Origin of the sequence: Kaistia algarum (genome assembly GCF_026343945.1) — a bacterium.
GTDB classification, from domain to species: Bacteria; Pseudomonadota; Alphaproteobacteria; order Rhizobiales; family Kaistiaceae; genus Kaistia; species Kaistia algarum.
Map to the genome: position 1 here is coordinate 680,473 of NZ_JAPKNJ010000003.1, position 53,555 is coordinate 734,027.

Consider the following 53,555-nt stretch of genomic DNA (forward strand, 5'->3'; position numbering starts at 1 on the left):
GGCCTGCATGTGCGGCGTCGTACTCGACGTAGATCGCATCGAGCGACAAGCTCAGGAAGTTGAGCGACAAGTCGGCCAGAGCCGTGATCACGACAACGACGAAGAGGGCGAGCATTGCTATCGTCGACCGCACGCCGGTCGGTCGGATCGGCGTCTCCGGCGCTTCCGCGCTCGTCCGGTGGTCTGCATGCTCCTCGATCATCGGTGGCTCCGGAACCACGCCAGAGCGGCGACGTAGATGGCAATTGCCAGACAGATCGCGCAGACAAACATCGCATCTTGCAGAGCCCCGCTCGGCCGGGCGAGGACGACGATGCCGTATTCGTCCCAGCGCATGGTGCCGCGCTTCTTCACTCGCCGGAGCGCCAGTACGCCGCAGATTATGAACAGCAGCGGGATCGCAAGGCAGAGGCCGCGGAGATAGACATCAAGTTCTCGTTCGAGGGCTCGGATCGGGCCAATCGGCCGCAGATCCTCATCGCAGATCCGGATGCCGCAGAGCCATTTGCCGAGCGAGAAACCGCTCCATCCGATGATCAAGGCGCCGATCGGCACCGCGATCAAGGCCTGGGCCATTGCACCAAGAATCCACCCGCCTCTGCTATTCAAAAGGCCGACCAGCCTTTCGGCGGTGACTGGCAGGAACGAAAAGAGACCGTAGGACAGAAGGAAGATGCCGATATAACCGTGGATCTGCAAATCGATGTATCGGGCCACGAACCTTCGGGACGCAGAGCGATTGCCGCTGGTCCAGCCGCGATGCACCCGAATATTTGCCGGCGGTGAGACCTCTAATGCGGCGGGGGGCGGATTGGAGGCCAGTTCCCCGATCACGTCACGAAGACGCCGACGTTCAGGCTCGCCGTCGCGCCAGACCATCGTATCGGCATCGATTGAAAAGGTGAGCGCCATACGGCGCAGTTGCGGAAAATTCATCGGTCCGGCGACCGAGCCGCGATTGTCGAAGTACCAGTCGCCGTCTGTCATGAATCATGCCCCCCGCCTGCAATCTTGGCGGGAATTCGCGCCTCGCGAAAGACCGAGCAGTGCTTTTCCGGCGGGCACGGCCGATTCTTCAGATCAGCTTCAATCCCTTGAAGCTGGCATGGCCGTTGCGGCCGACGATGATGTGGTCGTGGACGGCGATGCCGAGCGGGGTTGCGATGTCGACGATGGTCTTGGTCATCTGGATGTCGGCGCGCGAGGGGGTCGGGTCGCCTGAGGGATGGTTATGGACGAGTACGATGGCGGTCGAGGACAGTTCGAGCGCGCGCTTCACCACTTCGCGCGGATAGACGGGGGTGCGGCCGGCCTCGTCTCTTGCTGGCGGAACGAGAAGAACTTGTGACCCAGGAAGCTCGGCACCGTGCAGGCGCCGAGACCTGCAAGGTGGGCGATGACGCCCGAATAGGCCTGGATGTCCAGCGCCGGGAGGACGATGCGATAGAACCAGGAACTCATGCCCGTGGCGATCGCCAACGACATCAGATTTACCAGCGTGAACCGCGCCAGTTCGTCCCATACTGATCGTTGGGTTTCAGGGAAGATGAGCAGACGGTTGAGCGCGAAGGAAAATATCATTCCGACAATATGCGCGACCACCACCGAAGCCTCGAAGGGCAGGATTTGGTTCGCGGCGTAGCGCGCCAACAGCGACAGGCCAGCAGAGGCGATGCCTATGCTGACGAAACCTGCGAACTGACCGGTAGGCAAATTCGACGCCACGATTGTGCGCGACTCCTGAATAAAGAGCCGCGTACGGCTTTCGAACCATGACCAGTAGTCCGGGCGAGCCTTGACAGGCGTGCGTCGCCCTTTTGGGGCCATGAAACGGAGGCCCCTGCAGAGCAACGTTCACTCGAAATGAGTATCGATTTTCCTGCGTGCAATCAGATCGAACATCAGCTGGGAGTGGTCAAGTCCCTATTTTGGCGTGTGACTTGAATATATCGGTTGCAATCTCGTCGACGGTCGGCATAGGCAGGTCAATGCCAACATGACTAGGCTCGAATGCTCGGGTCGAAAGGGAGCCTGATTGTTTCAAGCACTGATGGAAGTGTCGCCCCTGCTCCTCGGCTATGCATATGCCGGGCTGGCGGTTGTCCTCATCGCCATCGCGTGCCTTGTCCAGCGCGATGAATGGCGCCGCCTGCTGCAGATCTGCTTCCTTTCGATCAGTTTCCTGGCGCTCTTCGTCAGTCGCCTGCCGATGCTGTTCTATGATCGTGCCATCAATCCCGATGAAGCGCTGATGGGCGCGAACGCGATGCGGGCTCGTTGGGGCTGGATCAGCTGGGACATCGTCGATCCACTGACGGCGGGTCCGATCGACTCGATGGTCCTCGTCTGGCCGAGGCTCTTCGGTCTCGACATCACCTTCTTCAACATTCGGCTGACGGCGATCGTCCTGCTGGCAATCTCCATGAGCCTTCTCGCAAGTGCCCTGAGGCGTCTCTTCGATGCCCGCGTGGCCATGGTAGCAACTCTTCCGGCCTATCTATTCCTGATCTTTACCAATTTCTTCGATTTCGTTCACTATTCGAGCGAGATCATGCCGATCTTCCTGATCTCGCTCGGCATATTCGGTTTGGCCATCTACGCGGAGACCCGGCGCACGTGGTTTCTGCTCTTGGCTGCCTTCGCGGCGGGATGCGTTCCCTTCGCGAAGCTGCAAGGAACTCCGATCGCCGCCCTCGTCGGCGCCCTCGCGCTGCTTTGCGCATGTCGGCCGGCTCACCCAGCCACATTGTCGCTTCGCTTGAAGCGTGCGGCGGCCGTCATCGCGGCCGCTTGCGTGCCAGCTGCGGCTTTCCTGCTGCCTCTCACCCTTTCCGGGGGAGGCGACGATTTTGTGAAGAGCTATTTCGTCCAGCAGAAGTTGCGAATTGTCGGGCAGCAATGGAGCGACAAGATCTGGCATCTGCTGTCCTGGACGAGCTTTGGGCAGCTCGCATTCACCTATCTGGCGATGCTGTGCATCGGCATGGTGGTGATGATCGCCCTGTTCGCCTGGCGCCGCTCGCGACCAGGTCGTCTGGCACTGCGCTTTGCATCCGTTGCCGTCGTCATGGCCGCGGTTTCCTATGCCGCTGCCGTCACCCCAGGCCGGGACTTCTCGCATTATCTGCTGTTCGGGTTGCCGGCACTGGTCATGATCGGCGCGGCTGCCTCGCTCCTGGCGACAAATGGGGGGACGACGGGGCGCTGGGGCACGGCCGCGGCATCGCTTTGTCTCGTCGGGGTTGCCCTCTACCTGTTGCTGCCAAGGCTGGCACAGGAACGCGCCTACGGTCAGCCATGGTCAACGGGTTGGAATGAAGGCATTTATCTGAAGGGTAAGCCGTTCAAGGCACTGCACACGCTGCAATGGCTGCGTCCCGAACCCGGAGACCGCATGGTCTGCTGGGGCTGGCAGGCGGAGTGCTACGTCGATGCCGCGATGGCGCCGGCGACGAGGGAAGCAACGAACGAGAATCAGCTGTACTGGACGGAGCTGCGTAGTTATTTCCGCTCCCGGTTCATCGGGGATCTGAAACGCGATCCGCCTGCTTACATCGTCGATGCCGTGGCGCCCGGCAGTTTCTTCTTCGAGGATCCAAGTCAGTATGGCATTCGGGCGTTCCCGGAATTCGCCGAGGTCGTCGACGGAGATTACGTCCCGGTTTCGAAGGTAGCCAATCCGGAATCCTGTCCGCGCGTCTATGCGTTGCGTGAGCGGGCCGAATCATTGGAGCGCTCGCGGATCGCGTTCGCCTCCATAGCCGCCAGTTCGGCTGAGCCCGGCTTTGATCCGACCTCCCTAGACGACGGCAGCATCTTCGAGAGCTGTGCCGACTATTGGCTCGCGCGGGAGGGTTCGCCCGCCTCGATTCGCATGACATTTGCCGCACCGAGTCCGGTCAAGCGCATCCTGCTCCTCAACACGCGGGATGGGGTTCGCAACACCCGCGCGGGTGGAATCGCCCGGCTTGTTCTGCTTTCGAAGGGCCGCGAAGTGTGGACGCATTTCCTGGAGCTCGAGCCATTTCCTCGCTGGACGGAGGTAAAGCTCCCGGCTCCGCTTCCGGAGGCCGACGCCTTCCAGCTCGATCTCCTCTCGTTCCGGGGCGCTGGCGGTGGGCTCAATGAAGTGAAGCTATATCGCGATTGATCCTCTCAGATCAGCTTCAATCCCTTGAAGCTGGCATGGCCGTTGCGGCCGACGATGATGTGGTCGTGGACGGCGATGCCGAGCGGGGTTGCGATGTCGACGATGGTCTTGGTCATCTGGATGTCGGCGCGCGAGGGGGTCGGGTCCCCGGAGGGATGGTTGTGCACGAGGACGATCGCGGTCGAGGATAGTTCGAGCGCGCGCTTCACCACTTCGCGCGGATAGACGGGGGTATGGTCGACCGTGCCGACCTGTTGGACCTCGTCGGCGATGAGCTGGTTGCGCTTGTCGAGAAAGAGGATGCGGAACTGCTCCTTTTCCTCATAGGCCATGGCGGCGCGGCAATAGTCGATGACGGCGCTCCAGGAGGAGAGCAGGGGCCGCTCGCGAACCGCTCCGCGTGCATAGCGCATCGATGCGGCATGCACGGCCTTCAGATGCGTCGCGACCGAAGCGCCGACGCCGGAAACTTCCATGAGCCTTGCCTCCGGCGCTGCGAGAACGTCGGAAAAGGTGCCAAAGCGGGCGAGGAGCGCCTTGGCGATCGGCTTGGTGTCGCGCCGCGGCACGGAATGGAAGAGCAGCAGTTCGAGCAGTTCATAATCAGCGAGCGCATCGGCGCCCTGCTCGCGAAAACGCGTCTTCAGCCGATCGCGGTGGCCGACGAAATGGGGGAGGTCCCCCGCATCGTCGTCGAAGCCCGTCATGCCGCGGCCGGGTAGGGTGGGCAGGCATAGCCGCGCGGCGAGAGGGTGAAGATCTCGCAGCCGGTCTCTGTGACGCCGACCGTGTGCTCGAACTGGGCGGAGAGCGAACGATCGCGCGTCACCGCTGTCCAGCCATCGGCGAGCACCTTCACGTGCGGCCGGCCAAGATTGATCATCGGCTCGATGGTGAAGATCATGCCGGGACGAAGCTCGACGCCCTCGCCGGGATTGCCATAGTGCAGGATATTGGGTGTGTCATGGAACAGCCGCCCGACGCCGTGGCCGCAGAAGTCGCGCACGACCGAGCAGCGCTCCGCTTCGGCGAAGGACTGGATCGCATGGCCGATATCGCCGGTCGTCTTGCCGGGCTTCACCGCGGCGATGCCGCGCATCAGCGATTCATAGGTAACTTCCACCAGCCGCGACGCCGCGCGCTTGACCTCGCCGACATAATACATGCGGCTTGAATCGCCATACCAGCCATCGAGCACGAAGGTAACGTCGACGTTCAATATGTCGCCGTCGCGCAGCGGCTTCTCGTTCGGAATGCCGTGGCAGACGACGTGGTTCAGCGACGTGCAGGTCGATTTCGTATAGCCGCGATAGCCGAGCGTCGCCGGCAGCGCGCCGTTCTTCTCGCCGAATTCGTAGACGAAGCGGTCAATCTCGTCGGTCGGGACGCCGGGGCGGATGATGTCGGCGATCGCGTCGAGGCATTCGGCCGCGAGGCGGCCAGCCCGATGCATGGCGTCGAAACCGGCGCGGTCGTAGAGGCGGATCTGTCCAGTGTTCTTCAGCGGCGCGGTCTCGGCGTCGACATAGGTGACCATCTAAGGCTCCTCAGTCCGGCAGGTCGGCGCGCCTGAAGCGACGGGAAGGGCCGGGTTCGATACGGGTTCCTCCGATCTGGCGCATCGCGCCGCCGGTTACAAGATGTTTCGCGCCATCAGGCTGCTTTATCGGGGAGCGGCGCGACGGCGAGACGCATGCCGAGCGCCGCCAGCACCTTCATGATCGTGTCTAGCCCGGGATTGCCATCGCCAGAAAGCGCCTTGTACAGCGCCGGCCGGCTCAGACCTGTCTGCGCGGCCAGCTGCGTCATGCCGCGGGCGCGGGCGACGACGCCGAGAGCCTCCGCAATTTCAGAAGGGGTCCCATCCTCGAAGATGGCTTCCAGGAACAGTGCTATCCGCTCATCGTTGTCGAGATGCTCGGCAACATCCCATTTCGTGATGCTCAACGCCATGACCTTGACCTCAAAGTTCGTGCAAGAGCGCCTTTGCAGCGCTTATGTCCTTGTCCTGCGTGCTCTTGTCCCCTCCGCATAAGAGGAGCAGCAGCCGCTTTCCTCGTCGTGTGAAGTACACGCGGTAGCCGGGTCCGTAGTCTATCCGAAGCTCGCTGACACCTTTGCCTACTGGTTTTACGTCGCCAGGGTTTCCGAGCGACAGGGGAAGATCCGCATGTCGATGCGCGCCCTGGCCCGCTCGTCGGCCAGTTCGGCAAACCAACGGCGATAGAGGTCTGTCTGGTCGATCTCATACACAGAGGCGATATCCCTCGGAGATATGAGATGTATCCCATAGGAGACAAATTCCGACAAGCGGATTTGAACGCTCGACCCCCGTTGAGCCGCGTGCATTTGAGCGCTACACCGCTCGCGGACCAGGAGATTGCCATGACCGACACCGCCCCCGCCATCGTCACCGCCGCCATCCTCGTCATCGGCGACGAGATCCTCTCGGGGCGGACCAAGGACAAGAACATCGGCTATATCGCCGAATATTGCACCGCGATCGGCATTGATGTGCGCGAGGTTCGCGTCGTTCCGGATATCGAGGACGAGATCGTCGCGGCGGTCCGCGCGCTGTCCGATCGCTACGACCATGTCTTCTCGACCGGCGGCATCGGCCCGACGCATGACGATATTACCGCCGACGCGATGGCCAAGGCGTTCGGCGTCAACATTGACCACGATCCTCGCGCCGTCGCGATCCTGACCGAGCATTATGGTGCCGCCAGCCTCAACGAGGCGCGCCTCAGGATGGCGCGCATCCCGTCCGGTGCCTCGCTGATCGACAATCCCGTCTCCAAGGCGCCGGGTTTCACGATCCGCAACGTTCATGTCATGGCGGGCGTGCCCACGATCATGCAGGCGATGCTGGATGCCGTGACGGCGACGATCCCGACCGGCACGAAGATGCTCTCCGCGACGGTGCCGGCCTCGATGGGCGAGGGGCGGATCGCCGCCGGGCTTGGCGCGATCCAGGGCGACTTCCCGGATGTTGCGATCGGCAGCTATCCGAAGATGCTGGATGGCGGCTTCGCTACCGATATCGTGCTGCGTTCGCGCGACGCGGGCCGCCTTGCCGAGGCCGTGCGCGCCGTCGAAGGGTTGATTGCCAGCCTGCTCGTCACGCCGCGCTAGCGTTTCAACTCGGCGAGCGTGTGCACGAAGGGGGCGGAAGAGGCCTGGATCGGGCCGTCGAATGGCCTGCCCATATCGAGGATCATGTAGATCGCGCCCGACAGCAATGCTGAGGAAACGACGAAGCCGATCACGACGATGGCGTTCTTCGGAGCCCGAAAGCCATAGCAAGCCATCGTCATCGCGAGCCAGATGACGAGCGCCACCATCAAGGGAGCCGGGACCGAGCCCTCGGTGCGGTCGATGATTCCCCAGCGGGCGCGCAGCAGCGTCGTGACCTCCGCCTTTGCCACGTCGCGCTGCGAGATCATCTGCGGATCGGTCAGCTTCAGCGCGGAAAGCCTGGCGCTGATGTCGTGGAGCGTTCCTTCGGCCGTCCGGTTTTCGGACGGCAAGGAGGGCCGCTCGACATCGCGCATGGCGACGACATTGGCAACATAGCCGGTGAGTTCGGCCCGGGCCGGCTCACCATCGGGGCCAAGGTCGCGCAGTGCGCGGTCCAGGAGGATCAGTTCGGTCGCATAGGCGTGGACGGCCTTGTCCACGTCGGAAAAATTGCTGCTGGCCGAACTCACTAGCAGGCCGAGGACCAGCGAGCTCAGCAAGCCGAAGATGTTGGCTACGATCCGCACGATGTCGAGCGTCTTGTCGTCGAGATGATGGTCGGGCAGGTGGTGATAGGTGAACAGCGTGCCGAGCGATGCGGTCGTGAGGCACAGGAAGGTGACCAGCGCTACCGACGCCTCGTAGGATAGCCCGAGCATGTCCTGCAAGTGTCTCTCCCGCCATTGGCTGTTCACGATCAGCCTAGACGCAACGCATGAAAGCGAATAGCTGCGCTCTTGGCACTTTTCTGTGGAGCGCGTCCTCTGGCAGATTGTGCGAGAGGGCGGGCCGCTCCATGGCTCGTGGGAATCGCGGCACTGGAGGCGGCATGACGAATACGCGAGCTGAAAAGGCGTTTCCCGTATCCTGGGATCAGTTTCACCGCGACGCGCGGGCGCTGACCTGGCGGCTCTCTGGCGACCAGAAATGGGAAGCCATCGTCTGCGTCACCCGCGGCGGGCTGGTGCCGGCGGCGATCGTCGCGCGTGAACTCGGTATCCGCGTGGTCGAGACGGTCTGCGTCGCCTCCTATCACGACTATCAGGAGCAGGGTTCCCTCAAAGTTCTAAAGGGCGTCAACCAGGCGGTGATCGACCTCGCCGGCGGTGAGGGCGCAGGCATATTGGTGATCGACGATCTCGTCGATACCGGCAAGACGGCGCGGCTCGTTCGCGACATGCTGCCCAAGGCCCATTATGCTACGCTTTACGCCAAGCCGCTGGGCCGGCCGCTGGTCGATACCTTCATCACGGAAGTGTCGCAGGATACGTGGATCTTCTTTCCCTGGGACATGGGCCTATCCTTCCAACCGCCGCTGGTCGGCTGAGGACATTAAAATGAACGAGAAGACGAACGATTTGATCGACGAGGATCTCGCCGCCTTCGAGGAAGAATATGATGAGCACCGCGAAGCGCTATTCGACCTGATCTCTGGCTATGCTGAGGAGAACGAACTCGACGACGCCATGCTGACCGGCCTTCTGCTCGACCTCGCAGTGTCGATGCGCATGGTCATCTATGCCCATGGCATCGAAAAGCCATCGGCTGGCGGGCTTAAGCTTGAACTCGACCGCTTCCTGAAGGAAGTCGGCGAGCATGTGCGCGAAGTGAAGAAGGGCGCCGAGGAGTTCATTGCCGAAGTGAAGGCGGACATCGAGGCGAACTAGTCGGAGGCGCGCCGTCACGCCAATCGGCGCTTGGTTTGCGCGATGGCCTGTCGGCGTTGATGAATACGAATGGCTCGTGACCGCCGCCCTCAGCCGCGTGTCACGAGCGCTATGCCGGCCGCGATGGGCACGATGCCGACAAGGTCGAACAGGCTCACCGGCTCGCCAAACACCATCCAGCCGAAAAGAAGGCCGAGCGGCGGCATGAGGAAATGCAGCGCGCTTGCCTCTGTCGCGGTGCGCGTCTGCAGCAGGCGGAACCACAGCCAGAAGGCCCCGATCGAAACGGCAACGACCAGATAGGCGAAGGCGCCGGCCAGTGCCGGGGTCAGATCGATATCGGCAAGGCTCTCGGTCGCCAGCGCGACCGGCAGCAGCGCGACGCCGCCGGCCAGGCACTGCACCGCCGTTCCGGTCCACAGGTCGCCGGCAGGCTTCCATTTCTTGAAGAGGACCGTGCCGGCGACGAGCGCCAGCAATCCGCCGATCACCAGTAGCGTTCCGTGAGGATCCTCGGCGCCGGAAAGGCGCGAGCGCAACACGATCGCGACGCCCGCAAGTCCGAGCAGCAGGCCCGCCAGCTTCGTCGTCGTCAGCCGCTCGCCGAGCACTGGGGCCGCCAGCAGCGCGACAAGTAGCGGGTTGGTGCTGATCAGCACGGCGCCGAAGGCCGAGGAGACGGTCTGCATGCCCGAGAACGAAAAGCCGAGATAGATCGCGTTGTTGAGAGGCCCCAGCAGCACCAGCTTGCCGAGGCTCGTGCGATCCGGCCAGCGCAACCGGCCGCTCCAGGCGGCGGCGCCGATCATCAGGCTGCCGGCCGCGAGGAAGCGAGCCGCAAGTAGCAGGAGCGGCGGGCAATGGGGCAGGGCGATCTTGGCTGCGGCGAAGGCCGAACTCCAGATCAGGCAGAAAAGCACGATCGGCAACAAACCGGCCGCATCCTTACCCCCATTCGGGACTGTCGCGCTGGATATTTCGGTCTGGCTCATGGCTCGTTCCAACCGGCCCGAAACGGGCGCAACGGGTCTATAGGCGATCTCGTTATTATTGGGAAATTCAATGATTTCATGCTATCCATTCGAAAAGTCGATGGTGCGCGCATGTATGATCTCGATCTGCTGAAGAGCTTCGTTTCCGTGGTCGATGCCGGCGGCTTCACGCGGGCGGGCGAGCGGGTCCATCGCACGCAATCGACCGTCAGCCAGCAGATCCGCAAGCTGGAGGACAAGGTCGGTGCACCGCTGATCCGCCGCGACGGGCGCGGTGTTTCGACGACGGAGGCCGGCGAGCGTTTGCTGCCCTATGCGCGCCGCATCCTCGCGCTGTCGCTGGAGGCGGCGAGCGCGGTGGGCAACGCGATGTCTGGCGAGCGCGTCGGGCTGGGCCTCACCGAAGATTTCGCCATTGCCGAATTGACGGGGCTGGTAGCGGCCTTTTCGTTCGAGCGGCCGGATTGCCGGCTCGACATACGCTGCGATCTTTCCGTGGCGCTGGAGGCGGCCCTTCTGGCGGGTGATCTCGACATCGCTCTGCTGAAGCGCGATGCCGGTGGCGGACCCGCCTATGGCAGTTGGCCGGAGCGGCTGGTCTGGGCGACGGCTGCAAGGTCGGGCGCCTTGCCCGATCCGTTGCCGCTGATCGCCTTTCCGCAGGGCTGCCGCTATCGCAATCGCGCCGTCCATGCGCTGGAGGCGGCCGGCCGGCGCTGGCGAATTGCCTATGAGAGCGCCAGCCTTGTTGGCATCGATGCGGCGATCGCCGGCGGGCTCGGTGTTGCCCTGATCGAGGCGCGGGCGCTCCGCCCGGCCTATCGTGTCCTCGGAAGGGCTGACGGGTTCCCCGACGTGCCGCCGACAGAGCTGGCTCTGCTTGTCTCGGCCGAAGCCGGCGGGGCGGCGCGCGAACTGGCTACGATGCTCGCCGGCTTCTGCAACCGCGAGCTTCAGGCGCGCGCCGCCTGATCCCTTAGGCCGCCTCGGCGATCGCCGCGAAGACGGCCGCGTCGCCCTCGACGCTGAGGCCGAAGGGTTCGCCCTCCGGGCCGATCGCGGCAAAGCTCGACCTTCCGTCCCTCGTCGTCACCTCCCAGCGCGAGACCTGCTGGCCGCGCAGATGCAGATGAACGTCTTCCTGCAGCACGTTGATATAGTTGTGACCGAAATGGATGCGAGCGATCTTCCCCGTCCAGGACTGGAACAGCCCTGGACGCGAGAGGCTCAGCGTCACAACCGCGCCGGCATCGACGGCCGCTGCGATGGGAACGGCGCCGATGTCGGATGGGTCGACCGCGACGGCGGAGCGTTCCAGCGGCGGCACATAGGCGAGGGGGGAGCGCGGCAGTCCTTCGAGCGCCGCATCGAAATGCTCGATCCCGTCCAGGGCCGTGACCTTCACGATCGAGCGGCCTTCCGAATCGAGGAAATCGACATAGGCGAGGATTGTGTCATGCGGCGTCTCGCTGCGATCGGCGACGATGGCGGCGATCGTCGACGGGTCGATGCGCGTCTCATGCGCGGCGCCATGGGCGACGATCCAGCCGCTTTCCTCGGTAATGCCATCGAAGACGCCGATGCGCTCCAGCAGCGCGCCGGCCGAGCGGACGCCGACGAGAGTCCGCCCCATGGCGGCGGCGCGGGAGAGGATCGCAAGCGGTTCGAGCGGCAGCGACTGGCGATAGGAGACAGGTTCCGACACGGCGGCATCCTCGTTTTGGGGCAACACAACATCAGAGCAAGCCGCCGTGGTGCCACGGATCGCCCGAGCCGGGTTTAGCAAAGCTGAAGTGGAGGATGAAGGGCATATTTTCGCTGGCGGCAGCCTCGCGGTGGACACGCGACCCGTTGCTCTATCGCGAGCGCCGACAAAATGGCAGAAAGCCGGCAAGCGGGCGTGGCGAAACTGGTAGACGCAAGGGACTTAAAATCCCTCGACCTCGGTCATGCGGGTTCGACCCCCGCCGCCCGCACCATCCGGACATCTCGTGACGTCTGCAAGGCCGGCGAGGAGGGGTTCCCAGCAGTGGCCTCGTAGGCGCATGATCGCTCGGATTGCCTATGCGGGCTCGCCATCGATGACGACGCTAGCGTTGGCGATCGGGTGGCCGTTGTAATGTGGAAAGGACGATCTGCTATAGGCGCGGAGATCCTGGATCGCCGCGATCACGCGGTCGCGGCTGTCGACAAAGGGAATATCGGATCTCCCGCTCGTCAGTTTGGCTGTCAGATTGATGCACCCGACGCTGGCCAGGAAACCGTGACCGGGATGGACAAGGATTTCCGTTCGGTTGCCGGTCGAGAGCAGCTCGAGGCCGGGCTTGGGTGTTTGGTCTGGATCGGTGCTGACGATATAGCCGATGGTCACATAGCGCGCGCCGTCCTGGGTCGCGAGCGGATAGGTCCCTGCTTCGATGCGTCGACCATTGCCGCGAACCTTGTTGTCGCCCGGTCCCTTGGTCTCGACGGCGGTGCCGGTCAGCGAGGCCTGGGCGACGCCTTCGTGGTAGACCTGATAGTCGCCGATCGTGCGGCGTCGGCCGGCGCGATCCTGTTCCAGCTTTCGCACGATGTGTAGCTCCCACCCTTTCCCTGAAATGGGCATCGCTCATTCCTCCTCGATCGAGGTCGCACGATGGCGACGGAAATGGGTTCAGACCTTGGTCAACAGCAACCCGTAGTACAGCCCCGTGCCGGTGACCGACGTGTCGGAGGTCTTGTCGACCGAGCCGCCGAAGGAGGCCTGGAGTGCCTGGATGACGAGGTTCTTCACTTCGGCGGAAACGCCGCGCTTCAGATGGGCTGTGTAGGTCACGTCGGCGCGCAGAGCCTGCTGCGTCTGGCGGGCCAGCCCCTTGGCCTTGAACTCCTTGAGCGTCTCGGCGCAGACGGGTCCAAGGCCGTTCTGGATGGTCTTCAGGTCCGCATAGGGCAGCTGCTCGACCTTCACGTCGGAGAATTTGAGCGTGATGGATTCGATATTGCTCGCCTGTGCACCGAGGCCCAGCGCCTTGATGGCCGCTACGCTGAGGTTGAACGAGCCATTGAACGACCGTGACGCCTCGCTGGTCGCGCCCGTGTCGATGATGGCCGGCGGGGCGTTGGCGTATTCGGGCCGGCAGAGATAGGCGAGGCGCAGTGGCTCGGTGAAGCCGTACCCCTTCACCGAGGTGACGAGCGAGCCGGGACCGTAGCCGGTCGAGGGGAGGGCGATTGTGTCGTAGCCGAGACTTTGGACGATCTGGTCCGTGCTGCGATAGCCGCCGCCGGCCAGCCCGGTGTCCGGCGTCGTGTGGCAGGAGGCCAATGCGGCCGTGGCGAGCAATAGTCCAAATCGCTTCAGCATAACCAATCCCCCGATTGCAACTAATGATAGTTCAATCACTAGTATGAAACTTTCGCAATAGGGCGCTTGATGGGACTACTTTTCGTTGATGATGTACGTCATATATAAATCGGGGCGACTGCTTTCCGCATCGCCGGGAGATCATCCTCATGGCGCGCGCATCCCGTAAGGAAGCCGAACAACATCGGAAGGACATCGTCGAGGCCGCCTCGCATCTGTTTCGCGAAAAGGGGGTTGGCCGGGTCAGCGTGCCGGAACTGATGGCGGCCGCGGGGATGACGCATGGCGGCTTCTATGGTCATTTCGCCTCGAAGGACGCGCTGGCGGCGGAAGCGTTCGAGGCGGCGTTCCGGCAGATGAATGAGCGCATCGCGAGGTCCGCCGAGGGCCGGTCCTGGGAGGCGGCCCGCGCCGGACTCATCGACAGCTATCTCTCCTGCGAGCACCGCGACCATCCCGAGAGTGGCTGCGCCGCGGCGGGGCTGCTCGACTTCCCCCGCGATACAGATAGCGAGGCGGTGCGCGCCGCCTATGCCAATGGCGTGGCGGCGATGCTGGACGCGATCGAGGCGGCGCAGGCAGAGGCAAGCCCCGAGGCACGGCCGGCGGCGATGGCAACCCTCGCCACGCTGGTCGGCAGCCTTCTACTCGCACGGGCAACGAAGGATACGCCTCTTTCCGAGGCTTTTCTGGAGGCCGGCCGGGCGCGATTGGCGGAAAAGAGCCTTGTCGCGAACCCGGAAGGCCCAGCCGAAAACTAAAATCGGCGGTCGCACTTGCCATTTAGATTATGACTATCATCTAAAGGCCGTTGCTGCATTGGCCGGCGGATCGCCGCGGCCTGCCTACGGAGATGAGACATGACTGAATCGGCTGAGAAGGGCGTCGCCCTCGTCACGGGCGCCTCAATGGGTATCGGCGCCGTCTACGCGGAAAAGCTGGCGGCGCGAGGATATGATTTGCTGCTGGTCGCCCGCGACGAGCCGAAGCTTGCGGCGCTCGCCAGCCGGATTGTCGCGGCGACGGGACGCAAGGTCGAGGTGCTGAAGGCGGACCTGACCGACCGTTCGGATCGTCTGGCGGTCGAGGCGCGGCTCCGGAGCGACACGTCGATCACGCTTCTCGTCAACAATGCCGGCCTTCTTGTCGCCAGCCCGATGGCGGATGCCGATCCTGACGCGATCGAGACGATGATCGATCTCAACGTCGTGGCGCTGACACGCCTGACGCTGGCCGCCTTGCCCGGCTTCGTCGCGCGGGGGGCAGGCGGGATCATTCAGATTGCCTCGGTCGTACCGCTTATCCCCGAGCGGTTCCCCAATCTCTACAGTTCAACCAAGGCCTTCGTGCTGCATTTCGGCGAGGCGCTGAATGTGCAACTGGCCGGGACGGGCGTTCGCGTCCAGACCCTGTTGCCGGGGGCAACCGCGACGGCAATCTGGGAAAAGGCGGGTGTGCCGGTCGAAAGCCTGCCGCCGGAGATGGTGATGCAGCCGGAGGCCATGGTCGACGCGGCGATTGCCGGCTTCGAGGCGGGCGAGACGGTGACGATACCCTCGTTGCCGGATATCGGCGACTGGGACGCCTATAACGCCGCCCGCCTGGCGCTCGCTCCGAACCTCTCGCGCAGCCAGCCCGCCGGCCGCTATCTGGGCGAAACCCAGCAGGCGGCTTGAAGCGTCCCGTCACGGCGGATCCGATCCCGCCCCGCCCAGGTTGGGAAAGGGCAGGTTAGGGCGGGATGGCCCGCCGTGACGGTTTCGCGGCCGATCAGAGATCGACGGCCGGATCGGGCTTCTTGCCGATGGCCTCGGCGGCCTTCAGCAGGATGGCGGCGACCCGGCGCTGCTCCTCCGGGCTTTCGCCGATGCGCGAAGCGATAGCGCTCTTCAGGGCCCGGCGTGCGTCGTTGAGTTCCGGTACGACGCCCGGAATGTCCCGGTCGGGCCGCTCCCCGCGCGGCTCGTCCTCGCCGCGGCCGAACCAGGCCTTCGCCTGCGCCATACGGCTACCGATACGGGCTAGATGATCGAGCACGGCGTCGACACCGGCGCGATTGGCGTCTAGATGCGCCTTGCCGGCCTCGGTGATCGAATAGACCTTCTTGTTGCCTTCGCTGGCCGCGGTGGCGTGGCCGGCCTCTTCGAGGAAGGTCAGCGTCGGATAAACGACGCCCGGGCTCGGGCTGTAGCTGCCGCTCGTCAGTTCCTCGATGGCCTTGATGATGTCGTAGCCATGACGCGGCTGCTTCTCGATCAGCGACAGCACGATAAGGCGCAGATCGCCATCGGCGACCATGCGGCCCATGCGGAAACCGTCGTCGCCGCCGCGTCCGCCCCGCGGGCCATGGCCGAACGGGCCGAAGCCGGGTCCGCCGCGGCGGCCCATTAGCTCGAAGAAGCGGGCGACGCCATGCGGCTGGCCATCATGGTCGCGGCCGCGATCCTCATGGCGGCGCTGCTCCCGGCAGCGATGTTCATGGCGATGATGTTCGTTGTGGTGATGACCCATTGTGGTCCCTTTCCTGACTTCAGATATATCGTAAGTAACTCTCGCTCGCTGGTTCGTCAAGATATATCTTACGCTATATCGAAAGAGACTGCATCGTCGCGCTCGCGCGTGTGACTGCCGTCATTGTAGGATCGTGCCCGCAGGGGAATATCCGCGCCGACGGATCAAGGGGCAGGGGAGCGAGCACCGATCATGGAGATGCAAAGGGCTATCGAAAGTCCCGCGACCGCGGCGATTCCCCTCGATGCGCGGCGCTGGCGCAAGACGCTGTTCGAGATGCTGCTCGATTCGCGCGATGCCTTCGGCGGCAAGCGAGACGTCATCGAAGATACCCAGAGGAAGCCGCTCACCTATGACCGCGTCGTGATCGGCGCCATGGTTCTCGGCCGCATCTGCGCGGCGAAGACGAAGCTGGGCGAGCGTGTCGGGCTGATGCTGCCCAATGTCGCGACCGTCGCGCCGGCCTTCTTCGGCCTCTCCGCTTTTGGCCGCGTGCCGGCCATACTCAATTTCACCGCCGGACCCAGGAATCTTCTCGTCGCCTGCAAAGCGGCTGGGATCCGCAAGGTGATTTCCTCGCGCCGCTTCATCGCCGAGGGCAAGCTCGACGAACTGGTCGCCGCGATCGGCGGCGAGGTCGAATTTATCTGGCTGGAGGATGTCGGCAAAAGCGTCGGCACGTTCGGCAAGCTCGCGGGCGTCGTCTCGTCCTGGTTCGCGCGGGCAATCCACAAGCGCGCCAAGGTCGGGCCCGACGATATCGGCGTCATGCTGTTCACGTCCGGATCGGAGGGATTGCCGAAGGGCGTCGCGCTGACGCATGCCAATGTGCTCGCCAATGTCGAGCAGTTCCTGAAGACGCTGGAACTCAATTCCGACGATTCGCTGTTCAACCCGCTGCCGGTGTTTCATTCCTTCGGCATGACGGTAGGACTCGTCGCACCATTCTCGATCGGCATGCGCGTCTTCTTCTATCCGACGCCGCTTCACTACAAGCAGATCCCGGCGATGATCGCCGACAGCGGCTCGACCATCCTGATCGGAACCGACACCTTCGCCGCCGGCTGGGGCCGGCAGGCGGAACCGGAGCATTTCCGGAAGCTCCGCGTCGTCGTGCTCGGGGCCGAGCGGATCAAGGACGCGACGCGAAAGATCTGGCGCGACCGCTTCGGCATCGAACTCTATGAAGGCTATGGCGCGACGGAGGCCGCACCGGCGATCGCCGCCAACACGCCGCTCTATCATCGCGACGGCACGGTCGGCCGCCTGTTGCCGACGATGTCCTATCGCATCGAGCCTGTGCCGGGTCTCGACGAGGGTGGCCGGCTCTGGATCGCCGGCCCCAACGTCATGCTCGGTTATATGCGTGAAAGCGCGCCGGGGACGCTGGAGCGGACCGAGGATGGCTGGCACGATACCGGCGACATCGTCTCGATCGACGCCGAGGGCTACATCACCATCCGCGGCCGCGCCAAGCGCTTCGCCAAGATCGGCGGCGAGATGATCTCGCTCGCCGCGGCCGAAGCCTATGTGGCGCAGGTCTGGCCCGACGATGCACACGCCGTCGTCGCGGTCCCCGACGAGCGCAAGGGCGAGCAACTCGTCCTCGTCACCGACAGGCAGGATCCCGACCGCGAAGAACTTATCGTCTCGGCCCGCGAGCACGGCCTCGCCGAGATCATGCTGCCGAAGCGGATCGTCAGCGTCGAGGCCCTGCCGATGCTCGGCACGGGCAAGACGGACTATGCGGCGATCGGGGAGTTGGCGCGGCGCTGAGGGTGGATCAGAGCAAGGCGAAGGCTATGGAGCTTCTTGTTCGAGCCATCGATTGGGATCCAAAAGAACTTTGGGACCAGATCCCCTTTCGGATCGAACTCTTACGGGAATTGCCCGGTTCGGATCGCACCGACTACTGGCTCGGCCGATTGCCCAAGTCGCTCTGTTGGCTCGATGGCGGCAGCAGTTTCGAGATTGGCTATGTCGTTGTCTCCGCGAGGCATTCGGGGGTGCAGATTTCCCCTCGGGCCAAGAACCTAGCTTTGGGCCTAGCCTATGTGATCGACCCTTCGCAGATTTCTGATCCTGAATTGCATTTTGAAAAAGTTCGCTACGTTGCAATCGCCACGGCGGATGAAATTGGGGACGCACCTTAGCGCAGCCGACGGTGCCTCAAGTGCTCAGCGCGCGGCATAAGGCCCGGCGCTTTCGTCGGAGGCCGCTGCACTTGCCGACGTTGAGTGGCGCGGAAGGGTCGCGTCATTCGTCACCCGTTCTGTTTCCAGCCATACAGCCAGTCATAGCGGGCGAGCAGCCTTTCGCCGCCGAGCGCCTTCATGGTCGCGTCGCGGAATGAGGCGGCCAGCGGGCTCATGTGATAGATCGTGCCGTTCTGCTGGGCCGCGCGCCAGACTCGGGCAACGCGGGGCTGGCGGAGCGCTTGATAGCGCTGGAGAGCCGCCTGCGTGTCGAAGCCCGGCTGCGCGAGGCAGCGTGTCAGGATTGCTGCGTCCTCGATTGCCATCGCCGCGCCCTGGGCCAGGAAGGGCAGCATGGCATGGGCTGAATCACCGACCAGCACGGCATGGCCTCGATGCCAGGGCCCCGAGGGCTCGACGGCCCGGAGACACCAGCGCGTCCAGGCTTTTCCGGCGTTGATCAGGGCAGTAAGGACGCTGGACGCGTTGCGGAAAAAGCGTGTGATCTCGTCCGGATCGCCGGGCTCGGCCCAGCCCTCGCCGGACCAATCCTCCTCGATGATCGCGACGACGTTGATCTCCTTGCCGGCGCGGATCGGATAGGCGACCACGTGGCTGCGCTCGTTCATGAAGACGCTGACATGGTCGCGCGGCAGTTCCTCCGGCGCCTCGACGGCCGGAATCGTCGTCCGCCACGCCGTTCGCTGCGCCGCGATCTCGGTTTGGCCGGGATCGACGAAGTGCCGCACGGCAGAGCGGATACCATCGGCGCCGACAAGGAGTTTCGCGGCGTGGCGGGTACCGCCGATCGAGAAGCTTATGGCACCGGACAGGGTTTCGACGTCGGTAATCGGGGCGGCGAGCGCCAAGCGGATCGATGGATCGGCTCGGGCGGCATCAAGCAGGAGCCGCTGCAGGTCGGCGCGATGCAGGACGCGATAGGGTGCGCCAAGGCGCAGCGCCGCGCTCGCCAGCGGCATCGAGACCAGCGGCTTGAGATGGCTGCCGGAATAGACGTCGATCGCCTGCGGCCGAACGGAGACGGCGTCAAGGGCCGGGCCGAGGCCGAGCTGTTCGAGGATGCGGCCGGCGTTCGGCGAGATCTGCAGGCCGGCACCGACCTCATAATGGACCGCGGTCCGCTCGAACACGGACACCTGCCGGCCGCTGCGCGAAAGCAGCAGCGCAGCCGTCAGACCTGCGATGCCGGCGCCGGCGATCGCAGTCTCGAACTCGGCCATAACAAACCTCGGCGCGGCTCAGGCCGCGATCGGATCGATGAAGAGATGGCCCGGCGGCAGCGTCTCGGTGCCGTGCAGCGCTGGATTGTAGCGATAGAGCGTCGAGCAATAGGGGCAGACGCGCTCGCCGTCTTCGCCGAGGTCGATGAAGATGTGCGGATGGTCGAAGGGTGGCTTGGCGCCCACGCACATGAACTCCTTCACGCCGATCTCGATCCGCGCCACGCCTGAATCATTGTGGAAATGCGGTATGACGTGCTCGGCCATGATCGTCTCGTCGTTCGAATTTGGAATGTGCCGGGACCATAGCGCTCACGGCGCGCGATGAACAGACCGTGATGGCGGCGGCGACACCTTGGCGCGGCGCCGCGCTTCAGCCATAAGAGCCTCCCGATCCGAGAGGCGTCGAAAATCCATGCCCAGCTTCAATTCCAACGGCTATGAGATCGCCTTTATGGATGAGGGCGAGGGGCCGCCGGTCCTGCTCATCCATGGCTTTGCCTCGCGTTATCGCGTCAACTGGATCAATCCGGGCTGGGTTGATGCGCTGGTGAAGGCGGGGCGCCGCGTCGTCGCGTTCGATAATCGCGGCCATGGCGACAGCGACAAGCCGCATGATGTCGGGGCCTATCGCCTCGGCGCCATGGCCGAGGACGCCCGCAACCTGCTCGACCATCTCGGAATCCTGAGGGCCGACGTCATGGGCTATTCCATGGGCGCGCGGATCGCCGCCTTCCTGGCGCTGGCGCATCCCGAGCGGATCAAGGCCCTGATCTTCGGCGGGCTCGGCTACGGTATCGTCACGGGCGTCGGCGACTGGGGGCCGGTGGTTGCAGCTCTGGAGGCCGAGGACGCGTCGACGGTCACCGATCCGATCGGCCTTATGTTCCGCAAATTCGCCGACCAGACCGGGAGCGACCGCGTGGCGCTCGCCGCCTGCATGAAGGCAACCCGCCAGCCCATCTCGGCCGATGATCTCTCGACGCTGAAAATGCCGGTCCTGGTGGCCGTGGGCGAGAAGGACGAGCTCGCCGGCTCGCCCCAGGCGCTGGCGGAGATCATCCCGGGCGCCGAGGTGCTGGAGATCCCCAAGCGCGACCACATGCTGGCCGTCGGCGACAAGGCCTACAAGGCCGGCGCGCTCGACTTTCTCAAGCGAAAGGGGCTCGGCTGAGGCCGAAAGCCGGAATCGTATCAACCCCTTGGCGGTGCTTGCTGGCAAAATGATTCCGCTGGGATCGCTATCCAGACGATGAGCATTATTTGCTAAGAGTGCCCAGGTTTCATGGTATGGCGCCAGCGTGCTAGGCTTGGCGCAAAGAATGGCGGACATGGTTCCGTCGACGAGGAGGCGTTCATGTCGGTCACGATTTCCCGTCAACATGGCGAAGCCGTCGCCAGTTTCGATCCCATCTGGTCGGCCATCCGGGCCGATGCCGAGGAGATCGTGCGTAGCGAGCCTGCCATGGCGAGCTTCGTTTACGGGACGATCCTGAACAGCGATCGGCTGGAGGAGGCCGTCGCCTGCCGCATTTCCGAACGGCTCCATCATCGCGATATGTCAGGCGAGATCATCCGCCAGGCTTTCCTCGAAGCCTATGCGGGTGATCCGGCGCTTGGAGAGGCGCTGCGCGTTGACATTGCCGCCGTGGTCGACCGCGATCCGGCATGCAACCGTGCGATCGAGCCGGTGCTTTATTTCAAGGGGTTCCACGCCATTCAGACGCATCGTCTCGCGCATTGGCTCTGGAGCCGAGGGCGGCGTGACTTCGCCTATTATCTGCAGAGCCGCGCGTCGACCGTCTATCAGGTCGACATCAACCCGGCTGTCCGGCTCGGCAAGGGCATTTTCTTTGACCATGCGACCGCGATCGTCGTCGGCGAGACGGCGGTGATCGAGGACAATGTGTCTATATTGCAGGGTGTTACGCTCGGCGGCACGGGCAAGGAAACCGGCGATCGGCATCCCAAGGTGCGCCATGGCGTGTTGATCGGGGCGGGGGCCAAGATCCTCGGCAATATCGAGATCGGCCATTGCTCGCGGGTTGCCGCCGGCTCGGTCGTCCTGCACGCCGTGCCGCCGAATACGACGGTCGCGGGTGTGCCGGCCAAGGTCGTCGGCAGCGCGCCCTGTGCCGAGCCGTCGCGTGCCATGGACCAGATGCTGGTGGGTACCGCCTGAACGGCGCTTCGCATCCCGCCCGGGATCGGCTAAAGCTGCCGCGCAGAGAGGGAGCCCATCCGGGCAATCCCTGAGAATCACCGCAGGAGAGAGAATTGGATCGCAAAGAGATCCAGAAGCTCGAGAGCTTCTTCCGCCGTCGCTTCGCCATGAAGGACATCAGCGTTCGCCAGCGTCCTCGCAAGGACGATTCGGCGGAGGTCTATTTCGGCGATGAGTTCGTCGGCGTCGTCTTCCGCGACGATGAGGAGGGTGACCTCTCCTACAACTTCACCATGGCAATCCTGGACATCGACCTCGAGGACGTTTGATCCTCTGGAGTTCCAAGGATCCCGAAACGGGACGTTTTGGGATCGGCTGTTCCTTCATGAAACAGTAACCATGATCTTCCGGCCGTGGCGCTGAACCAAGGGGCCGGAAGCTGCGGGCTGAATGGGATCCCGAAGCTGCGGCATGGGCTTTGCCATAGCCTCGGCGGACTGCGGCGGTAGTGCCGTGGCGGGTCAGTGGGGCCACCGTGGACCGCATCGGGCTGTATTTGGTGATTCTCGGCTATGCGATGGCGACGGGGGTCGTGGTCGCGGGCGTCATGGCGAGCTTCTACGAGCTCATTGCCGCCGAACCGCTCAGATTTCGCCCGTTCGGAAAGAGCTTCGCCGCGTGGCTCACAAGCTTTCTTCTCCTTGCGATGACCGGACCTTTCATTATCCTCCGCGGTGCCGTGCAGGCGTTTCGGGCGGAGCGAAGCGCCTTTGGCCCCGATGGCCCTCAGCCTGCTGATCGCGGGCGTGTGGAGCGGTTGTTCGGGGCTGATCTTGCTGAGCCTGACCCTCACGGCACAGGCGGGTTTCTATTAGGGGGGCTTCATGCCCATTCATGCGCTCGACGGCGTCATGCCGGAACTGCCCGGCGAGGGGCGCTACTGGGTAGCGCCGGATGCGCAGGTCATCGGCAAGGTGACGCTGGGCGATGAGGTTGGCATCTGGTTCGGCGCCGTGCTGCGCGGCGACAATGAGCGCATCACCATCGGCGCCCGCAGCAACATCCAGGAACACTCGGTCCTGCATACCGATATGGGCTATCCGCTCGCCATCGGGGAGGGCTGCACGATCGGCCACCGCGCGATCCTGCATGGCTGCACGGTCGGCGAGAACTCGTTGATCGGCATGGGCGCCATCGTCCTGAACGGTGCCCGTATCGGCGCCAATTGCCTCGTCGCCGCCGGCGCGCTTGTTCCGGAGGGAAGGGAGATCGCGGATGGCTCGCTGGTCGTCGGCGTGCCGGGCAGGGCGGTCCGCAGTCTCGACGCGGATGCGATCGAAAAGCTCAGGCGCGCCGCAACAGGTTATGTCGCCAATTGGCGCCGCTTCGCGGCAGGGCTCGGCCGCTGATGCATCGCATGTCGATCAGCGCTTGATGGAGCCGACCAGCATGGTGCGGTCGTCCTCGATCGAGACCCAGCGACCGCTGTTGCGATCGTCCTGGCGCTTGATGAACTGATAGTCCGTCTGGTTCCAGAGCTTGATCTTGCCTTCGAGATTGTCGAGCACCAGATCGCCGCGATCGGTCCGGACGGTCAGGATCGCGTGGCCGTCGCCATTGGTCTGCCGCACCACCGTGATCAGCAGCGAGCCGGCGGGCCAGCCGCGCTGCAGAAGCTCGCGCCGCTTCAGCAGCACATAGTCTTCGCAGTCGCCCTTGCTGTCCGGATAGGCCCAGTATTCTTCCTTGCCGTAGATGTCCTGGTCGGTATCGGGCTGGATCGCCGTATTGACGTTGTCATTGATGGCGATGAGCTCGTTCCAGCGGGCAGGCGTCAATTTCATCGCCGCTTCGGTCGCCGTGCGCTCGCGGCACTCGACCGGTATCCGGGCGCAGAGGTCATGATGGCCGATCGGCTGCGTCGTTGTGCCGATTACCTGCATGAAGGCCGACTGCGTTTGAGCATTCGCGGAGGGCATGACAAGACCCATCAACGCAACGACAATCCCGGCTAAACTAGAAACGCGTACGCAAAACATGATCGCTGTCCCGCTGTGCCGAAGGAACCGTGACACAAAGGCTTTTCTTCTAGTCTAATCTTCAAGATCAAATTCGATTTCAACTTAAGTCGAATTCGACGAGAATTTTATGCTTGTTGTTAACTTATTGTTAACACTATGGGATGAGGCGACTGGCTGCAAGCTTAAGCTCTTGTTAAGGTTAATGGCGGCCCTGGGGTGGTGCGGTCGTGGCGCCTACCGGCCGATTGCTGCGTTGATGGGCCCCGATCGGCGACGTGAACTGGCCGGCCAACTACCGGAAACAGGATCGAGGGGAGCAGGGCGACGCTGCTACGGCCAGACCCAGGGGCTTTGGCTTCTGACGGTCAGGGCAACGTCAATGCCGACGCGGCCGCCGACCGGGCGCATGGGCAGAATTCGAGATTTTGGGAGCGTTTGTCAGTCTTGGCAGGCTCTGGCGAGCCTGGAGCTAGAACAGCTCTTCCAGTCCGGCTTCGGTCTGGGGCCGTTCGAATTCGACGGCGAGGCCGCCGGCGAAATGTCGGCCGATACGGGCTGGCAGGGTGCCGAGGCGTACCGGCGCGCCAACCGGAGGCTCGGCGTCGACCGCGATGGCGGCGCCGGAGAGCGAGAGATCGAGGATGCGGCAGCGGAACGCGGTTCCGTCTGGCAGCGTCAGCTGGGAGAAGGGGTTGCGCGGCGCGATCCGGCCATGTTGCCGGGCGTCGTCCCGGCCGGAGCCGTCCCGGTCGGCGAGCCAGGCCAAGGACGCCGCGAGCTTGTCGCGCTTCCGAAGCGTCGCGGTGATCGTCATGGTGAAACCGATGTCCGTGGCGCGGACGATTGTGCCTTCGAGGCGGCCCAGATTGTCGATATAGGCGATGACCCGTTCCCCGACTTGCCCGCGGATCGGTGCGGCCAGCGCAGCGCCATCCGCCGACACATCGATCGTGCGGCAGGGATATTCTCGTCGATCCTCCAGCATGTATCGCCCGGCCATGGACAAAGCATAACGCCGGTAGCGCCGCCGGTCATAGTTCTCGAGCGGCGAGCGATGGGCGGTCTGGGGCGGCAGCGTCATGGAGCGTCCGGAATGGCCGTGGCCTCTCCGAAAGACCTAGCATTGCTGCAGTTAACAAGCGGTTCGGCGGCGGTGGCCCCCGCGCGGAGGCTCGTCGTCGGCGGCTATTGCCGGCCCCCGTCGAGGACGACGAGATGGCCGCGCCGCCGCCCCGAGCCGAGTGCTGCGGATGCGACCGATGCATGCACGGCCGGCGCAACGGCGCGGGCCAGCGCGGGGCGCTCGTCCGGCCAGATGAGGCGCAGGCTGGTTATGGTCTGGCGGATGATGGGGTGCAGTCCGAGCCAATAGGGCCGTTCGATCGGCACCATCAAGCCGAGCACGCGGTCATAGAGACGGCCGCCGCGCGACAGAGGCAGCAGGATCATCTCGGAAGGAACGGACTGCCCGCGTTCGTTGAAGGTCTCGACACCCAACACAGCCGCCGCCGCGTCGCCGGCAATCGCCTGCAGGAGGGTCGCCATCGCGTCGATGTCGGTATCGCCCCAGAGGCCGAGAAAGCTGCGGCTCTTGAGTTCCCGCCCGTAGAGCGCGCAGAGCCGTGTCCCGGCGAGCCGGAAGGGAATATGCGCGGCGGGCGGCGCATTCTCCAGAATGAAGGTGTCGCCCAATACCTCGCGGATGTCGCCAGGCTCGATCGCGCCGCGCAGCGGAGCCGCCGCCTCGCCGCGCAGGTCCGACCAGTAGGTGTGGAGATGCCGGGTATGCCGGTGCTTCATGCTGCGATTTGTCTTTTCGAATCAGTGGTCTTTGGCACGGACAGCCTCGGTCTTGCGCGGAGTGTGCGGCAACGGAACAGTTTCAGGCATCGCTATTATAGTGAACGCCGTGTAGCAGGGGTCGTGCCAATCTTAACGAAAGCTGAATAGAATCGCACGCACGTCGTTTTCAGATTGCCCGGGTTTTATCGGCGTGCCAGTTTTCCCGCCGGTTCGCAGCCGGGCTGTGCCGGGGGGAGCACCGGATGCGAAATGGCCGTCCGTGCGCGCCCGAACAGGGCAGCGCCGGACGGCTGTAACCGGTACGGATGGAGACCAACCGCGCCGAGGCTTGCAATACCGCCGAGCCATCCCTATTCGAGCAGCATGGATCACAGAAGCGACTTCACCGTGCGAGAGCCGGTCTTCAATCTGCCGCGCGTTGTCGTCGCCAGCCTCGCCGTCCTCGTGGTGATCCACGCGGTGCGTGTCCTGCTGCTGTCGGCCGATCAGGACGGCTATGTCCTCGCCGCCTTCGCCTTCGTGCCAGTCCGCCTCACGGCACCGGACACATTCGGCTTCGATTGGCCGGGCGGGGTCGCCGGCGATGTATGGACCTTCGCGACCTACGCGCTCCTGCATGCCAACTGGATGCACCTCGTCAACAACGCCTTCTGGATGGCGGCCTTTGGCTCGCCCCTGGCTTGGCGCTTCGGGCCGCTCCGCTTTCTCGGCCTCTCAGTTCTGGGCGCGGTTGCTGGCGCGGCGGCCCATCTGGCGCTCGCACCCTATGGCACGTCGCCGCTCATCGGCGCCTCTGCGGCGATCTCGGCTCAGATGGCTGCGGTCGCGCGTTTCGCCTTCGCGCCAGGCGGGCGTCTGGGAATGACGCGCCCGAGCGTCGATGCCGATTTCCGGCCGGCGCTGACAATTCCCGAAATGATCCGCAACGGGCGGGCGATGGGGTTCCTCGGCGTTTGGTTCGTGCTCAACCTCGTCTTCGGCTTGCTGTTCTCTCCGCCGGGGACCCAGTTGGGCCAGATTGCCTGGGAAGCGCATCTCGGCGGCTTCGTCGTCGGCCTGCTGTTCTTCCCGATCTTCGATCCGATCCGCCGCCGGCCCTGAGCGTCGTTCTTGCCAACCATCCGGCGAGGGACCATCATCCTTTTCTAGACGATGGCCCTCCGATGGGGAGGGTCGCTCGCCAAGAGGGCCCGGACTGGTCCGATCCAAGAGAACGGCCGGCCTCTCCAACAGGGAGACGACGCCATGACCGTTGCAGCCATTCTCTCGTCCAAGGGCCGGGACGTGATGACCGTCGAGGTCGATACGTCGATCCGCGAAGCTGTCCATATTCTCGCCGAACGCCGGATCGGAGCCATCGTGGTGGCGGACTCGTTCCGCCGCATTCTCGGCATCGTGTCGGAACGGGACATTGTGCGGGCGCTGTCGCGTTCTGGTGTCGAGGTGCTGGACGGCTCGGTCTCGTCGATCATGACGGTAAAGGTCGTAACCTGCTCGGAGATCGACACGATCAATCACGTCATGGAACGCATGACCGAGGGACGCTTCCGCCACCTGCCGGTCGTGGAGGAAGGGCGTCTTGCCGGCATCGTCTCGATCGGCGACGTGGTCAAGGCGCGCATCCAGCAGGTCGAGCAAGAGGCCGAGGAAATGCGCACCTACATCGCCATGGCTTAGGATCAGCTTGACGCGTCTCAGCCGCCATAGACCTTTTTCGGGTCGAAAAGCGGCTGGTCGCCGGTGAATTCCAAAGTCGCTTCCGCGCCTTCCGGAACCGTGCTGACACGGCGGTAGAAGCAGCCCTTGCGCCCGGTGTGGCAGTTGGCGCCGGTGCCGCCGGTGCGCACGCGCAGGAGGATCGCGTCCTGGTCGCAGTCGACCCGGATTTCCGTGACCGTCTGGACATGGCCGCTGGTGGCGCCCTTGTGCCAGAGTTCTTGGCGCGAGCGGCTCCAGTACCAGCCTTCGCGCGTCGCGATCGTGCGGGCCAGAGCCTCAGCGTTCATCCAGGCCAACATGACGACCTCGCCAGTCTCGTCATCGACGACGACCGCCGCGACCAGTCCGTCGCGGTCGAAGCGCGGTGTCAGCTGAAGCCCTTCCTCCACGGATTCGTGACTGCCTGGCGATGCGAAATGCGTGAGCGTCGTCATGAACGATCTTCCAGTTCGACGCCCAGCGAGCGCAGCATCTGCCAATAGGCGGGATAGGTCTTGCCGACGCAATCCGGGTCGAGGATCGTAATGCCGTGGATCTTGAGCCCGGCCAGCGCGAAGCTCATGGCGATACGGTGGTCGGAATAGGTCTCGATTTCGGTCGGCAACATCTGTCCCGGCAGAGTGGGATCGGACGAGACGATGAGATCGTCGCCTTCCTCATGCGCGAGTCCCGGCCGGATTCGTGTGAGCTCGGTCGAGAGCGCGCGCACCCGGTCGCATTCCTTGACGCGCAGATTGGCGATGCCGACGAAGCGGACCGGTGTCTCGTTGAACGCTGCAAGCACGGCGATGGTCGGGATGGCGTCCTGCATCTGCGAGCCGTCGATCACGGCGGGAAGGTGTGGGAACTGCGCGATGACGGCCTGCGCCTTCGCGTCGGGCTGTGTGAAATCCTCCGCCGCGACGCCGAGGTCGATGCGCCCGCCCGTCAGCACCTCCGCCGCCCAGAGATAGGTCGCGGCCGATGCGTCGGGCTCGACGTAAAAATCAGTAGCGACATAGCCGGTCGGCTCGATCCGCCATGTCGCTTCATCGAGCTTTTCGACGCTGGCGCCGAAGGCCTTCATCGCGGCGACGGTCAGGTCGACATAGCCGCGCGCTCCGATCTCGGTGCCGGTCAGAGCAACCTCGACCGGGCCGTTGCCGCACGCCGCCGCCATGAGGAGCGCCGAGACATATTGGCTGGAAAGCCCAGCATCGATCTCGATCCGGCCAGTGCCGAAGCGGCCAGTGCCATGGATCGTAATCGGAGGGCAGCCATTCGTATCGGCGATGTCGACGCCAACCGAGCGTAGCGCCGTGACGAGCGGCCCTATGGGACGCTTGCGCATATGTTCATCGCCATCGGCGACTACCTCGCCCTCGACCAGCGCGAGCGCAGCTGTCAGGAAGCGCATCGCCGTCCCGGCATTGCCGAGATAGAGCGGCTTGCCGGGAGCCGCCAGGCGGCCAGTGCCGGTAACGGTGAAGCTGGTTTCGTCGGGCTCGTCGATGGCCACTCCCATGTCGCGGAGCGCCGCCGCCATGAGCTTGGTGTCGAGGCTCTTCAGCGCGCCGGTGATATGGCTCGTACCTTTCGCCAGCGCCGCCAGCAGCAGCACGCGGTTGGTGATCGACTTCGAGCCCGGCGGCGTCACGCGGCCGACGAGCGGCGCATCGGGCGGCGTGATCGTGATGGCCGTCACGCGGTTCAGGACCGTCGTCATGCTGGCTCCATGGGTAGTCATCTGGCAGGAGCGGACTAGACCGATCCGCGTCCCGAGACAAGCGTTGGCGCGATCAACGTCTGTTCGCCAGCGCCAGGAAGCGCACCCTCTCGGCAGCGTCGGTCTTGAACACCCCGGTGAAGCGCGTCGTAACCGTCGAGACCCCGGATTTCTCGGCGCCGCGCATGGAGACGCAGTGATGTTCTGCCTCCAGCAGGACCGCGACGCCGCGCGGCCTGAGGCCATCATCAACGGCGGCCGCGATCTCGGCCGTCAGTCGCTCCTGCATCTGCAGGCGTCGTGCAAAGATGTCGACGACGCGCGCGAGCTTGGAGAGGCCCACCACGCCGCCATCGGGGAAATAGGCGATATGGGCCTTGCCAATGAACGGCACCATGTGGTGCTCGCAATGCGAATAAAAGGGAATGTCGCGAACGAGGACCATGTCGTCATAGCCGCCGGCCTCGTCAAAGACACGGTCGAGTGTGTCCGTCGGGTTCTGTTCATAGCCGCAATAGAATTCGCGAAAGGCTTTGGCGACGCGCGCGGGCGTCTCGATCAAACCCTCGCGGGACGGATCGTCGCCGGCAAAGGCGATCAGCGTGCGCACTGCAGCCTCCGCCTCCGCCTGGCTCGGCCGCACAGGCGCCGCGCGCGGTTCCGGCTCCCGAGGCTTACTGGTCTCGATCTTCGCGTCCATGCTCAAACTCTCCATCATGGGGTGGGCACGCGTGAGCGGCACTCATGCTCCCATCTGGTTCAGGGGAAGCGGAATTTCTATATAGGCGTCCAGACAGGCGCCTGGGAGCCTTGCATGATCGACGACATCTATAGCAGCCGGATCTTGGAATTTGCCGGCAACATTCCCCGCATCGGCCGTCTCGCCGAGCCGGACGCCACGGCCAAGGCGCATTCGCGGCTCTGCGGTTCGACCGTCATCGTGGATCTCAAGGTGGCTGACGGCAGGGTCGTCGATTTCGCCCATGACGTGCGCGCCTGCGCGCTTGGGCAGGCTTCGTCGTCGATCATGGCGAAGAACATCGTCGGCGCCAGCGCGCAGGAATTGCGCGAGGTCCGTCAAACCATGATCCGCATGCTGAAGGAGAACGGCCCGCCGCCGGAAGGTCGCTTCACCGATCTGCGCTATCTGGAGCCCGTGCGGGACTACAAGGCCCGCCACGCCTCGACGCTGCTGACGTTCGACGCGGTCGTCGACGCGCTCACCCAGATCGAGGCAAAAAGCGAACCTGCCGTTCAGGACTGAGCCATGCTCTTGACGGTCTCGGGCCAGTGCTGGCGTATTATCAGCGATCCGGAGGCAGATTTTGTCGCAAACTCAACAAATATGCATGCGAATGTCGTCTTTCGGGGGTGAATGTCCTTCACAGTCAAATCGAGGTTTTTCATCATGAAGCTCTCTCATATTCGCCGTAGCGCCTGTTTTTCCGTGGTTGTCGTCGTCGGCGTTCTGGCCGGCACGAGCGCATCCTTCGCGATTTCGCAAGACGCCCAGCTGATCGTCGACGGGGTCACGGCTGCCGGGGGGGCCAGCAAGCCTGCCTGTTCCGACGTCTCAGCGCTCACCAAGTCGGTAACGGACGTGACCACCGAGCTCGCCGTCGCCGGCAAGCTGAAGGGCGACCCGAAAGCCGCCGGTAAGGAAGCCGGCGAGTTCATCTACGCCAGCTGCAAGTGACAATGGGTCGAGCGGCCGGAACCTGTTGCGGCCGCTCGACCGACCGGCTGGGCTCCTGTCGCGGCGGGTTAGATCATGGGTCTCGACCACATCGGCTTCAACGTCGCGAACTTCCTAAAGAGCCGCGATTTCTACATTAGCGCGCTGGCGCCGCTCGATATTGTCGTCCTCGGTGAGGGCAAGGACTGGGCGGCGTTCGGCGAGAATGGCCGGACGCTGCTTTGGATCGACTCAACGGGCCCGGCGCCGGAGCCGATCCATATTGCGTTTCGAGCGCGTGACCGGGCAGCAATTGCCGCCTTTCATGCCGCGGCGACCGCAGCGGGTGGCACGGACAATGGAGCGCCGGGGCTGCGTCCCCGCTATCATGCGGGATATTATGCGGCGTTCGTGCTCGATCCCGACGGCCACAATGTCGAAGCCGTCGTCCATGAGCGTGCCTGACGTCGCCACGCCGGAGGGCTGCCGCCATCTGCTTCGCCTGTTCTACTCTTCCGCCAGATCCTGACACGGGCAGCGACCGCGATGCCGTGCGGCCGGCGAGCGAACCTGGCAGCGTATCAAGACTGCCGCGCGCCGTCGGGATCGGTCTGATCCGCCTCTACAGGCTGACGCTTTCGCCCTTTCTGGGCCAGTCCTGCCGCTATCTGCCGACCTGCTCCAGCTATGGCGAGGAGGCGATCTCGCGCCACGGCCTCTGGGCCGGTGGCTGGATGACGCTAGCGCGGCTCCAGCGTTGCGGCCCCTTCGGGGCATCGGGCTATGATCCGGTGCCCGAGGCGATACCTGAGAGCGCGCATTGGTACGTTCCCTGGCGCTACGGCTATTGGACCGGGCGGCACATCGACCCGGCGACCAGGCTGGATTGAGCGTCGGTCAGATCGAGACAGCGCCGGCATGTTTTCCGCAGCATTCATCTGCGCTGTTTCCCACCGCGCCGGAACCATTGGCAGCCGTCTGGCGGCTCCCCCGCCCCGACCCGGCTCGTCCGTGGGAGCGAGCAGGTGGGAGACGCCGCTAGCCATTCCCTTTTGAATAGGGCAGCGAGGCGGCGAGGATCCAGGCTTGGAACGAACGCATGGCAGGCGTGAGAGTGGAGGATTTCAGCCATGTGAGCCAATAGCAGCCATGTGTGACGAAGATCTCGAACGGCTGCTGGATGAGGCCTCCGGCCAATTGGCGCTGGAACATCAGCGGTGGCGCCAGCGCCACGCCGGCGCCAAGGATGGCGGCCTCCACCATCGTGCGGGACGAGTCGAAGATCGGACCCTTCACCGCCGGCGCTGCGATACCGGCGGTGGCGAACCAAGTCGGCCACTCGTCCGCCCGATAGGAGCGGAGCAGCGTCTCGCCATACAGATCGGGCGGCTGCGACAATCGTTCCGCGATCTCAGGGAGGCAGAGGACCGAGAGAGGGGCGGCGAACAGCCGATCGGCCTCCGTGCTGTGCCACGCGCCGTCGCCAAAGCGGATGGCGAAATCGAGCCCCTCGGCGGCGATGTCGACGCGGTTGTTGTTGGTGGAGAGCCGCAGGTCGATGAACGGGTGAGCCAGCTTGAATGCGGGCAGCCGCTCGATCAGCCAGCCAATTGCAAAGGTACCGACGACGCCGACATTCAGCACCTCGCGGACATGACCGTCCTCGAACTGCTCGAGTACGGCCGCGATGCGGTCGAAGGAATCCCGCAGCGCTGGCAGCAGCGCCTGGCCCTCATCGGTCAGCGCCAGTCCCCGCGGCAGGCGCCGAAACAGCGTCGAGCCCAATCGTTCTTCCAGCGATTTGACCTGGTGGCTGACGGCGGCCTGGGTCACCGCCAGTTCGATCGCGGCGCGGGTGAAGCTCAGGTGGCGCGCCGAGGCTTCGAAGGCCTTGAGCGCGTTCAGCGGCAGATGCGGGCGGACCATTCGATCACCTAGATTTTCTTATGGCTTTCCAGAGTTATCATCGTTTGCCCTGGCTTGGCGAGTGACCTAGCAAAGGTCGTCCAAAAAAACGGAGATGGCGCGAATGATCGACAGGCGGCAGTTTTCCAAGAGCGTCCTGCTGGCGATGGCGTCGGCAGTAGTCGGCGGGCCCGGCTTCGCTCGTGAGCTGGTGGCATCAGAGAATTTCGTATCGACGGTGCTGGTCGATGTAGAGAGCGGCGCGACGATCCACCGCGAGGGTCCGGCCGAACGTCGTTTTACACCCTGTTCGACCTTCAAGCTGCCGCTCGCGGTGATGGGGTTCGATTCCGGCATTCTGATGGATCCGCACCATCCGCGCTGGGACTATCGACCGGAGTTCCAGACAACCATGGAGTTGCAGAAGAAGCCGACCGATCCAACGATTTGGCTTGCCGAGTCGATTGTCTGGTATTCCCAGGAACTGACCCGCAAGCTCGGCGAGGCGCGTTTTCGCGACTACGTCACCGCTTTCGGCTATGGCAACGAGGACATCTCGGGCAATCCCGGCAAGAATGACGGGCTGACCCAGTCCTGGCTGATGTCGTCGCTTGCGATCTCGCCGGACGAGCAGGTCGCCTTCGTGCGTCGCTTCCTTGGTCGGAAGCTCGGCGTTTCCGATCATGCCTATGACGCAACGCTGGCGAGTCTGGCGCACTATCCGGCCGAAGGCCGCTGGACGCTGCATGGCAAGACGGGCAGCGGTTTCATCCGCGATGCCAACGGGGCCATCGATCGCAGCAAGCCGCTCGGTTGGTTTGTAGGCTGGGGCGAGAAGGGTGGCCGCAGGATCGCGTTTGCGCGCTTCAATCAAGCCAATGTGCGCTCCGAGACCTATGGCGGCCTGATCGCCCGCGAGGCGATGGTGAAGGATTTCACGAAACTCGCCGAAGGCTGAACGAGAACCGCATTCAGGACTGGCGGTAATGGGCCAGGCGCCCATTTCTGCTAGTCCTACGCCTCCGTCGCTGTCCGGCTTGAATGGCGGGCTGCCATCGTATAGCCGTCTCGCACCGGCACTTTCGGCCGGCGGAGCGGGGCTGGTTCCCGCTTCTCTTTCAGCCCAACCGCTTACCCGCGCTCGTCTGCGGGAGTGAGCAGGAGAGAAATATGATCCATCTGACTTTCCCTGACGGCTCCGTTCGCGATTTTCACGAGGGCATCACCGGCCGCGAGATCGCCGAGGGCATCTCGAAGTCGCTCGCCAAGAAATCCGTGGCGATGGCGATCGACGGCACCGTCACCGACCTTTCCGACCCGATTACGCGCGACGCGGCGATTGAGATCGTCGTGCGCGAGGATCCGCGCGCGCTCGAACTCATCCGCCATGACGCGGCCCATGTGATGGCCGAGGCCGTGCAGGAACTGTTTCCGGGCACGCAGGTCACCATCGGGCCGGTGATCGAGAACGGCTTCTATTACGATTTCTTCCGCAATGAACCCTTCACCACCGACGATCTGCCGAAGATCGAGGCGAAGATGCGCGAGATCATCACGCGCAACGCCCATTTCACCAAGCAGATCTGGACGCGCGACAAGGCGAAAGAAGTCTTTGCCGCCAAGGGCGAGATGTTCAAGGTCGAGCTGGTCGATGCGATTCCGGCCGGGCAGGACCTGAAGATTTATAATCAGGGCGAATGGTTCGACCTCTGCCGCGGGCCGCATCTGGCCTCGACCGGGCAGATCGGCTCGGCCTTCAAGCTGATGAAGGTGGCGGGCGCCTATTGGCGCGGCGACAGCAACAACCCGATGCTGACCCGCATCTATGGCACCGCCTGGCACGACCAGGTCCAGCTCGACGCCTATCTCCATATGCTGGAGGAGGCGGAGAAGCGCGACCACCGCAAGCTCGGCCGGGAGATGGATCTCTTCCATTTCCAGGAGGAGGGGCCCGGCGTCGTGTTCTGGCACGCCAAGGGATGGTCGATGTTCCAGGAACTGATCGCCTATATGCGGCGGCGCCTGCGTCCGCTCGGCTATCAGGAGGTCAACGCGCCGCAGCTGCTCGACAAGTCGCTGTGGGAGACCTCCGGCCATTGGGGCTGGTACAAGGAGAACATGTTCGGGGCGACCTCGGCCGGCGACGATACCGAGGACGAGCGCGTCTTCGCGCTGAAGCCTATGAACTGTCCCGGCCATGTGCAGATCTTCAAGCACGGGCTCAAGTCCTATCGCGACCTGCCGCTGCGCCTCGCCGAGTTCGGCGCGGTGCACCGCTATGAGCCATCCGGGGCGCTGCACGGGCTGATGCGTGTGCGTGGCTTCACGCAGGACGACGCGCATATCTTCTGCACCGAAGAGCAGATGGCGGCCGAATGCCTGAAGATCAACGATCTGATCCTCTCGACCTATGCCGATTTCGGCTTCGACGAGGTGGTCGTGAAGCTCTCGACCCGGCCCGAAAAGCGCGTCGGCTCGGATGCGAACTGGGATCACGCCGAAGAAATCATGATGCGCGTGCTCGAGACGATCGAGGCGCAGTCGGGCGGCAAGATCAAGACCGGCATCCTCCCGGGCGAAGGCGCGTTCTACGGGCCGAAGTTCGAATATACGCTGCGTGACGCGATTGGCCGTGAATGGCAGTGCGGCACCACGCAGGTCGACTTCAATCTGCCGGAGCGGTTCGGCGCGTTTTATGTCGATTCCGACGGCGAGAAGAAGACGCCGGTGATGATCCATCGGGCCATCTGCGGTTCGATGGAGCGCTTCCTCGGCATCCTGATCGAGAACTTCGCCGGGCATTTCCCGCTGTGGTTCGCGCCGCTGCAGGTCGTGGTCGCCACCATCACTTCCGAGGCGGACGAATATGCCGAGGAAGTCGTCGCCAAGCTGCGCAAGGCCGGGCTGCGGGCCGAAATCGATCTTCGCAACGAGAAGATCAATTATAAGGTCCGCGAGCACTCGGTCGCGAAGGTGCCGGTCATGCTTGTCTGCGGCAAGCGCGAGGCGGAAGAGGGGACGGTCAATATTCGCCGCCTCGGATCGCGCGACCAGCTCTCGGGCGGACTCGCTGAGACGATCGCGGCGCTTGTCGACGAGGCGACCCCGCCGGACCTGAAGCGCGCGGCGGCCTGATACGGCGCGTTACTTCGCCATGACCTCGACTTCACGGTCGGAACCCGATTCGACCGTGAAGTTCTTTTCGTGGATCTGGTTGTCGTGCTTGGCGACGGCGGTGTAGTCGCCGATCTGCAGGACGACCGCCGGGAAGGCGCCGACGCTGTCGAATACGCTGTCGCCGCCGGGGGTAATTACCGACCAGGACGTGTTGGCGAGTGCCTCGCCGCCCGATTCCGACACCAGCTTCAGCGTGATCCGCGCCGCCTTCTGGAACAGCCGCGCCTCGGTCAGCTTGCCGGCCTCGACGCGGATATCGGCGCGGACGGAGGCATTGGCGTCGCCATAGCGGCTGACGACGTGATAGGTGCCGGCCACCAGCCGTACAGCCTGCTCCGGCGCGATGTCGGAGGCGATCGCATTGGTCTCCTGGTCCGTTGCTTCGGAGCCGGGATAGATGTCGAACTTCACCTGGGCTGCCGTGAGCTCTCGATCCTTGCCGACCAGCGCGGTCAGCTTCAGCGCTCCGGCGTTGAGCACGATCGTCTCTTCGCCGCCTGTTCCGCCGACCTTGACCTCCTTGGAGAGGCCAGCCCGTCCGTAGGAGACGTGCACGATGTAGGAGCCCGGCTTCAGCGGCACCTGCACGACCCCTCCCTTGGCCTGGCGGATGAGCGGCAGCTTGCCATCCTTGCCCGGTTTGTCTGCGAAGACGCGCCACACCACGCCTGCCTTCAGCGGGTCACCCTTGTCGGTCAGCTTCGCCTGCAGGGTAAACGCCGGAGCGGCCGCTTCCTTTGGGGCTGCTTTCGGCGCGGCGGCGCCGGCACCCGGAGGTTTCAAAAGGGTCGCCGGATCGACCGAATCGGGGAGCAGCGGAGCGAGCGACATTGGCTCGTCGGGCGCCGCCCCGTCCGGAATATCGGCCGGTGGCGAGGGCGGCTGCTGTGCAAAGGCCGGCATGGCCAGGAACGCCGCCAGAAGAGCAGCCATCGGCAGGAGGGCACGGCGGAGCGGCACCGGTCTCATTGTCGGCAGGAATCCCCGGTGGACGGACTTTGAACCTCCTTTAGAGACCGAGGAGGGTGGCGATTTCAAGACCGCTCTGCTGTCCGGCGCCTTGAACTCCATCGCGATTCATCCGATTTCTGGCGCAGCCAACCGGCCTTCCCGGCCGAACGCCAGCCTCCTCCTCTCCCAAACCGAGATCGACATGACTGATATGCTGACGCTTCTGAAGACGCGCCGCTCGATTCCTGCCGTGAACATCGTCGAGCCGGGGCCGAGCGCAACGCAGATCGAGGAACTCCTGACGATCGCGGCCCGCGTGCCCGATCATGGCAAGCTGACGCCCTGGCGCTTCATCCTGTTTCGCGGCGCGGCGCGCACCGAGGCGGGGGAGGCGACGGCGGCTCTGCTTGCCCGCCGCCGTCCGGACGCCGATCCGAAGCTGATCGAGATCGAGCGCGCGCGCTTCACCCGCTCGCCGCTCGTGGTCGCCGTCGTCAGCCGCGCCGCCCCACATGTGAAGATCGCCGAATGGGAGCAATTGATGTCGGCCGGCGCGGCGGCGATGAACCTCGTCGTCGCGGCCAACGCGATGGGCTTCGCCGCGCAATGGCTGACCGAATGGGTCACCTATGACGAGGAAGCCCGCGCCATCCTTGGTCTTGTTCCGGAAGAGCGGCTGGTCGGCCTTGTCCATATCGGCACGCCGAACATCCCTCCCTTCGAGCGGCCACGCCCGGCGCTGGCGGAAATCGTCACGGATTGGCAGCCGGTGTCCGCGTGAGGCGCCCCGCCGATTATGGTTAGCCGAACATTAACGGGTTGAGAGTCAGAGTTCCACCGGGTCGTCGCTTCATGCGGCAGCGTCGGGGGTTCCATGATCGTTCGGCAGTTTCTGGAATGGATGGAGACCGCGTCGGTCGAGCGGCGCGCCGAGGCGGCGCATGCCATGGCCCGCGCCTTTCTGCATTCCGAAGTCGAGGCTACGGTTCGCGACGGAATGGAGGCGGCGCTTACGGTGCTGCTCGATGATCCGGCCATCGAGGTTCGCTATGCCCTGGCCGATGTCTTTGCTGCCGATCCCCGTGCGCCTCGCCACATCATCCTGACATTGGCCGGTGACCAGTTCGATATCGCCGGACTGATCCTCTCCTGCTCGCCGGTCCTCATCGATGGGGAACTGGTCGATATCGTCGCCGCGGCGGATGGCGCCAGGCAGGCCGCGGTCGCCTCGCGTCTGCCGCTGTCGGCTTCCGTGGCCGCCGCGGTGGCCGAAGTCGGCGAGGTGGAGGCTTGCCGTGCCCTGCTCGACAATCCCGATGCCGCGATCGCATCGATCAGCCTTGTGCGTCTGGCGGACCGCTTCGGCGAGGATGCCGCCATTCGTGATCGGTTGCTGGCGCGGCGCGACCTGCCGGCCGATAGCCGACAGCGACTGATCCGCGACGTCAGCGACAGGCTTGGCGCGCTGGTGTCGGGCCGCGACTGGATCGCGCCGGAGCGCGCCCGCCGGGTGACGCGGGAGGCCTGCGAGCGGGCGACGATCTCGATCGCTGCCGAGACTGCCGAGGCTGAACTCGCGCCGCTTGCCGAGCATCTGCGCGTGACCGGCCAACTCACGACCGCCCTGCTGCTCCGCGCCATCTGCGCCGGCAATGCAGCCTTCCTCGGCGCGGCGCTCGCCATTCTGGCGCGCATGCCCGAGCGTCGGGTCATGGCCATCCTCGCGGGTGGCCGCAATCCGGCGCTCCGGGCGATATTCGGCCGAGCCGGCCTCCCAAGCTCCGCCCATGGCGCCTTCATCGCGGCGATCGACGTCGTGCGGGATTCCGAGGCATCTGGATCTACTAACTCGCGCCTCAGCCTCGCTCGGCGAACCGTCGAGGCCGTGCTGGCGCGCTATGACGAGATGACCGCCGGGGAGAGCGGCGAACTCGCCGCGATGCTGCGCCGGTTCGCGGCGGAAGAGGCGCGAGCGGGCGCCCGTGCTATCGCGCAGTCCTATAGTTCGGCGGCTTAATACCGGAACTGCTCGGCCAGGATCCGGTCGTCCCAGCTATGGCCTGGGTCGAACAGGATCGTGCTATGGGCGCGCCGGTCCTGCTTCACGGAGATCGAGAGCACCGATTTCACTTCGGTATGGTCGGCAACGGCGTTGACCGGACGCTTCTCCGGCTCGACCACCTCGAAGCGCACGGTGACGCGGTCTGGTATCAGCGCGCCGCGCCAAAGCCGGGGCCGGAAGGCGCTTATCGGCGTCAGAGCGAGCAGAGGGGCGTGGATCGGCAGGATCGGGCCATGGGCCGAGAGATTATAGGCCGTGGAGCCCGCCGGCGTCGCGACCAGCACGCCATCGCCGGATAGCTCCTCGAGCTGCAGCTGCCCGTCGATGAAGATGCGCAGCTTCGCTGTCTGGTAGGATTGGCGGAAGAGCGACACCTCGTTGATCGCAAAGGCCTGATGTTCGTTGCCGCTGGCGTCAAGCGCGTCCATGCGCAGCGGATGCAGCGTCGAAGCGATTGCCGCGGCGACGCGTTCGCGCAAATTCTCCTCGCGGAACTCGTTCATCAGGAAGCCGACCGAACCGCGATTCATGCCATAGATCGGCTTGCCCGAATTCATGAAGCGGTGCAGCGTTTGAAGCATGAGGCCGTCGCCGCCGAGCGCGACGATGATGTCGGCGTTTTCAGGGTCGACCGATTCATAGAGGTGTCTCAGCCGCTCTTCCGCCTGAACGGCTTCCGGGGCGCTGCTGGCGATGAAGGCAATCGCCGCCCTCGCTCGCGAATCGGACGCCATCTGGTACTCCCGGCTTGATCGGCAGGGCGCGACAACAGCCCCGGCCGCAGCGGCGTATCACGCCGCCGCCGCCAATCCAAATGCATGTCTAGACGATCGCAGTTCTGAGCGTGCCGATGCCCTCGATCGACGCCTCGACCACATCGCCGCGCTGGAGACCGCCGACGCCGGCCGGCGTGCCGGTAAAGATCAGGTCGCCTGGCGCCAGCACGAACCAGCGCGACAGATAGGCGATGATGTCGGGCACCGGCCAGATCATGTCGGCGAGGTCGCCATCCTGGCGCAGTTCGCCGCCAACCGAGGCGGTGATGCGCCCGGATGCCGGGTGGCCGATACGCGCGGCCGGCTGGATCGGACCCGTTGGCGCCGAAGCCGCGAAAGCCTTGGCCGTCGCCCAGGGCCTCGCCGCCTTCTTGGCTTCGGCCTGAACGTCACGGCGCGTCAGATCCAGTCCGACGGCGTAGCCATAGACATGGCTGAGCGCTTCATCCGGGTCGATATCGCTGCCGCCCTTCGAAAGCGCGACGACCAACTCGACCTCGTGATGCAAATCCTGCGTCAGCGGCGGATAGGGCACGGGGGAGCCGGGCGGCACGATGTCGTCGGGGTTCTTCTGGAAGAAGAAGGGCGGTTCGCGGTTGGGGTCGCCGCCCATTTCGCGCGCATGCGCCGCGTAGTTTCGCCCGACGCAATAGATACGGTGGATCGGAAAACGTGCGGAGACGCCTTCGATCGGCAGCGAGGGGGTCGGCGGGAGGGAGAGGACGAAGTCGGGATTGGACATCCTTGCGCAGATCTCTTCGAGGTTGGTTAGCAATTCAACGAGGTGCAGTTTGCTCCTACCAACAAGGTGCGTCCTCTCCGACTACCGATTTTTTGCCAACGAATCTCGACTTTTTTACCACCAGCCGCGACGATTCGCGATGTAAGTGAAGACAATCATCAGGCCGATAGCGATCAGAAACGTCCACGCCGGAATGGCATCACTGTGATGATTCCAAGCTGAAACAAAGAGTCCAACCGTCGCAATTGTAACAATATTAATTGGCCACTTGACGCTCTCTCGTGCGAATGGCCAACGTCGGCGTTCTTTTTGTAGGCCGATCAAGAACATTATACAAATACCTATGTACGAAACGACATACATATAAAGCGAGTCACCTCCGGCGGCGACCAATATAACGACGTACATCGCGAGTAGTGCGATTGTGATCATCGTCTCAGCCCGACCGAGGTATTCTTGACATTGCCATTCGTCGCAGGGTCGTCATTCTTAGTTCCCGAATTTCCAGCGCGGACCGTTTGCCGATCAGCAGACACCGGAGTGTCTACGATGATCCCCGGCGCAAAGCGTCTTTCCCCTGATCCGTTCCCCTTCTGGTCCCCCGAGAACTTTCGCTTTAGTCGATCTTATGCTCTCTGGGCGGCCACGACTGCCTGGCTTGCTGAAACTCCCGCGAGAGGCTCGGCGCCAAACTAAACACCGGCCCGTGGCGCCCAACTCCACTGGCCTTTGCAAGCGCGAGCTGCGCTGACCATTGAATGGGTGTCTATGCCATTCTCAAGCGTCCCGAAGTAATTGAGAGGCTGAGATTGAGGCGGGCACGGATATAGAGAAGCATCCACTGTCTCTGGGCAGGAGAGGGCGCTACCATTCCGTATGCGCCCCGCGCTGGCAAGGGCGGGCAGAGCGGCTCCGGCGCGTCATCGCGGGCGGTTGACGGCGCGCGCGCCTCGGCCTAGGGAACGGCCGCCCGGGCGCCGTGCGCGTCCTTTCCAGCCACTTCGTGAATCGACAGATGCCGGCAGAACCAGTCCGTTTCGTCCTGACCCTTTCCTGCGAGGATCGGCGCGGCATCGTCGCGGCTGTGGCCAATTCGATCGCCTCGCAGGACTGCAACATCGTCGAGAGCGCCCAATATGGCGACCCGGATAGCGGCCGCTTCTTCATGCGCGTCTCCTTCTCCGCGCCGACGAGCGTCACGCGCGCCAGCTTCGAGCGCGGCTTCCTGCCGGTCGCCACCGGCTATAATTTCGACTGGCAACTCCACGACCTCACCGTGAAGCCGCGGGTCATGATCCTCGTCTCCAAGATGGGGCACTGTCTCAACGATCTGCTCTACCGCAACTCGATTGGCCAGCTGCCGATGGAACTGGTGTCGGTCGTCTCCAACCATGAGCAGATGCGGCGGCGCGTCGAGGGTGAGGGGCTGCCCTATCATTTTCTTCCTGTCGAAGATGCCGGCAAGGAGGCGCAGGAGGCGGCGCTTCTGGCGCTAGTCGACAAGGAGCGGATCGATCTCGTCGTGCTCGCGCGCTACATGCAGGTGCTGTCGAACGAGCTTTCGCAGCGGCTGAGCGGGCGCGTCATCAACATTCACCACTCGTTCCTGCCGAGCTTCAAGGGTGCGCGTCCCTATCAGCGCGCCCATGAGCGCGGCGTGAAGCTGATCGGCGCGACGGCGCATTATGTGACGGCCGAACTCGACGAGGGCCCGATCATCGAGCAGGACGTGGCGCGCGTCGATCATTCGATGTCGGCCGAGGAGATGATCGCCATTGGTCGCGATATCGAGAACGCCGTGCTGGCGCGGGCGATCAAGTTCCACCTCGAACACCGGGTGCTGATCAATGGATCGAGAACCGTCGTCTTCCGCTGAGATCCTGGACGGCAAGGCAGTTGCCGCCGAGATCACCGCGAAGATCGCCGTCGGCGTGGAACAACTCGCCGCTCGCGGCCATCGTGCACCCGGTCTCGCCGTGGTGCTGGTCGGCGAGGATGCGGCGAGCCAAGTCTATGTCGGCGCGAAGGGGCGGAAGGCGAAGGAACTCGGCTTCCATTCGGTCCAATACACCCTGCCGGCCGATACCGCGCAGGACGAGGTTCTGGCCCTGGTCGCCGCGTTGAACAGCGACGCCGCGATCGACGGCATCCTGGTCCAACTGCCACTGCCGGCCCATATCGATTCCTCGGCCGTGCTCGAATCGATCGATCCCGCCAAGGATGTCGATGGGTTTCACCCAATCAATGTCGGCCGCCTCGCCGTCGGGGAACGCGACCGCGCGCTCGTCTCCTGCACGCCGGCCGGATGCCTCATCCTTATCAAGAGAGCGCTACCGCTTGGACTCGCTGGCCTCGATGCGGTGGTGATCGGACGTTCCAACATCGTCGGAAAGCCGATGGCGCAATTGCTGCTTCAGGAAAGCTGCACCGTGACGATCGCCCATTCGCGCAGCCGCGACCTGCCGGCGATTGTGCGGCGCGCCGATATCGTCGTCGCAGCGGTGGGACGCGCCGAAATGGTCCGCGGCGATTGGGTCAAGCCGGGCGCCGTCGTTGTTGATGTCGGTATGAACCGGATTGCGGCCCCCGAGCGCGGCGAAGGCAAGACGCGTCTTGTCGGCGACATCGCTTTTGCCGAGGCCGTCCCGCATGCCAGGGCGATTACCCCGGTGCCTGGTGGGGTCGGGCCGATGACGATCGCCATGCTCATGGCGAATACGCTGATCGCTGCCTGCCGGGCCGCCGGTCAGGAGCCGCCGCAGTTCTGATGGCGGCTCCCGTCCTTCCGGCAGATCAGATGCGGCGCAGCATCTTGCAGAGGGCCACCAATCCGTCGTCATAGACGGCCGGCTGGCCTAGGATGCTGCCGCATTTCTTCTTCATGACGGCCTGCTGGCCGGAATCGAGGCCGGTGTAGTAGCGCAGGACCTGCTGCGGAACGGCGTCGTTCCCGCCATTCATGCCTCCGAACAGACGGGGGCTGCGGATGCCGCCGCCATTGCCGCCGCCGCCATTGCCGGAGCCGATCTGGCCGCCACTTCCGCCGCCCGAGCCGCCGCCTGAGCCGCCGGACCCGCCCCCCGAGCCACCGCCGCCGATGCCGAGCGAGGCATTGACGTTGGTGTTGCCGCCCAGGGCGCCGGTATTGACGTTGGCATTGGCGTTGGCGAGGTTGTTGGCGCCTCCGATCGTCGCGTTCACGTTGGCGTTGGTATTGCCGCCGAGCGCGCCGGTGGCGGCGTTGACATTGGCGTTGGCAAGGTTGCTTGAGCCGCCGACCGTGGCATTCACATTGGCGTTGGTGTTGGCGATCGTGTTGACGCTCACATTCGCGTTCAGACCGCCATTCGATCCCTGGCCGACATTGGCATTGACGCCCGCGACACTGACGTCGAGGGCAAGGCACGATACGGTGGAGAGGCACAGGGCAGCCGCGGTGGCTGTAACGATTCTCAGCATGATCGTCTCCCTTCGGGAAGGACTCCCCCCTATGAGCCCGATGAGGTCGCCGGAGCGACCGACATAAAAGCAACCTGTGGACGCGCCAAAAGGTTTCGCGACTTCGCAAATAAATCGCGCGCTTTGCAGTTAAGACTTAGGATTGGCTAACAAACTAGATAAAATCGTCTAGTTCTTCCGCCCGGACAGGCCGTCAGCGCTTTGTCTTCAGCCGGCGCGCCTGCGCTCACGCTGCATGATATAGGCGCCGCTGCCGATGACGATCGTGGCGCCGAGGATAACCATCGGGTCGACGGTTGTTCCGAACAGCACGAAGCCATAGAGGATCGCCCACAGCATCTGCGAATACTGCATCGGTGCGATCGCCGAGGCGGGCGCGAAGGAGAGCGCACGCACGACGAAGAACTGGGCGCTGCCCATCAGCAGGCCGGCGCCGGCGAACAGCGTCATGTCATGCAGCGAAGGCATGTGAAAGGTCAGGATCATGCCCGGCAGGCTGACGACGATGAGCCCAAGCACGACCGCGATCACCATGACGGCATGTTGCTCCTCGCGGGCGATGCGCCGCATCACCAGCACCGTGAACGAGCCTATGACGGCCGCCATCAAGGCGGCAGCATGGCCGACATGGAGGCTCTCGAAACCCGGGCGAACCATCACCAGCACGCCGATGAGCCCGACGATAACGGCCGACCAGCGATGCAGCCCGACCCGTTCGCCCAGAAGCGGGATCGACAGCAGCGTGACCATGATCGGGGTCGAGAAAAAGATCGAGTAGGTCTCGGCAAGCGGCAGCTGCGAGAAGCTGAAGAAGCCGAATACCGTGCCGGTTCCCGCCAGCAGACCGCGAAGAAGGACGAGCTTCGGATGCCGGACCCGCAGGACATGCAGTCCGCCGGTGCGATGCAGCATCACGGCGATCGGAATCAGGGCGAAGAGAGCCTGGGTCACCACAATCTGGAAGACCGAATAGTGAACCGTCAGGACTTTGACGATCGCATCGCTGGTCGAGAACATGAGGTTGGCGAACAGCGAGATCGAGAGGCCCGCCAGGATCCGCTCGCTGGCGTCGCGATGAGACTGGGCGACGACGCTCATGACATGGCCCCCCCGCATGGGACGGAACGAGCCAAGACGTCCACCCGCCGGATGGCGGACGACGCGCGAAGGGGAGGGGACGAAGGCAAGACGACCTCGGGAAGGGGGTGGCCCGCTGGCACCAATACTTATCCAGCAAGCAACGATACCGTTGAAGTCCCGCACTGTGGCAAGGTCAAGGCAGTTCTGCCGACTTATTTGCTTCGCGCTGGCGCTGTGGCGAGAATGACGCTAATCGCTGGACCCGGCGCGGTTTGCGGCGCAATCAGGAGAGCGACATGGCCGACGATTTCATCCTTGCCGAGCGTATCGCGGCGGACAGCGTCGCTGTGGCCGATCTTGTGCTCTGCCATGTCCGCCTAATGGACGACAGTCGCTATCCGTGGCTGCTGCTCCTGCCGCGGCGTGCGGGCCTGGAGGAATGGACGGCGCTAAATGCCGCCGACCTCGCCCAGCTATCGCTTGAGATCGCGCAGACCGGCGCTGCGCTGCAAACAATTGCCGTCTTCGACAAGCTGAACGTCGCCTCGCTCGGCAATATCGTCCGGCAGATGCATGTCCACGTCGTGGGCCGGACCATCGGGGACGAGAGCTGGCCGGATCCGATCTGGGGACGGGGCGCGCGCATACCCTATGCGCCAGCCGAGCGCGATCGGCTCGTAGGATTGCTGGGTGCTTCGCTGGCGTAAATTCTGTCCGAAGCGACGCCACGAGCCTCTGTTACAGCCTATGCCAGCAAGGGCCGTGCGGATGCAACTTAGTTAGCGTTTCGTGAACCTCCGTTCGTGCCGGTAACCCCGGATTAACCATGCCTGCCTCATTCTGACGATGAGCGGGCAGCCGGGATTTTTGTGTTCGTTCAAGTGCTTTGCAGCGATTCCGTGGACTGGCCCGTGTGGCCGATCCGTCCCGGCATCCGATTTGAATGAATCATTTATCGAGCGGGCCGGACAGAAATGGTTTCGTCGGCGGAAGAATCGGCAGGCACGGCGGAGCGGGCGGTGCTCCGTGCGAGCCAAGGCCATCGGGTGCTGGCTGTCTGCGCCATCGCGGTCGGGCTTTCTGCCTGCGCGCCACGGCCCCAGGATATCGAGACGGGCGCCATCGCCTCGCGGCAGCCGCTCGAGAAGGCGATGGTCGATATGCCGGCAGGCGGCCCCGCTATCGTCGGGGTCGTGGAGCGGCGATACGCCAATTCGACCCTGCAGGAGATCATTCTCGCCAACCGGGCGCGCAATCCGAACCAGAACTTCATCAAGGTGACGATGTTCGGGCCCGTGAAGGTGACGACCGGTCCGGAGAATCAGTTCCCGAACGATCCGCTGGCGCTGATGAATGCCGGCCAGGAAATGCGCTGGTTCATGCCAGGCGTAAAGATGAGTGTTTCCCAGCTCTACGCGCAGAACCGTTATGGCTCCTTTGGCTATGCGACGGGACGGGCCTCGACGGGCGACAGCTGCCTCTATGCCTGGCAGCGCATCCGCGCCCCGGATCACGACTCGACGATGATCAGCAACCAGGGAACGATCGCCATCCGTCTTCGCTATTGCGAACCCGGCGCCAGCGACCTCGATCTCCTGAACGTCATGACCGGCTTCACCATCAACGCCTATTTCCTGTCGCCGGGCTGGAATCCCTATGGTTCGCCGCCGCCCCCGCCCGACGAGCTCGGCAAGCCAGGCGCGACGGTGCTGCCGGACGCCACGGCGTTCACAGGCTCGGTTCCGTCTGTGACGCGGACGGTCAAGCCGAAGGTCGAGGTCGCTCCGGTCGTTAGCGACAGCGAAGTCTACGTTCCGGCGATTTCGGTCGTGCCGACCACGCCTGTCGATGGCTACGCGACTGTGCCGCCACCATGAGTGGTGCCAAAAAGATGAAGTATTTCATGTTGGTTGAGAGAACTTGTTCATTCCGCACTGCGATAATTGCTGACAGGGAATTCGGGTTTCGCGCGCAGCGGTAGGGGGGGCCGATTGCGCGAGGCGCGTCCATCCGAATGCCGCCGGCGCGGATCAGCTGAAAGAGGCGTTTCATGACGAAGCTGATCATTGGTCTGATCTGGGGATTGGTGACGCTCGCCGTGGTCGTCCTGATCACGTTGCCGATCAATCTGCAGGCGCATCTCGTTGCTGGCGCCGCCGTCGTCGGATTGATGATCTTGATGAAGCTGTTCACGCGCCAGGGCGTCTGGCGGCAGATCGCGCTCGCGCTCGGGACCTCGATGGTGCTGCGCTATGCCTATTGGCGCACCACGAACACGCTCCCGCCCATCAACCAGCCGGAAGACTTCATTCCAGGTTTCCTGGTCTATCTTGCCGAAATGTACAGCATCTTCATGCTGTTCCTGAGCCTCTTCGTCGTGATGCGGCCGATGGCGCCGCGCACCTTGAAGGTCTCGTCCGCGGAAGCCGATCTCCCGACGGTCGACGTCTTTGTGCCGAGCTATAACGAGGACGCGTCGCTCCTTGCCACCACGCTCGCCTCCGCCAAGGCGATGGACTATCCGCCGGAGAAACTGACAGTCTGGTTGCTGGACGATGGTGGCACCCTGCAGAAGCGGAACTCCGACAATCTCGAAGCTGCGCACGAGGCCGAGGCTCGCTATGTCGAGTTGCAGCAACTCGCGGCCGATCTTGGGTGCCGTTATCTGACGCGCGAGCGCAACGAGCACGCCAAGGCCGGCAACATGAACAACGGCCTGAAGCACTGCACGGGCGATCTCGTCGCAGTGTTCGACGCCGACCACGCGCCGGCGCGCGACTTTCTCACCTACACGGTCGGCTATTTCAAGCAGGATCCGAAGCTCTTCCTCGTCCAGACACCGCACTTTTTCCTCAACCCCGATCCGGTCGAGCGCAACCTCCGCACTTTCGAGACGATGCCGTCTGAGAACGAGATGTTCTACGGCATCATCCAGCGCGGCCTCGACAAATGGGATGCTTCGTTCTTTTGCGGTTCTGCGGCTGTGCTGCGCCGGGAGGCGCTGGAGACGACCGGCGGCTTCTCGGGCGTCAGCATCACCGAGGATGCCGAGACGGCCTTGGAACTCCATGCTACCGGCTGGAGCAGCGTTTATGTCGATCGGCCGCTGATCGCCGGCCTGCAGCCTGCGACCTTCACCTCCTTCATCGGTCAGCGCAGCCGCTGGGCGCAGGGCATGTACCAGATCCTGCGCTTCCGCTTTCCGCCCGGAAAGCGCGGCCTCTCGATCCCGCAGCGGCTCTGCTACATGTCGAGCACGCTGTTCTGGTTCTTCCCGCTAACGCGCTGGATCTTCCTGCTGGCGCCGCTTTGCTATCTCTTCTTCAATCTCGAGATCTTCACGGCATCTGGCGCGGAATTCCTCGCCTATACATCGTCCTACATGCTCGTGAACCTGATGATGCAGAACTATCTCTACGGCCGCTTCCGCTGGCCGTGGATATCGGAGCTCTATGAATTCGTGCAGGCGGTCTATCTGCTGCCGGCGCTGATCTCGGTGATCCTCAATCCGAGCAAGCCGACCTTCAAGGTGACGGCGAAGAACGAGTCGCTCGACGAGGCACGCATTTCCGAACTCGCGCGGCCGTTCTACATCATCTTCTTCGTGCTGCTCGCCGGCGTCTTCATGACGGTCTGGCGCATTTATTCCGAGCCGTACAAGGCGGACGTCGCCCTCGTCGTGGGAGGCTGGAACCTCCTGAACATCCTGATCGCAGGCTGCGCGCTCGGTGTGGTGTCGGAGCGTCAGGAAAGTCGCCAGAGTCGCCGCATCGACGTCAAGCGCCGCTGCGAGTTGATTTTTGGCGATCGGTCGGTGACGGCGACGATCGAGGACGCCTCCGTCGGGGGCGCGCGTATCAATGTCGTCGGGTTCAAAAGCCAGGACATTGCGCGGGACACGCAATGTGCCATCAGCTTCAAGACGAGCATCGAAGTCGGCGACCCGGTCCTGCCCATCACCGTCCGGACGGTGTCCGCGAGCGCGAAGGGCTTGTCGCTGGGTTGCCGCTATCATCCCGTCAAGGCTGACCACTACCGGATGATCTCCGATCTCGTCTTCGTCAGCTCGGACCAATGGGCCAAGTTCCAGTGGTCGCGCCGCGTCAATATCGGCATCCTGCGCGGCACGATCTGGTTCGTTGGCCTGTCCGTCTACCAGACCGGCCGAGGCCTCGGCTATCTGGCGCAGTCCTTCCGTCGCTCGGGCAGCAAGCCCGGTGCCGCTCCCGAGAAGGGCGCCGCATGATGCTTCGCCCGATCGCGCTGACACTCGCCCTGCTGCTCGGTTCCGCGGCTGGCCCGGTCTGGGGTCAGTCGGCGGCGCCGTTCGACATGTCGGGAGAGGATGCGGGCCGACAGGGCACGATGCCGGCAATCCCGGCTGCGCCCTCGCCCTATCCGGCGCCGCTGCAAATGCAGCCTCCGGCTTCGGCTGCGCCGCTGGACCGCGACACGGTGCCCGGCATTCCGATGACCGTGCCGTTGATCCGGCAGGGCGGCGATGCGGCGCCGATGGGTGCGGCGCCAACGGCTGGCGACAGCACTCTGCCGCCGGCCGTGTCGGCCGTGCCCGCTGCTCCGGCGCGGGCGGAACCAGCAGCACCGCCGGTGGCTCCCTCCAACTCCGCCGCCACCGAAGCCAGCAAACCCAGCGCATCCGAATCGAGCCGCTATATCATTCCAGCGCCCAGCCTGCGGCTGGAGGGAGAGAACGACCAGAAAGCCTGGACGATCTTTCTCACCGAGAAGCAGGCGGAAAAGGCGGTGAGGCTCACTGTCAGCTACAAGAACGCCATCGTGGTCATGCCCGAGGTGTCGCGGCTGCGTGTTTCCTTCAATGGGCAGGTGATCCTCGAGGCGCCTCTCGCTTCTTCGGACAATTTCAGGTCCCTAAGCGCCGAGGTCCCGGCCAGTGCGCTGCAGGCTGGCACCAATCTGCTGCGCTTCCAGGCCCTGCAGCGCCACCGGACGGACTGCTCGGTCCAGTCGACCTACGAACTCTGGACGGACATCGACCCGGCAGGCACGACGCTCGCTTTCAGTGGCGCCGACACGGCGGGGACTATCGAGGCGCTGGAGGATCTGCCGGCCGTTGGCTATGACGCAACGGGTCGCACCATCCTTCACTTCATCGCCCCGCGCGCGGGCGATTCGGCGGTCGCTGCGTCGATCATCGGCCTCTCGCAGTCGCTAGGGCTCTACGGCCAGTTCCCCAATCCGTCGGTGACGGTCAGCGAATCCAATAGCCAATCCGACGGAGCCGGAACGCTGACGGTGGTCGTGGGGCCCGCAGCCGATCTCGAAGGAACGCTCGGCGAGACCCCGGTCGCGGCCGCGACGAGCCCCGTCGTCAGCTTCGTGACGAAGCCGGATATTGGCGCGACCGTTCTCGCCATCACCGGGTCGGGCTGGTCACAGGTCCAAGCCGCCGTCGATGCGATTGCCGGCAAGATCGACCGGCCGCTCGATGTCACGCGCAGCGTGCTTGGCACGTCGGCCTGGTTCGCTCCCGATGTGCACTACTTCAGGGGGCAGGAAGCGGTCAGCTTCGACAAGCTGGGTGTTGCGTCGCAGCAGTTCTCCGGAAGGCGCTTCCGCGTCGAATTCGGGGTCGGCATTCCCTCTGATTTTTACGCCGAAGCCTATGGCGAGGCGGTGATCCTCCTTGACGCCGCCTATACGCCCGACGTGCTTCCGGCGAGTCATATCGACGTCTATGTCAACGGGCAGATCGCCGCCACGACCCGCATCGTCAACAAGACTGGTGGCATCTTCCGGCATTTCCCGATCCAGGTTCCCTTCCGCGCGTTTCGGCCAGGCGTGAACCGGATCGCCATCGAAGCGGTCCTCGATACGGACGCCGATCGCGCCTGCGGGCCCGGAGGCTCCGCCGCCGGCTCCGATCGGTTCGCGCTGTTCGACAGCAGCGAGTTCTCGATGCCGCAATTCGCCCGCATCGCCCAGCGCCCGAACCTCGCCGCCTTTGCCGGAACCGGATTCCCCTACAACCGCCAGCAAGCGCCGTCAGCGCTCGTCCTGGGCCGGTCGAGCGCTCAGACGGTCTCCGCAGCGTCGACCCTCATGGCGAGGCTCGCCATGCAGGCCGGGCGTATCGTGCCGCTGGCGCTGAGTTCGATGGCCAATGTCGGAGACCGCCCAGCGATCTTCATCGGGTCGACATCGCAGATCTCGGTCGATGTTCTGGCTCGTCTCGGCATTGCCTCGGATGCCCGGACGGCCTGGAAGCCGGATACAATCCGTTCGAACCTGCCAGCCGGCACGGCGGCGGCTACGTCCGCGCCCTCGGATACCGAGGATACGGACGCGCTGTTCAGTCGCTGGCGCAACCAGCTTTCCGATGGTGGCGGCTGGCGCGGACAGGTCAGTGGCTTCGAAGACTGGATGAAGCGCACTTTCGACATATCCTTCTCGGCCTTCCGGTTCGGGCCAGCCACGGCGGTGGCGTTCCGTCCACCGGCGAAGGCCAGCCTATTGCTCGCGCAGGGGGCCAGCCCTACCGGTTCATCCGCCTGGACGCTTATGACGGCGCCGGATGACGAGCAACTGGCTTCCGTCACGCGTTCGGTGGTCGGGATCGAGAACTGGTCTCAGGTCGGCGGCCAGTTCAGCACCTACAACGCATCGACCGGGAAGGTGACGAATGTCGCCCCGCTGGACGTCACCTTCGTCGAAACGCAGCCCTTCTCGCTGCAAAATGCCCGCCTGATCGCCGCCAACTGGCTGTCGAGCAACATCATGTTCTATGCGATTGGGTTGATCACGGTCTGCATCCTGCTTGGCGTTGCGACATCCGGCCTTCTGCATCGTCTGGGAAGGCCGTCATGAACCGCTATCTGCTTGCCGCTCTGTTAGCCTCGACGCTGCTCGGACCGGCCGCGGGGACCGTCCAGGCGCAGGAACTCCGCATCCGCGGCACTATCGCGCCGGCGGCCTGGAAGGCCTTTGAGGATCGTTTCGTCGATGCGAGCGGGCGGGTCGTCGACAATGCGAATGGCGGAATTAGCCACAGCGAAGGGCAGGGCTACGGCCTGATCCTGTCTCTGGCGGCCGATGATCGCGCTGCCTTCGAGCGCATCTGGTCGTTCACGCAGACGGAATTGATGCTTCGTGACGACGGGCTCGCCGCCTGGAGCTGGCGGGTCAAGGAGCCGCATGTTCCCGATGTCAACAATGCGACGGACGGCGATCTGCTGATTGCCTATGGCCTTGCCAAGGCCGGCGAGGCCTGGAACGACGACGGCTACATCCTCGCCGCGACGCGGATTGCGAAAGCGATCGGCAAGGAGGGGCTGACAGAGAAGGGGGGGCTCACCCTGCTCCTTCCCGGCACCGAGGGGTTCACTGCCGAAGCTCGAGCCGACGGTCCTGTGGTCAATCCTTCCTATTGGGTGTTCGAAGCCCTTCCCGTCATGGCGCGGCTCGTTCCCGATGTCGACTGGACCGCTATCTGGAAATCCGGCCTCTGGCTGGCCGGGGCGGCGCGCTTCGGCCGCACGGAACTACCGACCGACTGGGTCTCGCTGCACGGCGACAGCCCGGCTCCGGCTGCTGGTTTCGATCCCGACTTTGGGTACAACTCGATCCGCATACCGCTCTATCTCATACGGGGCGGGATCAGCGATCCGCAATGGCTCGGACCATATGCGAGAAATTGGGCCAATTCGGCTTCGACGGGAATACCGCTCGTCAACGTCAAGACCAATCAGGTGGTCGCCAATCTCACCGACCCCGGATACCGGATTCTGGCGGCGCTCGTCGCCTGCGTCGACGCGAAGACGCGGATCCCCGACGAGCTGAAGCTCTTCCGGCCGACGCAGTATTACCCCGCGGCACTCTACTTGCTTTCGTTCTCGTACCTGGCGGAAAGGCATCCGGAATGCCTGTGAGACGGATCTTTCTCGTCATCGGTTCAGTTGCCATGGTCAGCGTCGTCGGCGCGATAGTGCTCCGGCAGACCCATGGTTCCAGCGATGCTGCGTCCGCCTTCGCCGCCCATGCAAATGAGGCGTTTCCCGCGACGATTCCGGTGGCCTTCGATGCGCCTGCCGGCCCGCAGGTCGCGGATGCATCGAGCTTTCCGTCGGTCGGCGGGCCGCCGGCTCCTGCAGCATCGTCGGTCGTGCCTGTCGCGCCTCGGGTCGTGTTGCCGGGCGGGCCTGTGCCGCTGGCCGCGCCGGCCGCCGCACAATCACCGCCTGCCGCGGTTGAGCCAGCCGCCTCGGCGCCTCCCCAACAGAACGCGACGCCAGCCGATCCGGCTGTCGACGAGACGGCGCTGCGCTATTTCGCTCGTCGTGGCGACACGAAGCGCCTCAACGCCGAGATCGCGCGGCTGAAGGCGCTCTATCCGGATTGGTACCCGCCCGCGGACATGACCGCGCCCATCGCCATTCCCGACGCGCTGCTCGACCGGATGTGGAAATATTACAGCGACGGCAAATATGCGGAGGCTCGTGGCGCCATCGCGGACCGGCTGGCCCGCGAGCCAAGCTGGCACGTTCCAGAAGATCTGCTGAAGCGGCTGGAGATCGGCGAGGCGCGCGACCGGCTCGTGAATGCGTCGGCGGCCAAGCAATGGAATACGGTGATTCAGATCGCGGCGGCGACGCCGAGCCTCCTGACCTGTTCCGATGTCGATATTCTCTGGCGGCTCGCCGAGGCCTTCGGCAGCGTGCAGCGGACGGAGCGCGCGCGCGACGTGGGCGTCTATATTCTCACCAACTGCCAGGACCCGAAGGAGCGGCTGGCGACCGTCCAGAAGGCCATGCCGTATCTTTCGGATGCCGAGCTTGCCGATCTGATGGCGCTGGAGCGCACCAGCGCGGATGGGCGTGGCGAGTTCGCGGCGGTCAAGGCAGACCTCGCGCGTCGCCGTGTGGGATCGGCAGCCAAGGATAAGGCCACCACTGCATCGCCCGAGGATCTCGCGATCATCGAACAACTGGCGCGC

At 64.2% G+C, this 53,555-nt stretch carries 60 protein-coding genes, 1 tRNA gene and 1 pseudogene (2 of these 62 only partly in view); 33 read left to right on the forward strand and 29 right to left on the reverse strand.

Annotated elements, in window-relative coordinates; genetic code table 11:
* The 4 genes and pseudogenes from OSH05_RS21470 to OSH05_RS21485 form a co-directional block, all read right to left on the reverse strand.
* On the reverse strand, positions 1-202 hold the 5' end (the start) of the coding sequence (locus tag OSH05_RS21470; protein ID WP_104221660.1) for a hypothetical protein. The gene continues 728 nt to the left of window position 1, outside the view; the window shows 202 of its 930 coding nt (coding positions 1-202); it begins with the start codon at positions 200-202; the stop codon falls past the left edge of the window.
* Entirely contained in the window at positions 199-987 is a 789-nt protein-coding gene (locus OSH05_RS21475) for an RDD family protein (RefSeq protein WP_104221661.1), read from the reverse strand. The genes OSH05_RS21470 and OSH05_RS21475 overlap by 4 nt, the downstream gene beginning before the upstream one ends.
* 88 nt (positions 988-1,075) lie before the next feature.
* Positions 1,076-1,303: pseudogene (locus OSH05_RS21480) on the reverse strand (JAB domain-containing protein); the annotation flags it as partial.
* Complete coding sequence (locus OSH05_RS21485) at positions 1,276-1,827, reverse strand: GtrA family protein (RefSeq protein WP_133163189.1); 552 nt, start codon at positions 1,825-1,827, stop codon at positions 1,276-1,278. The gene OSH05_RS21485 and the pseudogene OSH05_RS21480, both read right to left, overlap by 28 nt.
* A gap of 208 nt (positions 1,828-2,035) precedes the next feature.
* Between OSH05_RS21485 and OSH05_RS21490 the strand changes: the two genes are divergently transcribed.
* Positions 2,036-4,150 carry a glycosyltransferase family protein gene (locus OSH05_RS21490; protein WP_133163190.1) on the forward strand — a complete coding sequence of 705 codons (2,115 nt, stop codon included), beginning with the start codon at positions 2,036-2,038 and terminating at the stop codon, positions 4,148-4,150.
* A gap of 5 nt (positions 4,151-4,155) precedes the next feature.
* Here the strand turns inward: OSH05_RS21490 and radC are convergent, their stop codons facing one another.
* From radC to OSH05_RS25150, 5 genes are all read right to left on the reverse strand, one after another.
* Positions 4,156-4,857, reverse strand: a complete 702-nt coding sequence (radC, locus tag OSH05_RS21495) for a RadC family protein (protein ID WP_266352924.1) — start codon at positions 4,855-4,857, stop codon at positions 4,156-4,158.
* Positions 4,854-5,687, reverse strand: a complete 834-nt coding sequence (gene map / locus OSH05_RS21500; RefSeq protein ID WP_104220526.1) for a type I methionyl aminopeptidase — start codon at positions 5,685-5,687, stop codon at positions 4,854-4,856. The genes radC and map overlap by 4 nt, the downstream gene beginning before the upstream one ends.
* Before the next feature lie 116 nt (positions 5,688-5,803).
* A complete protein-coding gene (locus OSH05_RS21505) occupies positions 5,804-6,103 on the reverse strand; it encodes an addiction module antidote protein (protein WP_104220527.1) in 300 nt (99 codons plus the stop codon).
* Positions 6,104-6,113: 10 nt separating this feature from the next.
* Entirely contained in the window at positions 6,114-6,308 is a 195-nt protein-coding gene (locus OSH05_RS21510; protein ID WP_323181482.1) for a type II toxin-antitoxin system RelE/ParE family toxin, read from the reverse strand.
* Entirely contained in the window at positions 6,281-6,403 is a 123-nt protein-coding gene (locus OSH05_RS25150) for a hypothetical protein (protein WP_323181483.1), read from the reverse strand. The genes OSH05_RS21510 and OSH05_RS25150 overlap by 28 nt, the downstream gene beginning before the upstream one ends.
* Positions 6,404-6,535: 132 nt before the next feature.
* Between OSH05_RS25150 and OSH05_RS21515 the strand changes: the two genes are divergently transcribed.
* Positions 6,536-7,285: a competence/damage-inducible protein A gene (locus tag OSH05_RS21515; protein WP_104220528.1), complete on the forward strand. Its 750-nt coding sequence runs from the start codon at positions 6,536-6,538 to the stop codon at positions 7,283-7,285.
* Here OSH05_RS21515 and OSH05_RS21520 read toward each other — a convergent pair.
* Complete coding sequence (locus tag OSH05_RS21520; RefSeq protein WP_266352983.1) at positions 7,282-8,049, reverse strand: bestrophin-like domain; 768 nt, start codon at positions 8,047-8,049, stop codon at positions 7,282-7,284. The genes OSH05_RS21515 and OSH05_RS21520 overlap by 4 nt on opposite strands.
* A gap of 170 nt (positions 8,050-8,219) precedes the next feature.
* Between OSH05_RS21520 and gpt the strand changes: the two genes are divergently transcribed.
* Complete coding sequence (gene gpt / locus OSH05_RS21525; RefSeq protein ID WP_104220530.1) at positions 8,220-8,717, forward strand: xanthine phosphoribosyltransferase; 498 nt, start codon at positions 8,220-8,222, stop codon at positions 8,715-8,717.
* A 10-nt stretch (positions 8,718-8,727) separates the two neighbouring features.
* On the forward strand, positions 8,728-9,057 hold the full coding sequence (locus tag OSH05_RS21530; protein WP_104220531.1) for a hypothetical protein: 330 nt from the start codon (positions 8,728-8,730) through the stop codon (positions 9,055-9,057).
* An 89-nt stretch (positions 9,058-9,146) separates the two neighbouring features.
* Here the strand turns inward: OSH05_RS21530 and OSH05_RS21535 are convergent, their stop codons facing one another.
* Positions 9,147-10,049 (reverse strand): DMT family transporter, encoded by a 903-nt coding sequence (locus OSH05_RS21535; protein WP_104220532.1) that lies wholly within the window; start codon positions 10,047-10,049, stop codon positions 9,147-9,149.
* Between the two features lie 111 nt (positions 10,050-10,160).
* Between OSH05_RS21535 and OSH05_RS21540 the strand changes: the two genes are divergently transcribed.
* Positions 10,161-11,021 (forward strand): LysR family transcriptional regulator, encoded by an 861-nt coding sequence (locus OSH05_RS21540; RefSeq protein WP_104220533.1) that lies wholly within the window; start codon positions 10,161-10,163, stop codon positions 11,019-11,021.
* Positions 11,022-11,025: 4 nt separating this feature from the next.
* Here the strand turns inward: OSH05_RS21540 and OSH05_RS21545 are convergent, their stop codons facing one another.
* Complete coding sequence (locus tag OSH05_RS21545; RefSeq protein WP_104220534.1) at positions 11,026-11,754, reverse strand: ChuX/HutX family heme-like substrate-binding protein; 729 nt, start codon at positions 11,752-11,754, stop codon at positions 11,026-11,028.
* Between the two features lie 189 nt (positions 11,755-11,943).
* On the opposite strand from OSH05_RS21545, the gene OSH05_RS21550 reads away from it, so the two are divergent.
* Positions 11,944-12,028: transfer RNA gene (locus OSH05_RS21550), tRNA-Leu, on the forward strand.
* 83 nt (positions 12,029-12,111) lie between these two features.
* Here OSH05_RS21550 and OSH05_RS21555 read toward each other — a convergent pair.
* Positions 12,112-12,621 carry a hypothetical protein gene (locus OSH05_RS21555; protein WP_266352929.1) on the reverse strand — a complete coding sequence of 170 codons (510 nt, stop codon included), beginning with the start codon at positions 12,619-12,621 and terminating at the stop codon, positions 12,112-12,114.
* A gap of 84 nt (positions 12,622-12,705) precedes the next feature.
* Positions 12,706-13,398, reverse strand: coding sequence for a hypothetical protein (locus tag OSH05_RS21560; protein ID WP_104220536.1), 693 nt, complete (start codon positions 13,396-13,398; stop codon positions 12,706-12,708).
* 149 nt (positions 13,399-13,547) lie between these two features.
* On the opposite strand from OSH05_RS21560, the gene OSH05_RS21565 reads away from it, so the two are divergent.
* Both OSH05_RS21565 and OSH05_RS21570 read left to right on the forward strand, forming a co-directional pair.
* Positions 13,548-14,159, forward strand: coding sequence for a TetR/AcrR family transcriptional regulator (locus OSH05_RS21565; protein WP_104220537.1), 612 nt, complete (start codon positions 13,548-13,550; stop codon positions 14,157-14,159).
* A 99-nt stretch (positions 14,160-14,258) separates the two neighbouring features.
* Positions 14,259-15,074: an SDR family NAD(P)-dependent oxidoreductase gene (locus OSH05_RS21570; protein WP_104220538.1), complete on the forward strand. Its 816-nt coding sequence runs from the start codon at positions 14,259-14,261 to the stop codon at positions 15,072-15,074.
* A gap of 94 nt (positions 15,075-15,168) precedes the next feature.
* Here OSH05_RS21570 and OSH05_RS21575 read toward each other — a convergent pair whose 3' ends face one another.
* On the reverse strand, positions 15,169-15,909 hold the full coding sequence (locus OSH05_RS21575; RefSeq protein ID WP_165801672.1) for a PadR family transcriptional regulator: 741 nt from the start codon (positions 15,907-15,909) through the stop codon (positions 15,169-15,171).
* 192 nt (positions 15,910-16,101) lie between these two features.
* Here OSH05_RS21575 and OSH05_RS21580 point away from each other — a divergent pair, with 192 nt between their 5' ends.
* A complete protein-coding gene (locus OSH05_RS21580; protein ID WP_104220539.1) occupies positions 16,102-17,685 on the forward strand; it encodes an AMP-binding protein in 1,584 nt (527 codons plus the stop codon).
* A 26-nt stretch (positions 17,686-17,711) separates the two neighbouring features.
* Positions 17,712-18,062, forward strand: a complete 351-nt coding sequence (locus OSH05_RS21585) for a hypothetical protein (RefSeq protein WP_165801673.1) — start codon at positions 17,712-17,714, stop codon at positions 18,060-18,062.
* Between the two features lie 110 nt (positions 18,063-18,172).
* Here OSH05_RS21585 and OSH05_RS21590 read toward each other — a convergent pair whose 3' ends face one another.
* Positions 18,173-19,345: an FAD-dependent monooxygenase gene (locus tag OSH05_RS21590; protein WP_104220541.1), complete on the reverse strand. Its 1,173-nt coding sequence runs from the start codon at positions 19,343-19,345 to the stop codon at positions 18,173-18,175.
* A gap of 18 nt (positions 19,346-19,363) precedes the next feature.
* Complete coding sequence (locus OSH05_RS21595; protein WP_104220542.1) at positions 19,364-19,612, reverse strand: zinc-finger domain-containing protein; 249 nt, start codon at positions 19,610-19,612, stop codon at positions 19,364-19,366.
* Between the two features lie 148 nt (positions 19,613-19,760).
* Here OSH05_RS21595 and OSH05_RS21600 point away from each other — a divergent pair, with 148 nt between their 5' ends.
* The 5 genes from OSH05_RS21600 to OSH05_RS21615 all read left to right on the forward strand — a co-directional run bounded on the left by OSH05_RS21600 (position 19,761) and on the right by OSH05_RS21615 (position 22,918).
* The gene (locus OSH05_RS21600) at positions 19,761-20,519 is read left to right on the forward strand and encodes an alpha/beta fold hydrolase (protein WP_104220543.1); all 759 of its coding nucleotides are present in this window, start codon (positions 19,761-19,763) and stop codon (positions 20,517-20,519) included.
* 183 nt (positions 20,520-20,702) lie between these two features.
* Positions 20,703-21,527, forward strand: a complete 825-nt coding sequence (gene cysE / locus OSH05_RS21605) for a serine O-acetyltransferase (RefSeq protein WP_104220544.1) — start codon at positions 20,703-20,705, stop codon at positions 21,525-21,527.
* A 95-nt stretch (positions 21,528-21,622) separates the two neighbouring features.
* Entirely contained in the window at positions 21,623-21,838 is a 216-nt protein-coding gene (locus OSH05_RS21610) for a DUF3126 family protein (protein ID WP_104220545.1), read from the forward strand.
* 248 nt (positions 21,839-22,086) lie between these two features.
* Complete coding sequence (locus OSH05_RS25235; protein ID WP_407660451.1) at positions 22,087-22,500, forward strand: DUF6949 family protein; 414 nt, start codon at positions 22,087-22,089, stop codon at positions 22,498-22,500.
* Complete coding sequence (locus OSH05_RS21615; protein WP_104220546.1) at positions 22,394-22,918, forward strand: gamma carbonic anhydrase family protein; 525 nt, start codon at positions 22,394-22,396, stop codon at positions 22,916-22,918. Before OSH05_RS25235 ends, OSH05_RS21615 begins: the two co-directional genes overlap by 107 nt.
* A 15-nt stretch (positions 22,919-22,933) precedes the next feature.
* On the opposite strand, the gene OSH05_RS21620 is transcribed toward OSH05_RS21615, so the two are convergent.
* The 3 genes from OSH05_RS21620 to OSH05_RS21630 form a co-directional block, all read right to left on the reverse strand.
* Positions 22,934-23,548 carry a transglutaminase-like cysteine peptidase gene (locus OSH05_RS21620; protein ID WP_407660443.1) on the reverse strand — a complete coding sequence of 205 codons (615 nt, stop codon included), beginning with the start codon at positions 23,546-23,548 and terminating at the stop codon, positions 22,934-22,936.
* A gap of 451 nt (positions 23,549-23,999) precedes the next feature.
* Positions 24,000-24,611: a PilZ domain-containing protein gene (locus OSH05_RS21625; RefSeq protein ID WP_104220547.1), complete on the reverse strand. Its 612-nt coding sequence runs from the start codon at positions 24,609-24,611 to the stop codon at positions 24,000-24,002.
* Positions 24,612-24,715: 104 nt separating this feature from the next.
* Complete coding sequence (locus OSH05_RS21630; RefSeq protein WP_104220548.1) at positions 24,716-25,330, reverse strand: PAS domain-containing protein; 615 nt, start codon at positions 25,328-25,330, stop codon at positions 24,716-24,718.
* Between the two features lie 366 nt (positions 25,331-25,696).
* Here OSH05_RS21630 and OSH05_RS21635 point away from each other — a divergent pair, with 366 nt between their 5' ends.
* Together OSH05_RS21635 and OSH05_RS21640 are read left to right on the forward strand one after the other, a co-directional pair.
* The gene (locus OSH05_RS21635) at positions 25,697-26,434 is read left to right on the forward strand and encodes a rhomboid family intramembrane serine protease (RefSeq protein WP_104220549.1); all 738 of its coding nucleotides are present in this window, start codon (positions 25,697-25,699) and stop codon (positions 26,432-26,434) included.
* 144 nt (positions 26,435-26,578) lie between these two features.
* Entirely contained in the window at positions 26,579-27,010 is a 432-nt protein-coding gene (locus OSH05_RS21640) for a CBS domain-containing protein (protein WP_104220550.1), read from the forward strand.
* Between the two features lie 17 nt (positions 27,011-27,027).
* Here the strand turns inward: OSH05_RS21640 and hisI are convergent, their stop codons facing one another.
* From hisI to folE, 3 genes are all read right to left on the reverse strand, one after another.
* A complete protein-coding gene (hisI, locus tag OSH05_RS21645) occupies positions 27,028-27,486 on the reverse strand; it encodes a phosphoribosyl-AMP cyclohydrolase (protein WP_104220551.1) in 459 nt (152 codons plus the stop codon).
* Complete coding sequence (gene aroA / locus OSH05_RS21650) at positions 27,483-28,757, reverse strand: 3-phosphoshikimate 1-carboxyvinyltransferase (RefSeq protein WP_104220552.1); 1,275 nt, start codon at positions 28,755-28,757, stop codon at positions 27,483-27,485. Before aroA ends, hisI begins: the two co-directional genes overlap by 4 nt.
* 73 nt (positions 28,758-28,830) lie before the next feature.
* A complete protein-coding gene (gene folE, locus OSH05_RS21655; RefSeq protein WP_104220553.1) occupies positions 28,831-29,457 on the reverse strand; it encodes a GTP cyclohydrolase I FolE in 627 nt (208 codons plus the stop codon).
* A gap of 114 nt (positions 29,458-29,571) precedes the next feature.
* On the opposite strand from folE, the gene OSH05_RS21660 reads away from it, so the two are divergent.
* The 4 genes from OSH05_RS21660 to yidD all read left to right on the forward strand — a co-directional run bounded on the left by OSH05_RS21660 (position 29,572) and on the right by yidD (position 31,322).
* Positions 29,572-30,021, forward strand: a complete 450-nt coding sequence (locus OSH05_RS21660) for an iron-sulfur cluster assembly scaffold protein (protein WP_104220554.1) — start codon at positions 29,572-29,574, stop codon at positions 30,019-30,021.
* A 144-nt stretch (positions 30,022-30,165) separates the two neighbouring features.
* Positions 30,166-30,453 (forward strand): hypothetical protein, encoded by a 288-nt coding sequence (locus OSH05_RS21665; RefSeq protein WP_104220555.1) that lies wholly within the window; start codon positions 30,166-30,168, stop codon positions 30,451-30,453.
* A 75-nt stretch (positions 30,454-30,528) separates the two neighbouring features.
* A complete protein-coding gene (locus tag OSH05_RS21670) occupies positions 30,529-30,897 on the forward strand; it encodes a VOC family protein (protein WP_104220556.1) in 369 nt (122 codons plus the stop codon).
* 86 nt (positions 30,898-30,983) lie between these two features.
* The gene (gene yidD, locus OSH05_RS21675) at positions 30,984-31,322 is read left to right on the forward strand and encodes a membrane protein insertion efficiency factor YidD (RefSeq protein ID WP_266352939.1); all 339 of its coding nucleotides are present in this window, start codon (positions 30,984-30,986) and stop codon (positions 31,320-31,322) included.
* 148 nt (positions 31,323-31,470) lie between these two features.
* Here the strand turns inward: yidD and OSH05_RS21680 are convergent, their stop codons facing one another.
* Positions 31,471-32,358, reverse strand: a complete 888-nt coding sequence (locus OSH05_RS21680; protein ID WP_104220558.1) for a LysR family transcriptional regulator — start codon at positions 32,356-32,358, stop codon at positions 31,471-31,473.
* A gap of 103 nt (positions 32,359-32,461) precedes the next feature.
* Here OSH05_RS21680 and blaOXA point away from each other — a divergent pair, with 103 nt between their 5' ends.
* Together blaOXA and thrS are read left to right on the forward strand one after the other, a co-directional pair.
* The gene (gene blaOXA / locus OSH05_RS21685; protein ID WP_104220559.1) at positions 32,462-33,295 is read left to right on the forward strand and encodes a class D beta-lactamase; all 834 of its coding nucleotides are present in this window, start codon (positions 32,462-32,464) and stop codon (positions 33,293-33,295) included.
* Between the two features lie 212 nt (positions 33,296-33,507).
* Positions 33,508-35,472, forward strand: coding sequence for a threonine--tRNA ligase (gene thrS / locus OSH05_RS21690; RefSeq protein ID WP_104220560.1), 1,965 nt, complete (start codon positions 33,508-33,510; stop codon positions 35,470-35,472).
* 9 nt (positions 35,473-35,481) lie between these two features.
* Here thrS and OSH05_RS21695 read toward each other — a convergent pair whose 3' ends face one another.
* The gene (locus OSH05_RS21695; RefSeq protein WP_104220561.1) at positions 35,482-36,483 is read right to left on the reverse strand and encodes a hypothetical protein; all 1,002 of its coding nucleotides are present in this window, start codon (positions 36,481-36,483) and stop codon (positions 35,482-35,484) included.
* A gap of 184 nt (positions 36,484-36,667) precedes the next feature.
* Here OSH05_RS21695 and OSH05_RS21700 point away from each other — a divergent pair, with 184 nt between their 5' ends.
* Together OSH05_RS21700 and OSH05_RS21705 are read left to right on the forward strand one after the other, a co-directional pair.
* Positions 36,668-37,246 (forward strand): nitroreductase family protein, encoded by a 579-nt coding sequence (locus OSH05_RS21700; RefSeq protein WP_165801674.1) that lies wholly within the window; start codon positions 36,668-36,670, stop codon positions 37,244-37,246.
* Between the two features lie 93 nt (positions 37,247-37,339).
* Entirely contained in the window at positions 37,340-38,482 is a 1,143-nt protein-coding gene (locus OSH05_RS21705; protein WP_104220562.1) for a DUF2336 domain-containing protein, read from the forward strand.
* On the opposite strand, the gene OSH05_RS21710 is transcribed toward OSH05_RS21705, so the two are convergent.
* Both OSH05_RS21710 and OSH05_RS21715 read right to left on the reverse strand, forming a co-directional pair.
* Positions 38,479-39,261 carry an NAD kinase gene (locus OSH05_RS21710; protein WP_104220563.1) on the reverse strand — a complete coding sequence of 261 codons (783 nt, stop codon included), beginning with the start codon at positions 39,259-39,261 and terminating at the stop codon, positions 38,479-38,481. The genes OSH05_RS21705 and OSH05_RS21710 overlap by 4 nt on opposite strands.
* Before the next feature lie 88 nt (positions 39,262-39,349).
* The gene (locus tag OSH05_RS21715; RefSeq protein WP_104220564.1) at positions 39,350-40,045 is read right to left on the reverse strand and encodes a fumarylacetoacetate hydrolase family protein; all 696 of its coding nucleotides are present in this window, start codon (positions 40,043-40,045) and stop codon (positions 39,350-39,352) included.
* A gap of 1,015 nt (positions 40,046-41,060) precedes the next feature.
* Here OSH05_RS21715 and purU point away from each other — a divergent pair.
* Entirely contained in the window at positions 41,061-41,921 is an 861-nt protein-coding gene (purU, locus tag OSH05_RS21720) for a formyltetrahydrofolate deformylase (protein ID WP_104220566.1), read from the forward strand.
* Positions 41,893-42,813 carry a bifunctional methylenetetrahydrofolate dehydrogenase/methenyltetrahydrofolate cyclohydrolase FolD gene (folD, locus tag OSH05_RS21725; protein ID WP_104220567.1) on the forward strand — a complete coding sequence of 307 codons (921 nt, stop codon included), beginning with the start codon at positions 41,893-41,895 and terminating at the stop codon, positions 42,811-42,813. Before purU ends, folD begins: the two co-directional genes overlap by 29 nt.
* A 25-nt stretch (positions 42,814-42,838) precedes the next feature.
* Here the strand turns inward: folD and OSH05_RS21730 are convergent, their stop codons facing one another.
* Complete coding sequence (locus tag OSH05_RS21730) at positions 42,839-43,504, reverse strand: hypothetical protein (RefSeq protein ID WP_104220568.1); 666 nt, start codon at positions 43,502-43,504, stop codon at positions 42,839-42,841.
* A gap of 207 nt (positions 43,505-43,711) precedes the next feature.
* On the reverse strand, positions 43,712-44,602 hold the full coding sequence (locus OSH05_RS21735) for a DMT family transporter (RefSeq protein WP_165801676.1): 891 nt from the start codon (positions 44,600-44,602) through the stop codon (positions 43,712-43,714).
* A 278-nt stretch (positions 44,603-44,880) separates the two neighbouring features.
* Here OSH05_RS21735 and OSH05_RS21740 point away from each other — a divergent pair, with 278 nt between their 5' ends.
* The 6 genes from OSH05_RS21740 to OSH05_RS25275 all read left to right on the forward strand — a co-directional run.
* Complete coding sequence (locus tag OSH05_RS21740) at positions 44,881-45,291, forward strand: HIT domain-containing protein (RefSeq protein WP_104220570.1); 411 nt, start codon at positions 44,881-44,883, stop codon at positions 45,289-45,291.
* A gap of 312 nt (positions 45,292-45,603) precedes the next feature.
* Positions 45,604-46,461, forward strand: coding sequence for a cellulose biosynthesis protein BcsN (gene bcsN, locus OSH05_RS21745; RefSeq protein WP_165801677.1), 858 nt, complete (start codon positions 45,604-45,606; stop codon positions 46,459-46,461).
* Between the two features lie 173 nt (positions 46,462-46,634).
* Positions 46,635-48,830: a UDP-forming cellulose synthase catalytic subunit gene (bcsA, locus tag OSH05_RS21750; RefSeq protein WP_104220572.1), complete on the forward strand. Its 2,196-nt coding sequence runs from the start codon at positions 46,635-46,637 to the stop codon at positions 48,828-48,830.
* A complete protein-coding gene (locus tag OSH05_RS21755; protein WP_104220573.1) occupies positions 48,827-51,430 on the forward strand; it encodes a cellulose biosynthesis cyclic di-GMP-binding regulatory protein BcsB in 2,604 nt (867 codons plus the stop codon). The genes bcsA and OSH05_RS21755 overlap by 4 nt, the downstream gene beginning before the upstream one ends.
* A complete protein-coding gene (locus OSH05_RS21760) occupies positions 51,427-52,491 on the forward strand; it encodes a glycosyl hydrolase family 8 (RefSeq protein WP_104220574.1) in 1,065 nt (354 codons plus the stop codon). The genes OSH05_RS21755 and OSH05_RS21760 overlap by 4 nt, the downstream gene beginning before the upstream one ends.
* 32 nt (positions 52,492-52,523) lie before the next feature.
* On the forward strand, positions 52,524-53,555 hold the 5' portion of the coding sequence (locus tag OSH05_RS25275; RefSeq protein ID WP_456077690.1) for a tetratricopeptide repeat protein. 1,341 nt of this gene lie beyond the right edge of the window; 1,032 of the gene's 2,373 nt are visible here — the first part of the coding sequence; it begins with the start codon at positions 52,524-52,526; the stop codon falls past the right edge of the window.

What these genes read in the sequence shown, in the direction of transcription:
- aroA (WP_104220552.1), bottom strand. Translation starts at nt 28,757, where the DNA reads ATGACGACGGTCCTGAACCGCGTGACGGCCATCACGATCACGCCGCCC.
- purU (WP_104220566.1), top strand. Translation starts at nt 41,061, where the DNA reads ATGCCGGCAGAACCAGTCCGTTTCGTCCTGACCCTTTCCTGCGAGGAT.
- OSH05_RS21595 (WP_104220542.1), bottom strand. Translation starts at nt 19,612, where the DNA reads ATGGCCGAGCACGTCATACCGCATTTCCACAATGATTCAGGCGTGGCG.
- thrS (WP_104220560.1), top strand. Translation starts at nt 33,508, where the DNA reads ATGATCCATCTGACTTTCCCTGACGGCTCCGTTCGCGATTTTCACGAG.
- OSH05_RS21735 (WP_165801676.1), bottom strand. Translation starts at nt 44,602, where the DNA reads ATGAGCGTCGTCGCCCAGTCTCATCGCGACGCCAGCGAGCGGATCCTG.
- OSH05_RS21600 (WP_104220543.1), top strand. Translation starts at nt 19,761, where the DNA reads ATGCCCAGCTTCAATTCCAACGGCTATGAGATCGCCTTTATGGATGAG.
- OSH05_RS21565 (WP_104220537.1), top strand. Translation starts at nt 13,548, where the DNA reads ATGGCGCGCGCATCCCGTAAGGAAGCCGAACAACATCGGAAGGACATC.
- OSH05_RS21520 (WP_266352983.1), bottom strand. Translation starts at nt 8,049, where the DNA reads ATGCTCGGGCTATCCTACGAGGCGTCGGTAGCGCTGGTCACCTTCCTG.
- OSH05_RS21580 (WP_104220539.1), top strand. Translation starts at nt 16,102, where the DNA reads ATGGAGATGCAAAGGGCTATCGAAAGTCCCGCGACCGCGGCGATTCCC.
- OSH05_RS21710 (WP_104220563.1), bottom strand. Translation starts at nt 39,261, where the DNA reads ATGGCGTCCGATTCGCGAGCGAGGGCGGCGATTGCCTTCATCGCCAGC.
- OSH05_RS21615 (WP_104220546.1), top strand. Translation starts at nt 22,394, where the DNA reads ATGCCCATTCATGCGCTCGACGGCGTCATGCCGGAACTGCCCGGCGAG.
- OSH05_RS21670 (WP_104220556.1), top strand. Translation starts at nt 30,529, where the DNA reads ATGGGTCTCGACCACATCGGCTTCAACGTCGCGAACTTCCTAAAGAGC.
- gpt (WP_104220530.1), top strand. Translation starts at nt 8,220, where the DNA reads ATGACGAATACGCGAGCTGAAAAGGCGTTTCCCGTATCCTGGGATCAG.
- OSH05_RS21635 (WP_104220549.1), top strand. Translation starts at nt 25,697, where the DNA reads ATGGATCACAGAAGCGACTTCACCGTGCGAGAGCCGGTCTTCAATCTG.
- OSH05_RS21755 (WP_104220573.1), top strand. Translation starts at nt 48,827, where the DNA reads ATGATGCTTCGCCCGATCGCGCTGACACTCGCCCTGCTGCTCGGTTCC.
- OSH05_RS21660 (WP_104220554.1), top strand. Translation starts at nt 29,572, where the DNA reads ATGATCGACGACATCTATAGCAGCCGGATCTTGGAATTTGCCGGCAAC.
- OSH05_RS21530 (WP_104220531.1), top strand. Translation starts at nt 8,728, where the DNA reads ATGAACGAGAAGACGAACGATTTGATCGACGAGGATCTCGCCGCCTTC.
- OSH05_RS21760 (WP_104220574.1), top strand. Translation starts at nt 51,427, where the DNA reads ATGAACCGCTATCTGCTTGCCGCTCTGTTAGCCTCGACGCTGCTCGGA.
- OSH05_RS21560 (WP_104220536.1), bottom strand. Translation starts at nt 13,398, where the DNA reads ATGCTGAAGCGATTTGGACTATTGCTCGCCACGGCCGCATTGGCCTCC.
- OSH05_RS21535 (WP_104220532.1), bottom strand. Translation starts at nt 10,049, where the DNA reads ATGAGCCAGACCGAAATATCCAGCGCGACAGTCCCGAATGGGGGTAAG.
- OSH05_RS21665 (WP_104220555.1), top strand. Translation starts at nt 30,166, where the DNA reads ATGAAGCTCTCTCATATTCGCCGTAGCGCCTGTTTTTCCGTGGTTGTC.
- folD (WP_104220567.1), top strand. Translation starts at nt 41,893, where the DNA reads ATGGATCGAGAACCGTCGTCTTCCGCTGAGATCCTGGACGGCAAGGCA.
- cysE (WP_104220544.1), top strand. Translation starts at nt 20,703, where the DNA reads ATGTCGGTCACGATTTCCCGTCAACATGGCGAAGCCGTCGCCAGTTTC.
- OSH05_RS21640 (WP_104220550.1), top strand. Translation starts at nt 26,579, where the DNA reads ATGACCGTTGCAGCCATTCTCTCGTCCAAGGGCCGGGACGTGATGACC.
- OSH05_RS21730 (WP_104220568.1), bottom strand. Translation starts at nt 43,504, where the DNA reads ATGCTGAGAATCGTTACAGCCACCGCGGCTGCCCTGTGCCTCTCCACC.
- radC (WP_266352924.1), bottom strand. Translation starts at nt 4,857, where the DNA reads ATGACGGGCTTCGACGACGATGCGGGGGACCTCCCCCATTTCGTCGGC.
- OSH05_RS21630 (WP_104220548.1), bottom strand. Translation starts at nt 25,330, where the DNA reads ATGAAGCACCGGCATACCCGGCATCTCCACACCTACTGGTCGGACCTG.
- OSH05_RS21505 (WP_104220527.1), bottom strand. Translation starts at nt 6,103, where the DNA reads ATGGCGTTGAGCATCACGAAATGGGATGTTGCCGAGCATCTCGACAAC.
- OSH05_RS21485 (WP_133163189.1), bottom strand. Translation starts at nt 1,827, where the DNA reads ATGGCCCCAAAAGGGCGACGCACGCCTGTCAAGGCTCGCCCGGACTAC.
- OSH05_RS21540 (WP_104220533.1), top strand. Translation starts at nt 10,161, where the DNA reads ATGTATGATCTCGATCTGCTGAAGAGCTTCGTTTCCGTGGTCGATGCC.
- map (WP_104220526.1), bottom strand. Translation starts at nt 5,687, where the DNA reads ATGGTCACCTATGTCGACGCCGAGACCGCGCCGCTGAAGAACACTGGA.
- OSH05_RS21705 (WP_104220562.1), top strand. Translation starts at nt 37,340, where the DNA reads ATGATCGTTCGGCAGTTTCTGGAATGGATGGAGACCGCGTCGGTCGAG.
- OSH05_RS21715 (WP_104220564.1), bottom strand. Translation starts at nt 40,045, where the DNA reads ATGTCCAATCCCGACTTCGTCCTCTCCCTCCCGCCGACCCCCTCGCTG.
- OSH05_RS21695 (WP_104220561.1), bottom strand. Translation starts at nt 36,483, where the DNA reads ATGAGACCGGTGCCGCTCCGCCGTGCCCTCCTGCCGATGGCTGCTCTT.
- OSH05_RS21515 (WP_104220528.1), top strand. Translation starts at nt 6,536, where the DNA reads ATGACCGACACCGCCCCCGCCATCGTCACCGCCGCCATCCTCGTCATC.
- OSH05_RS21740 (WP_104220570.1), top strand. Translation starts at nt 44,881, where the DNA reads ATGGCCGACGATTTCATCCTTGCCGAGCGTATCGCGGCGGACAGCGTC.
- OSH05_RS21625 (WP_104220547.1), bottom strand. Translation starts at nt 24,611, where the DNA reads ATGACGCTGCCGCCCCAGACCGCCCATCGCTCGCCGCTCGAGAACTAT.
- OSH05_RS21680 (WP_104220558.1), bottom strand. Translation starts at nt 32,358, where the DNA reads ATGGTCCGCCCGCATCTGCCGCTGAACGCGCTCAAGGCCTTCGAAGCC.
- bcsA (WP_104220572.1), top strand. Translation starts at nt 46,635, where the DNA reads ATGACGAAGCTGATCATTGGTCTGATCTGGGGATTGGTGACGCTCGCC.
- blaOXA (WP_104220559.1), top strand. Translation starts at nt 32,462, where the DNA reads ATGATCGACAGGCGGCAGTTTTCCAAGAGCGTCCTGCTGGCGATGGCG.
- OSH05_RS25235 (WP_407660451.1), top strand. Translation starts at nt 22,087, where the DNA reads ATGGCGACGGGGGTCGTGGTCGCGGGCGTCATGGCGAGCTTCTACGAG.
- folE (WP_104220553.1), bottom strand. Translation starts at nt 29,457, where the DNA reads ATGGACGCGAAGATCGAGACCAGTAAGCCTCGGGAGCCGGAACCGCGC.
- OSH05_RS21475 (WP_104221661.1), bottom strand. Translation starts at nt 987, where the DNA reads ATGACAGACGGCGACTGGTACTTCGACAATCGCGGCTCGGTCGCCGGA.
- OSH05_RS21620 (WP_407660443.1), bottom strand. Translation starts at nt 23,548, where the DNA reads ATGTTTTGCGTACGCGTTTCTAGTTTAGCCGGGATTGTCGTTGCGTTG.
- OSH05_RS21585 (WP_165801673.1), top strand. Translation starts at nt 17,712, where the DNA reads ATGGAGCTTCTTGTTCGAGCCATCGATTGGGATCCAAAAGAACTTTGG.
- OSH05_RS21570 (WP_104220538.1), top strand. Translation starts at nt 14,259, where the DNA reads ATGACTGAATCGGCTGAGAAGGGCGTCGCCCTCGTCACGGGCGCCTCA.
- OSH05_RS21590 (WP_104220541.1), bottom strand. Translation starts at nt 19,345, where the DNA reads ATGGCCGAGTTCGAGACTGCGATCGCCGGCGCCGGCATCGCAGGTCTG.
- OSH05_RS21575 (WP_165801672.1), bottom strand. Translation starts at nt 15,909, where the DNA reads ATGGGTCATCACCACAACGAACATCATCGCCATGAACATCGCTGCCGG.
- OSH05_RS21700 (WP_165801674.1), top strand. Translation starts at nt 36,668, where the DNA reads ATGACTGATATGCTGACGCTTCTGAAGACGCGCCGCTCGATTCCTGCC.
- hisI (WP_104220551.1), bottom strand. Translation starts at nt 27,486, where the DNA reads ATGACGACGCTCACGCATTTCGCATCGCCAGGCAGTCACGAATCCGTG.